Genomic DNA, 56,762 nt, shown 5'->3' with positions numbered 1-56,762 from the left:
TTAGCTGCAGTTTGGAAATCACCATCCGACAATGCCTGCGAGGCCGTATCAAAATCGGCCTGTTCACCAACCGCAAGCTCGGTCTGGCTAACCTCAGAAGATTCGGATGCCGTTGGCGCAACAACAGTCGTAGTCTGTTCTTCACCACCCAATGTTGAAGTTTCACCCAAGGTGCTCAGATCGCCGCCTTCCAACTCAACCAAACGAAACTCCAGATCGCCAATCCGATTGGTTCCGTCGGTGACAACATTCTGAATACGTTGATTCAGCTGCTCAGTTTGCCGGGTTAGACGCTGCAACTCGGCCTCAATGGCGTCAACCCGTTCCAGCACCGAACTGCCGGACAGGTTTGGGGCGGGAGAGCCGGTCGTCGAAAACTCGCGCTTCAGGCGTTGGATTTCAACGTGCAGCACCGTCAATTCCTGCCGGATGTCCGCTAAAGTTTGCTGGTCCTGCGCCTGCGCTACACCTGCGGCGGTTACCACCGCCGCCAGAACCCATCCTGCAAGTCTCATTATCTTACCCCAAGGTTGATCCGGTCAGCACCGTCACCGCACGACGGTTCTTGGAATAGCATTCCTCGGTGCTGCAAATTTCGATCGGACGCTCTTTGCCATAGCTGATTGTCTGAATGCGATTGCCCGCAACGCCACGCGAAATCAGGTACTCCCTTGCCGCATTCGCGCGGCGGGCGCCCAGTGCAAGGTTGTACTCGCGGGTGCCCTGCTCGTCCGCATGGCCTTCGATCGTCGCGGTGTAATCGGTGTTGGCAAGCAGCCACTCGGCTTGGCCCTGCAGAACTGTCTGCGCCTGAGGCGACAATGTGGACTGATCGACCGCAAACAACACGCGATCACCGACAGTCTGCTGGAAATATGCAGGTGAACGCGGGTCACTTGGTGAACCCGGCTGGATTGCACCGCTGCCACCGGCACCACCGCCCAGAGCCGAAGGATCATTGTTGCTACAGGCGGCGATCAACATCAGCGCGCCCAACGCCGCGAATTTGCTCAATACGTTCATTACAATTGCCTCTTGTCCCGTTTGTTTATTGACGACTGTCTACCATAGCGCGGTTGCGTTGTGAACTTTGCCTGTCTGCCGGTTCGATCAATTCTGCAATGGTCCCCATGCCGGATCGCTGCCCCCGTCGGGTGTGCGAACAGGGCGAAGATTTCGACCCGAGATATCCACGGAATAAAGCGAAGACCGTCCGCTTGCCCCCTGCGTTTCCCGCGAGAACATGATGACCCGACCATTAGGCGACCAGGTTGGTCCTTCATCCAGGAATGAGGCAGTCAACAGGCGTTCCTCACTGCCATCTGTGCGCATCACACCAATATGGAAACGACCCTTGTTCTGTTTGGTGAACGCAATCAGGTCACCGCGCGGAGACCAGACCGGCGTACCATAACGCCCCTGACCAAAACTGATGCGTGTAGCCTCGCCACCATTGGCGGGCATAATGTAGAGTTGCGGGGTGCCAGACCGATCGCTTTCGAACACGATCTGAGTACCGTCCGGTGAATAGCTGGGTGCTGTCTCAATCGCAGGCGTGTTGGTCAGACGTACGCTCTGACCCGAAGCCAGATCCATCTTCCAAAGGTCGGTATTACCCCCTTGAATCAACGAATAGACGATCGATCTACCATCGGGCGAAAAGCGCGGTGAAAAGCTCATTGTGCCGTCCTGCGTCTTCAATTCCTGCCGTTTCACACGACCGACATCCAATACGTAGATACGCGGCCTGCCGCTTTCATAACTGGTGTACAGCAGCCGATCACCCGTTGGCGAAAACCGTGGTGCAAGAACGATTGCGGCGCTGTCGGTCAGGTACTGAACATTGGCGCCATCATAGTCCATGATCGCCAATCGCTTACGCCGCTGATCTTTGGGTCCGCTTTCCGAAACAAAGGCAACCCGGCTGTCGAAGTATCCACCTTCACCCGTGATACGGCTATAAACCTGGTCGGCCACCTTATGTGCCATGCGACGCCAGCCATCAGTAGTACCAGCGAACTGCAGGCCATTGCCCAGCTCTTGCCCCGAAAACACATCCCAAATCCGGAACCGCACCGTAAGACGTTTGCCCGAGACATTGACCGCACCAGTAACCAGCGCTTGTGCATTGATCGCCTTCCAATCGGCGAATTGAACAGGGGCTTCGAAACTGCTGACCCGACTGATGAAAGCATCGGATGAGATTTCACGGAACAACCCCGTGCCGGTCAGGTCGGCGGCAACGACGCGCGAGATATCGGTCGCATACTGCGCTGCTGCAGGACTGTCCGGCACGAAACTGGGCACCGCAAAGGGCATGGGTTCGATAATGCCCTCAGTGAGCTCAAGGCGTAGCGGTCCGCTTTGCGCATATACCGGCGCCGACAACAGAGTCAGACCGACAAAGAGGCTGGTCAGAAGTTTCATCATTTGATCCGCATCCTCTCGGGATTGAATGTAATCTCAATATCCTGCCAATGTTCATATTTGTCAGCAGGCAGGTCATAACCTCTGGCACCACAGCGCAGGATCGCGCGGCGCGCCGCATCAAAGGCTTGTTTTTCCGCGCCGGCGGAACCGCCAGAACTGTCCAGCAGGCGCAAACTGCCGCCCACGACCGTTCCGTCACGGTTCAGCGAGAAGCCGACTACCACCACAGTACTCAATGCGTCGGTCGACAGCGATCCGACATTCCAGCATCGTGATACGGCCAGACGCATCGCGTCCTTCTCGCCGCTGGTCAACGGTGGACCGGAAGGTTCAGAATCGCGCAGAGCCTCGGAAAGCGCATCCTCAATCGCGTCCTGTTCACTGGACGACGGCGCCTCTGCCGGGGCGGCAGGCTCAGATGTTTCCGCAACTTCAGGTTCAGCGGGCGGTGCAGGACGGTTGGGTCGAACGCGCGGTCGGGGAGAGGTTGTCGGTGCCGTCTTATCGGATTCCTCAGCCTCGGTCACGATCTGATCCGTGGCTTCCTCGGGTGCGGTCTGGTCCTGTTGCTCTTGCTGCGTCTCAGCGCCTTCGTCCAGAGAAACCGGTGGCGATTCCACGTCATCAATCTGGGCCTCGGGTGGTGGCGGGGCTATTGGTTCGGGTGCTACGCGATCAGCTGGCCTGGGCTGGGCCTCGGGTCCGGGAAGTGTGGGAAGGACTACCGCTTCTGGCTCTGGCTGTTCCAAAACCGGCGGCTCTTCAACCACTTCGGGCTCGGGTGGCACTTCGACCGTTTCCGGTACCGGTTCAGGTTCAGGTTCGGATGGCGTCACCGGCTCGGGGCGCGGTTGTTCTTCCTGAGTGGGCTCAGGCGCGTTCACCTCTTCAACGGGTTCAGGGGGCTGCTCCAGTGATTCAGGTGTCGAAGGAACCTCAGGCGCTTCGCGCTGCGCGGTCATTGCCGCGAACTGCTCAGCAGAGATCACGGATACATCCTGCACAGCCATAGGCAGCGGTTCCGACCGGAACGTACCGCCGAACAACGCCCACCCGATCAGACTTACATGGGCAATCGCTGAGATCTTGGTGCCGGTTTCCACCCCGCGGCCTCACTCTCCACCTTCGTCCAGCGTTGGCCCGCCCGTATCGGTAACAAGGCCCACATTCGAAAATCCGCCCGCATTCAGGGCGCCCATGATCTGCATCACCTGCGCATAAGGAATAGCGCCGTCCGCCCGCAGAAATACACGGTCACTGCTGCGCTCAGCCGCAATGGCGCGCAACTTGCCAATCAGTTCTTCGCGCAGAACATCTGTCGTCTGGATCTGAACCCGACCATCCGCAGTGAGGGTTACAGTCAAGGGTTCTTCATTGTCCCCGGGCAATGCGCTGGCGGCGGTTTTGGGCAGGTCAACCGGAACACCCACAGTCAGCAAGGGGGCTGCCACCATGAAAATGATCAGCAACACCAACATGACATCAACAAAAGGCGTGACGTTGATTTCCGCCATCGGCTGTGCGCGACCGCGGCGACGACCGCGCCTGCGCCCGTTTCCGTTTGACGATTGCTGAACCGCAGCGCCCATGTCAGCTGTCCAACTGACGAGAAAGGATAGTGGCGAACTCGTCGGCAAAAGCTTCATAGCCACCGACGATCCGATCACTGTCGGCGCTCAGCTTGTTGTAGAAGATCACGGCCGGGATCGCGGCCAACAGGCCGAGGCCGGTTGCCAGCAACGCCTCGGCAATGCCTGGTGCCACAACTGCAAGGTTCGTGTTCTGCTGCTCGGCAATCTCGATGAACGCATTCATGATGCCCCAGACAGTACCAAACAGGCCGATAAACGGCGCTGTAGAACCAACTGTCGCCAGAATGGGCAGGCCTTTTTGCAGGGTTTCAGCCTCTTTCGCGATGGCCACATCCATTGATCTGTCGATCCGGGCCGTTGCGCCTGCGATCAGTCCACCGTCAGTACGATGGGACCTTCGCCACTCGATCATTCCGGCCGCAAATATCTTTTCCGAACTTCCGTCCGGGCGTGAACCAATCTCTTCGAACAGCTCATCCAGAGGATTGCCCGACCAGAAAGATTCATCAAAAACCTGCGCCTCACGGCGTGCAGCGCGATAGTTGATGAGTTTCTGTATAATGATCGCCCAGGACCAGAATGATGCGATCACTAGGATCAGCATGACCACCTTGACGATGAATGTCGCGCGGGCGAACAGCCCCCACATGGAGAAATCGATCTCCTGCGCCAGCACCAGCGTTTCAGCTTCCATGAACCTGCTCTTTGTTTTGCCTGACGGCCGTTCGTTTGGCCTTGTTTTGCCAGACGCTAACGCAGATCGGTATGAAATGCCAACATAACCACCCCTGGGCTACGTTTTGTTACATCAATGCGCGAATCTCTGCCGGAAGGCGGATTGGCTTGCCTTCGCTGTTAATGCAGACAGCCGTGACTGTGGCGCGGAATATTTCCGTTTCACCCCGCAAAACCAACTGTGCCATCGTCAGCCGAACGCCCGAGATTGCGACAACGTCGGTCTCAACGGTCAATTCGTCATCAAATTTGGCAGAGGCAAGATAGTCTGCTTCCAGCTTGCGCACGACCCAGACAACACCATCATCTCGCATCGCGTTCTGATCATTCCCCAGCTTGCGAACCCAGTCAGACCGGGCGCGTTCGATGTAGCGTAAGTAATTTGCGTGATAAACGACACCACCCATGTCGGTGTCTTCGTAATAGACCCGGATCGGAAAGATATGTTTCTGTTTCTCTAGTGACTTATCTTGCGACATCGCAAATCCGGCTATCCAGTTTCATCAATCTGTCCTTTGGGGCCTAAGCCCCGCCCCCACAGACATGCCCGCGCAGTGGCAATCCCGCAATCCCTGATTGATCAGAAAATTCACTGAGGCCGTACTCAGTATCGAAATCTGCGCATTTGCATTCTAGTGTTCCAAGTTATGCTGAGGCATTGAACAGGGACCTTAATGACTAAAGCTACAAGAAATGGGATCACATTTCCGCTTCCTGTTCTGCAGGGCATCTTACCTTTCAAACGATCGAACCTACCGACCGAGATCCTTGCGGGCCTCACCTTCGCCTGCCTCGCGATCCCCGAAGTCATGGGTTACACGAAAATTGCCGGAACCCCGGTAATTACCGGCCTCTACACAATCCTCATACCGATGGCATTGTTCGCCATCTTCGGATCTTCCCGTCATCTGGTTGTCGGAGCGGATTCCGCAACTGCGGCCATAACCGCCTCAGCCTTGGCGGGAATGGCGGTGTCGGGGTCATCCGAATATCTCGCGCTGGCTTCGCTTCTGGCACTGATGGCTGCGGTACTCCTGATCGCCGCTCGGATCATTGGTCTTGGGTTTTTGGCCGATTTTCTGTCCAGAACTGTCCTCGTCGGCTTTTTGACGGGCGTTGGTATTCAAGTCGCCAGTGGAGAGATCCCCGGAATGCTGGGCATTGAAGTCCCCGCCCATGGAACCACAGCCAAGCTGCAGGGGGTCGCTGAACATTTCGAACAATTCAGTTGGCCAACACTGGTTGTCGCATTGGGTGTACTGGCCGTAGTGACCGGCTGCAGGCGCCTGTCCCGCAAAATTCCCGGCCCACTGATCGCAATACTGGGCGTGATCCTGTGTAGTTGGGCCTTTCAATTCAGCGGCGCAGGCATCGCAGTTCTGGGGGCGGTTCCCAGCGGCCTGCCCTCGCTTTCTATCCCGGCTGTGGACTGGAGTTGGTCTCTGTTCAAACAACTGTTGCCAACTGCACTGTCGATCTTTGTGGTGATCCTTGCACAAAGCGCCGCGACTTCCCGCGCCTATGCGGCACGCTACGAAGAGAAATTTGATGAGAATTCGGACCTCGTCGGGCTTGGTCTTGCAAACCTTGGCGCTGCATTTACCGGAACTTTCGTCGTCAATGGCAGCCCTACCAAAACCGAAATGGTGGCAAGCGCAGGTGGGCGTAGCCAGATCGCTCAACTTACCACAGTCGCGATCGTTCTGGTCGTGATCCTGTTTCTGACCGGTCCGCTTGCTTATCTGCCAAACGCAGCACTGTCTGCCATCGTGTTTTTGATAGGCGTGAAGCTGATCGATGTACGGGGGCTGGCCAATATTTACAGGCAGGCCCGATCCGAATTCTGGATCGCCATCGCAACTGCTGCCGTTGTCGTTTTCGTTGGCGTTGAACAGGGTATCATTTTTGCGATGGTGCTATCGCTCATTGATCACACGCGCCGGGGGTATCACCCCAAGAACTCTGTCATCGTGGAAAACAAGGTCACGGGTTGGCATTCAAAATCGATTGACCACCCCAACCAGTTTGAACCGGGTCTGGTCATCTATCGTTTTTCCCACAGTCTATACTACGCAAATACTCAGCGCCTGTCTGACGAAGTTGCCACTATTACCCAAGGTGCTGACCACAAGCTGTCTTGGTTTTGCATCGAAGCTTCGGCAATTGATGATGTAGATTTCACGGCAGGCTACACTTTGCGCAACGTTCACCAATACCTGCAGTCAAAGGGCATCAAACTGGTCTTTTTACTTGTCGAACCCGATGTCCGAGCGGAACTGGACAGATATGGCGTCACCGATCTTGTCGGAAAAGACGCCTATTTTGAATTCGGCAGCGAATTGCTTGAGGCTTTTCACCATCGCACAGGTCGCGAACACGGCACCCAAAGTGCGTCGGGAAAACCATAAACGAGACTGTCGCTTACTGAGGTTGCTGCAAGCGTGCGAACAACCGCAGCGCATGGGATGCATCATGTGCCACACCGGGCAGAACCGGATCATAGGCCGCACGGATCAATGCAGCGATGTCCGGACGCAGTATGGTCGCGTCGCCTGCCACCGCCAGTGGTGATTGCGTTCTGAACGCAGTGTCCGACCACAGCAATACGGTCTGAACCACCTGACTTAGCGCCAGTGTCTCTGCCGGGACCTTGGACAGTTCCTTGTCCATCCTCAGAAAGACAAAAGCTGCGCGGATGGCACCGTCTTCTTCGAACCGGAATATGCGATATTGATTGGCGTCTGCAGCTTCAAGGCGGTCAACCAATGGCGCCAGATCCGGGATCAGGCGATCAAGATCGGGAACCTCAAGCAGCTCCTGCCAGTCCCGGAAAAAGAAAACCATACAGTTGGCGCCCAGTTCCGGGTCCGTTTCGGCCATTTTGTGATCGGCCAAGGTAACAACTGCTTCAAAGGCCCCTTTGACGGTTGCCAGAGTCTCATCCTCGACACCAAAAACGATTGGCACGATTGGCCGACCCCAACGCGCGAACAGGAATTCTCCGTTTTCGCGGGTGAACAGCGCTTCGATCTCTTCTGGTGTCACGCCCAAACCTTCATCTGCATTAGATCACTATGGCTGAAGGCATAGTTTCTCTGGCTGTGGTCTTCAACCAAACAGATCGCTTTGCCGCTTGGGCGCGGTCATGCCCAAATGCGTCCAGGCCTTCTGTGCCAGCATCCGTCCGCGCGGAGTTCGTTGTATGAGGCCTTGTTGCAGCAAATAGGGTTCGATGACTTCTTCCAGCGAGTCTCGGCTTTCCGACAACGCAGCCGATAGAGTTTCAATCCCAACAGGGCCGCCCGAGTAATTTTCAGCAATCAGCGTCAGGTAACGGCGGTCCGCGCCATCCAACCCAAGATTATCCACACCCAGCCGTGTCAAAGCACCATCTGCCAGTTCGCGCGTAATCCGCCCATCACCTTCGACGATAGCAAAATCCACGACACGCCGCAGCAGCCGCCCGGCAATTCGGGGCGTGCCACGAGACCGGCGGGCGATTTCACGCGCACCATCGTTATCCGCAGGCGCGCCTAACTTACGTGCATTGCGCGTGACGATCTCGTGCAGCTCGTCGACCGTGTAGAACTGAAGCCGGGTCGGAATACCAAATCGGTCACGCAAGGGTGTGGTCAGCAAGCCCATTCGCGTCGTTGCCCCGACAAGCGTGAAGGGTTGCAACTCGATCCGTACAGTCCGCGCGGCAGGTCCCTCACCAATCACCAGATCGAGCTCGAAATCTTCCATCGCGGGGTAAAGCACCTCTTCCACTGCCGGGTTCAGACGGTGGATTTCGTCGATAAACAGGACATCACGTGCTTCGAGATTGGTCAGGATCGCAGCCAGATCACCCGCTTTCGCCAGAACCGGCCCGGAGGTCATGCGAAAATTCACCCCCAGCTCGCGCGCCATGATCTGCGCCAATGTGGTTTTACCCAATCCGGGGGGGCCATGAAACAACGTGTGATCCATTGCTTCGCCCCGTTGGCGTGCGGATTGGATAAAGATGCGCAGATTGGCGCGGGCTTCGGCCTGACCGATAAATTCATCCAACCCCTGAGGGCGCAATGCGCGGTCGTTATCCTCCGGCAGCGGCTCGGGGCGCAGAGCGGGATCAGCGTCTACCATTCATTCACCCTTTCGGAGCCAGCAATTGCAGGGCGGCACGGATCAAACCTGCTTCGTCTGCATCCGGGTTGTTGGCGGCAGCCTCGGCAACCGCAGCTGCTGCGTCCGACGGACCATAACCGAGATTGGACAGGGCAGACAGCGCACCCGCTGATGCGGCAGCAGCCCCGGAGGCTGGTTTGGGCGTTCGTTTCGGTACGGGCGCTGCCTCGACAGGCTCTACAACTTCGATCGCAGGGCCATCCATCGCATCCGTCACGGTGCCACCCATCGCCATTACGCCTGGCGCTTTGTCTTTGAGATCAAGCACGATCCGCTGCGCAGTTTTAGGTCCGACACCTTTCGCCGCCTTCACTGAGCCCCAGTCGCCCAGTGCAATGGCGCGACTGACACCATCCGGCCCCAAAGCGCTCAGGATCGCCAGAGAGACCTTGGCTCCGACGCCCTGCACGGAGCACAGCAACCGATGCCATTCCTTTTCGACCAGCGACAGAAATCCGTAGAGCTGCATCAGATCTTCGCGCACGACCATATCTGTGTAGAGCGAAATGCCTTCCCCCGCACCCGGCAGTGCCGCCATTGTCCGGTCAGAGCAATAGACGATGTATCCCACACCCCGGACATCAATCAGCACGTGATCTGCTGCGCGATAGTCCAGCTTTCCGGTGAGTTTTCCGATCATGCCCGTACCTCTTTCAAACGCGTCTGTTGCGTCTTTCCGTAATAGGCGTGACAGATCGCAATCGCCAGAGCGTCTGCGGCATCCGCCCCTTTGGGCTGACATCCGGGCAATTGCAGTTTGACCATGTGCAGAACCTGCTCCTTTTCCGCGTGCCCGACACCCACGACCGTTTTCTTGACCCGGTTCGGAGCATATTCCCCCACCGGCAATCCGGCCTGTGCCAACGTCAGCAACGCCACGCCACGCGCCTGACCCAGTTTGAGCGTTCCCGCCCCATCCTTGTTCACGAAAGTCTGTTCGATGGCTGCCTGATCGGGTGAATGTTCGGCAATAACCTCGACGATCTGATTGTGCAGCGACAGTAACCTCTCGCCCAAATCATCCCCGTCCGATTTGCACAAACCATTTGAGACATGGCTCAGACGGCTGCCATTCGATTCGATGACGCCCCATCCCAGGGTTCTCAACCCCGGATCAATGCCCAGAATCCGCATGTTTTGCCTCGGCCTGCTCGGGTTTTCATGATCTTTTTCACCGATTAGCACGAAACATGAACATTTTCCAAGCGAATTGACCTCACGCCAAAAAACGACACAACTATCCCAAGCGCGACAGAGTGGCCTGTTTTCGACCTCGAATAGTCAGGAATCGACCTGTTTTATGAAGGCATTTTCACCAATTATTTAAGGGGATTACAGGCCCATAGAGCATTGCAGAAACTGCATAGGACACATGCAAAAACTGCTCTTGTGCGGGAAATCCGACATCACTAGATGCCCGGCAGATCACAAGATCAGAAGTTAACACAAACCAGAAGGAAACAGGATATGGCTGCACTGGACACCACCCGCACCACCACTGGCTCATTCGGCCTCGTTGGCCGTATCGGCGCAACGTTCGCATCGGTAGTAAACGCCGCAGTTGAATGGAATGACGCTCGCGTAACTCGCAACGCGCTGAACGGTCTGACCGACCGCGAGCTGGAAGATATCGGCCTGAGCCGCGGCGACATTGAGATCGTTGCTGAGGGTCGTCGCTAAGACTACCACTCACTCGCCCCGTTATCCCTCGGGGGTAAATAAGAACACCGCGCGCCATGAGCCGCGGTGTTTTTTGTTTAACTACTGTGATGACAATGCGGTTAGAAGCCCCTGATCGCAGGCCTCTTGGATAGCAGAGGCGTCAGCGTTTTCACGTCGCTTTAGTACATCACCTTGCTCAACTGAGCTGAAACAGCTTCGGTCACCGGATCGATTTGCATGATCCAAGCCCCGGCCTGTTCAACCGACGTTCCCTCGTTCAGGCTGTTCACCCGAAACTGATAGGCAGATGGCCCCAAGCTTGATAGGAGAAACGCCTTGAAAGCGAAAAACCCAACCAGGCACAGCAAAAGAACCTTTGCCGGAACCGCGGATCTTACGCGTTGTGGCTTCATCACGACCAAGCCGTCTTTGCGCATCGACGCACGATACCCACGGCTCATCTTTTGATGCTTCTTGCTCAGGCGATGAACGCGCTGATCAAATTCCAGTTGTTTACCCGTCATGGCAGCCTCCGAAAACCGCCCCCCTCGACTTCATCAGGTGACGGTAGATAGAGAATGCGTCAAAAGAGTGGCAAAAATCCACAAAACTCCTGCAAATGGTCTAAGTAACGCCCTGTTTCGTTAAGATTAGCGTCGTCCACTCACCAATCTCACTCCTATCAGTAAGATTGAACCCATTTTGAGAATAAACAGACGCGACTTCGTCAGCCTGCTCGTTAAGGATTCCCGACAGGATCGCATGCCCGCCATCCCGCAGATTCTCTGCTATTTCGGGTGACAGAGCCACCAAGGGGCCCTTCAGGATATTAGCAAAAATCAGGTCGTACGGCGCTGATGACTGCAACTCCCGGTGATCAAACCCTGCTGCTTCGACACACCGAACTGCGCCAGATATTCCGTTGGCCTTCAGGTTTGCCTCAGCCACATCAACGGCAACTTCGTCAATATCGCTGGCCAGTATCTCGCCATCCCAAACCCGTGCAGCCGCCATGGCCAGCACAGCAGTCCCGCAACCGATGTCCGCGACTTTGTCCGCGCTAAACCCATCCTCGATCAGCCTGTCCAGCGCCTTAAGACAGCCTAGCGTCGTGCCGTGATGCCCCGTGCCAAAGGCCATCGCTGCCTCGATGAGCAATGGAATGCGATCTTCGGGGATCTTGTCGGCATCATGGCTGCCATACACAAAAAAACGGCCCGCTTCGACCGGAGCCAACTCGCGACGAACATGCGCGACCCAGTCGGTTTCGGGCAACTCGGAAACCACAAATGGCTTGGCCTCGAAGGCCACAGCCAAGACAGCCAGCGCAGTCTCATCAGGTGCCTCGGTGAAATAGCCGCCGACTTCCCAGAGGCCGGATCCGTCCTCGACCTCGAACACACCTACACCGGTTGGTTCCGGCTCCAGACGCTCCATCGCTTCGCCCAGTCCTTCGGCTGCGGCTTTCCCGTTCAGAGTGGTGAGCGCTGTGAATGTCGGCATGGATGCCTCCTGTTTAAGTTGTCACAGCGCCTATGGCGACAGGCGGCCAAGGTCAAGCACTGGCGCTTATTCTGCAGGCGCGGGCGCGTATTTCGACAGGATTGTTTCGTTGCCGGGTTCAGGGTGGCGGGGGATCAGCAGAGACAACGCCAGAGACACCAGAGCCATTGCAGCAGCCAATGCGAACACCACACCGGGTGATACGACCCACAGCAACCCCAAAAGCGCAGGCAGGAATACCGCCGCGATGTGATTAATGGTGAAGGCCACAGCTGCTGTCGGCGCGATATCCGCCGGATCAGCGATCTTTTGGAAGTAGGTTTTCAGCGCCAGCGCCAGCGCAAACAGAACATGGTCAATCACATAGAGGATAGCCGCCAGCAGCACGCCCCAGCCAAACCAGTAGATACCGCCATAAGCTGCGAACACGATAGCCAGACCGGTATACTCGAAGATCAGTGTCCGGCGTTCGCCAAAGACGGAAACGGCCTTACCCAGCATCGGCGCTGCCGCCATGTTGATCACCAGATTGATCAGGTAGAGGCTGGTCAGTTCATGGACTTCGAAACCAAACTTCTCGACCATCATGAAACCTGCAAAGACAACAAAGATCTGTCGCCGTGCTCCGGCCATGAACTGCAGTGCATAATACAGCCAGTAACGTTTACGCAGGACCAGTTTCTTGGTCTGCGGCGTCGGTGAATCGAATTGCGGGTAAGCGAGCAGACAGAACAGCGCCAGCAGGGCTGTCACTCCGCCCGCAGCCATGAAGACCGTATTATAGGACAGATCAAACCGGTCCCAGGTCAGCACGATCAGACCGTAGACCACAGCTGTCGCCGCCGATCCCATGGCAACCAGCCATCCCAACACCTGGGGCGCACGGTCTTTGGGCAACCATTGCAACTGAAGCGACTGGTTCACCGTCTCATAGTAGTGAAAACCGATCGAGCTGAAGAGGGTCACAAACAACAGGCCACCAAGGCTTGGAAACCATGCCGTTACTGCTGTGGCCACGCCGAGCATCATCAGCGAGATCATCGCCAGCACCTGCTCGCGCACGAATATGATGACTGCGATCACACCAACGGCCAGGAAACCGGGGATTTCCCGCACTGTGTGCAAGAGGCCGATATCCGCGCCATCGAAATTTGCCACTTCGATTACGAAGTTGTTCAGCAACGCACTCCATCCGTTGAATGCAATCGGCATAGTCAGCGCCATCATGAACAGGAGCGTGACGGGTCGGCGCCAGAACGGAAGGCTCTGCGCCTCGGATAGGGGCATTGGTTTCAGCATGAGAGTCCTCTACGCCCATTTCTGTAATTTGGCGAGAGGAAAGCAGTCGCCGCACATTGCCTCTGCACTGGTGCAGAAGTCAGTAGAAACTTTGTGGATCGATATCGACCGTCAGGCGAATATCGCCCTTCAACCGCAAAGGCGCGATCCAGCGCGCGATTGCATCCTGAATGGGCGCGCCTTTCGGGGCTTTGACCAGCAGTCGCACCCTGTGCCGTCCGCGAATTCGGGCAATCGGTGCGGGCGCCGGGCCAAAGACCTGTGCGCCGATATCGCGCAACGGGCCATCATTGCGCGCCATGGCGTTTCCGATGTCGAACACAGGACCAACCTCTGGCCCCGAGAGCACTATCCCGGCCATACGACCATAAGGGGGAACGCCTGCAGCCTGTCGCCCGGCAGCTTCTGCCTTCCAGAATCCTTCTTCATCCCCGGATAAAATCGCCCGGATCACGGGATGTTCCGGCTGGAAGGTCTGTAGCAGCGCCTGACCCGGTTTATCTGCCCGCCCAGCGCGGCCAGCAACCTGGCGCATCAGCTGGAATGTCCTCTCGGCCGCGCGCAAATCGGCGCCATGCAGGCTGAGATCGGCGTCGATCACGCCAACCAGTGTCAGTTTCGGAAAGTTGTGCCCTTTGGCCACCAGCTGCGTACCGATGATGATATCTGCCTCACCTTCGGCGATCTCTTCGATCTTGGCTTTCAGGGCCCGGGCCGATCCGAACAGATCAGAGCTGAGCATCGCAATATTGGCTTCAGGAAAGGTCGCCTCAGCCTCTTCGGCCAAACGTTCAATCCCCGGCCCGACCGGAGCCAGCTTGCCCTCGACCCCGCAGGATGGGCACACCTCGGGCATCGGCTTCGTCTCACCGCATTGGTGGCACATCAAGCGTTTCAAAAACCGGTGTTCGACCATCCGCGCATCACAGTGATCACAGGCAATCTGCTCACCACAAGCCCGACATAAGGTAACGGGCGCATAGCCACGGCGATTGATAAACAGCAGCGACTGCTCGCCTTTCTCAATCCGCTGTCGCACTGCCTGACGCAGAGATGGGGAAATCCAGGTTCCCGGCTGCATCTGTTCCGCCCGCATGTCGATTGGCCTCATCTCGGGCAGAATGGCGGCCCCAAACCGCGACGTTAGATCGATCCGATCATACTTTCCTGCCTCGGCATTGGCCCAGCTTTCCAGCGAAGGCGTGGCGCTGGCCAGTACCACCCGCCCCCCACAGATGGCTGAACGCAGCACGGCCATGTCGCGCGCGCTGTACTGGACACCATCCTCTTGCTTGTAAGAAGTGTCGTGCTCCTCATCGACCACGACCAAGCCCAGATTGCGAAACGGAAGGAACAGGGCCGATCGCGCCCCGACGACCAGTTGCGCATCCCCCTGCCCGACCATTTGCCAGACCCGGCGGCGTTCAGTCATCGTCGCGCCCGAGTGCCATTCAGCCGGGCGCGCGCCAAACCGCGCCTCGACGCGGGTGAGGAATTCCGCGGTCAGCGCGATCTCAGGCAACAGAACCAGCGCCTGTCGTCCCATGCGCAGCGCCTCGGCCACGGCCTCCAGATAAACTTCGGTCTTACCTGAGCCTGTCACGCCCTTGAGGAGCGTGGTTCCGTAACTCCCTGACTGCTGACCTTCCTGCAGCTTTGCAACTGCGGCCGCCTGATCTTCGGTCAGCTCTTTTCCTGGCAGATCCGGGTCCAGATGTGGATACGGCAGATCACGGGGACTGTCTTCCTCCCGCACTGCACCCAGCTTGACCAGCCCTTTGACGACAGATGAGGTCACGCCGGCCTGCTCGGCCAGTTCTTTCAGCGTAAAGGCAAGACCGCCATAATCACGCAGAACCTCAAGCACGCGGGTGCGCGCGTCGGTCATACGGTCCGGTTCAGTATTGCCAAGGCGATAGATCTTACGCATCGACGGCGGATCACCCAATCCGGGAGCGCGTGTTGCCAGCCGCAGCATCGCGGGCATCGGCGTCAGCGTGTAATCCGCCACTTTGCCCAGAAACACGCGCATTTCTTCGCGCATCGGTGCGACTTCCAACACCCGGATCACCGACCGGGCCTTGTTAAGATCAAATCCCCCTTGCCCCGGTCCCCAGACAACACCCAGAACCTTACGCGGCCCCAACGGGACCTCCACAAATGCACCCAGAAAACACCCACCCTCGGGCGCTTTGTAGTCCAGCGTCCGGTCCAGAGGCTGTGTGGTCAGAACCGCCACCAGTTCGCCTTCGTCAAAATACTCCTGAGTGCTCAACGCATATCCTCGGGCCGGGGGGTTTCAGCAAGTCTCTCTTTGGGGTAAAGCCATCCGCGACCAAGGCCAACCCATCAAAGGACTGCCCTCATGAAATTCTTCGTAGACACAGCCGAGATCGATGCCATCGCCGAACTGAACGATTTGGGCATGGTAGACGGTGTGACCACCAACCCTTCGCTGATCCTGAAATCGGGTCGCGACATTCTGGAAGTAACCAAAGAGATCTGTGATCTGGTCGACGGTCCCGTCTCGGCCGAAGTCGTGGCCACCGAAGCCGACGACATGATCGCCGAAGGCCGCAAGCTGGCCAAGATCGCTCCGAACATCGCTGTGAAGGTGCCGCTGACCTGGGCCGGCCTGAAAACCTGTAAGACGCTTTCGGACGAAGGTCAGATGGTCAACGTAACTCTGTGCTTTTCGACCAATCAGGCCATTTTGGCGGCAAAGGCAGGCGCGACTTTCATCTCACCCTTCATCGGACGTCTCGACGACATCAACCTCGATGGCATGGACCTGATCGCCGATATCCGTCAGATCTATGACAATTACGGGTTTGAAACCGAAATCCTGGCGGCCTCGATCCGCACCGTAAACCACGTGACTGACAGCGCCCGTATCGGCGCCGACGTGATCACCGCACCGCCCGCCGTCATCAAGAAGCTGGCCGATCACCCCTTGACTGACAAGGGTCTGGAAACCTTCCTGGCCGACTGGGCCAAGACCGGTCAGAAAATTCTCTGATCCCGACTGTTTCTGCGAAACCGCGTGGCGCCCTCGGCGCCGCGCTAGGCCCAACTGCAAAATCTGATCTCTGATCAGAGAGATGCAGGCGGGAGCACCTTACCACCACATTGCTGCACTAATTCGAGCTTCAGGTGCATTTTTTCCAAGTCAAATCCGGTGTCCCGTGCTATAAACCGCGCAACAAAAAAAGACCGGACAGTAAATGAGCAGCAACCCGAAACTCGAGGATAATCTCCGCGCCGCGATTCTGGCTGAGCCTGACGCTGTGCTGGATGACAAGGACCTGATGCAGGCGCTTGTAACTGCGAATGAGCGCGCACGTGGTGACAACATCATCGATCTGCGTGGGATCGCCATGCAGCGACTCGAAGCCCGACTGGATCGGCTGGAGGATACCCATCGTTCGGTGATCGCAGCTGCCTACGAAAACCTGGCAGGCACCAATCAGGTTCATCGCGCCATTCTTCGTCTGCTTGAACCCGTCGAGTTCGAAGATTTCCTTCGCACACTGGGTAATGACGTCGCCGAAATATTGCGCGTCGATAAGGTCACTCTGGTTCTGGAAACTACACTTATTCAAGACGACCCCGCGGTCGACAAACTAGGCGGTGTTCTGACAGTCGCAGAGCCCGGCTTCATCGACAGCTATCTGACCTATGATCGCAGCGGGCAACCCCGGGATGTTACCTTACGCGAAATACACCACTCCAATCGCAGAATCTATGGCGACAAGGCCGACCAGCTGCGCTCCGAGGCGTGCCTGAAGCTTGATCTTGGCGAAGGTCGCCTGCCCGGGATGATCGTCATGGGCGCCAAGGATCCCAGACATTTCTCACCCCAGCTGGGAACCGATCTTCTGGCCTTTTTTGCTGGCGTGTTCGAACGCTCGATGCGCCACTGGCTGTCGTGAGCCTGATCTCTCCGGCGTGCCGCGATGCACTCCAGCACTGGCTGGACGGTCTGGGGGCACTTTCTGGACGATCGGAAAACACGTTGACGGCCTATCGTGGTGATGTCAGCGAATTCCTGTCGTTCATGACACTCCATAACAGTGCCCGGCAGGGGCTGGCTGCGCTGGAGCGGATCACAGTCTCAGACATGCGGGCCTGGATGGCGCAACAGCGCGAAACAGGTGTTGGCGCGCGTTCGCTGGCGCGCAAACTCTCCGCTGTCAAAACATTCTACCGCTGGCTGGCAGAGCGTGAGGGTTTTGAGCCGACAGCAGTTCTGTCAACGCGCGCACCGAAATACACCAAGAAACTCCCACGCCCTCTGGCCGAAGATGCCGCCCGCGCGATGATCGAAACTGTCGAATTGCAATCGACTTCTGACTGGGTTGCTGCACGTGACGTCGCCGTTGTGACATTGCTGTACGGGTGTGGCCTTCGCATTTCCGAAGCCCTGTCCCTAAAGGGGGCAGACGCACCACTGCCATCCACCTTGCGCATTCTTGGAAAAGGCGGGAAGGAACGGATTGTCCCGGTAATCCAAGCCGCGAAAGACAGTGTCGAGCATTACCTGCAACTGTGCCCTCATTCAAAATCACCCAATGCGCCTTTGTTTCGGGGCGTGCGCGGTGGACAGTTAAACCCCCGAGCCATTCAGGGCGTCATGGCCAAGGCACGCATGCAACTGGGTCTGCCGTCAACGGCAACGCCTCATGCAATGCGCCACAGCTTTGCCACGCATCTCCTGTCGGCTGGTGGGGATCTACGGGCGATCCAAGAGCTGCTGGGCCACGCATCCCTGTCAACTACGCAAACCTATACAGCAGTTGATACGGCGCGGCTGATGGAAGTTTACAACCGCGCGCATCCGAAGGCGTAAGACCCACACTACCTAAACAATTTTCGAGCGCATCGGCAGCCACTGGCTTTTTGCTTTGCATCTCCGGCTTGCATCGTTCATGACACCTGCATGACACTCAGATTTAAAGCTCTTTCCGTTCATCTGTTCACCGCAACCGGCGCTGTTTTTGCCATGTTGGCCATGCTGGCTGCTGTCGAAGAAAAATGGAGCCTGATGTACCTCTGGCTCGTGGTATCTTTCATCGTAGACGGGATCGATGGCCCCCTGGCCCGGCATTATGACGTCAAGAAGAACGCGCCTGAATTTGACGGGGTGCTCATGGATCTGATCATCGACTATCTGACCTATGTGTTCATCCCGGCCTATGCATTGTTCAAATCCGGGTTGATGGACGGCTGGACTGGCTGGTTCGCAATCATTGTCATCACTTTTGCAAGCGCGATGTATTTTGCCGACACACGGATGAAGACCAAGGATAACTCTTTCTCAGGCTTCCCCGGATGCTGGAACATGTTTGTCGTTGTGATCTTTGCACTCGAGCCAAACTTCGGGTTCATCCTCATTCTGGTCACCTTACTGGCAATCGCTATGTTCCTGCCGCTCAAGTTCATTCATCCGGTGCGCACCGAGCGCTGGCGCACGCTGTCACTGCCAATGGCACTGGCATGGACATTCTTTGCGGGTTGGGCGGCCTGGGTCGATTTCCATCCGGAAAGCTGGGCACATTGGGGTCTGGTAATCACCAGCCTGTATCTGGTGTCTGCGGGCATTGCTCAGCAACTGATCCCACAGCGAAACGCGTGACAAATCTCAAAGGGCGCTGGACCATGACAGCGCCCGAGAGCCTTTCTACAGGACTTCTTCGACTTCGAATTCAGTCCCGTTATGCGTAAAGTAGTCACCTTCTTTCAAACCAACCATCGCCAGATAAATCGGGCTTTGTGTTGAAATTCCCATATAGGTTTTGCCATCCACCTCAAACCGGGTAGTCGATACGCATACCACAAAGCGCCGGTTGTTGAATTTGATAACCGCACCGGGCTGCACCGTATCGGTTACGCTGAAATCCGTGTTTTCAATCACGTCGATCTTGGCGTGATGGGCGTGAACCGGCGCATCAAAAGCTGCGGCCAGATCCGCATTCTCGCGTGACGCAGCTATGTCGTCCTTGTCATGCCCTTCCCGGTCATCAAGCTGAGCATCTTTCAGGAATGCATCATAATGCGCCTGAGCAGTTGCCAGTTCTTGCTCTTCAAGCGACATAAGCCGGTCTATGATCGCCTTTTTCCGGGCGGCACGGTCTGTCTGGGCAGTCATACAATGCGGTCCTTTAAATTCAGCATCTGATATAAGTTGGGCCGCAAACAAGTGGATTGCAACAGGATTCAACCGATCAGATCAGCAGGCCCGCCGCGCGTTCGTGCCGTAAAAGAGCTACTTTGGTCTCGATACCGCCCTGCCCTGAAAACCCGCCAAGACTGTTCGCAGCCAGAATCCGATGGCACGGAATGATGACCGGGATCGGGTTGGCACCACACGCCCGCCCTACAGGCTGGGCAGGCTGGCCTAGCTCTTTCGCGATATCGCCATAGGTTCGGGTCTCTCCGAACGGGATGGCGAACATAAGATCGCAAACCTGGCGCTGAAATTCGGAGCCATCGACGTGATACGGCAAATCGAATTGCTCCAGCCGGCCTTCGTCATATGCCGTCAGCTGTGCAGCAGCCTCTTTCAACAACGGGGTGTTCGGCTCTTTGTTCGTACCGTTCCAAACCAGACGCGTGATTGCGCCGTCTGTTTCTTCGACCCCAAGACATCCGAACTGTGTTTCAACCGCGATCATTGGCATACGCGCAGGCTCGCAGATTGACAGAATTGACGCAACCAACGAAAAGCCCCGCCCTTTGGTAAAAGGGCGGGGTTTCTTTGCTTTAGCTCAGCGCTTCGTCACAGCGGCCACAGACGCCTTCGTGCGAATGTCGTCCGACATCGGGCAGGATCTTCCAGCATCGCTGGCATTTCGCACCTTCGGCCTTCTCGAACACGACGCCGACGCCTTCGATTTCAGGCGCACGGAAAGCCTCAGCCGGGGCAGGATCGCCTGTAACGGTCAAGCCCGAAGTGATGCACATGTCATCCACATCGAATGTCGCCAGCAGGTCGCGGGTTTCAGCGTCTTCGATATGCACAATCGGTGCCGCCTCGAGGCTGGAGCCGATAACCTTGTCCTGACGCTGTACTTCGAGCGCAGCAGTCACAGCACGACGAACACGGCGTACCTTGGCCATGTTGGCTTCCAGTTCAGCGTCGCGCCAATCGGCGGGCGTGTCGGGGAAGTCGACCAGATGGACCGAGCTGTCATCCCCCGGGAATCGTTCCAGCCAGACCTCTTCCATGGTGAATACCAGAACCGGCGCCAGCCAAGTGGTCAGGCGATGGAACAGGATGTCCAACACGGTGCGCGCCGAGCGACGACGCAGGTTGTCGCCGTCGCAGTACAGCGCATCCTTCCGGACGTCGAAATAGAAGGAAGACAGGTCAACTGTCGCAAAGTTGAACACTGCGCTGAATACACCCTGGAAATCGAACGCAGCATAGCCTTTGCGGACCTGCTCATCCAGCTCCGCCAGACGGCTCAGCACCCAGCGTTCCAGACGCGGCATATCTTCAGGTGCAACGCGATCCGCCTCGGTGAAGTCAGCCAACGAGCCCAGCATGAATCGCATGGTATTGCGCAGACGCCGATAGCTGTCGGCGGTGCCTTTCAGGATCTCCGGCCCGATCCGCTGGTCGGCGGTATAGTCGGTCTGAGCAACCCACAGACGCAGGATATCGGCGCCGTACTGCTTGACGACCTCTTCCGGCACGATGGTATTGCCCAGCGACTTGGACATCTTGTTGCCCTTGGCATCCAATGTGAAGCCATGGGTCACAACGTTCCGGTACGGCGCACGGCCTTTGGTGCCACAGGCTTGCAGCATCGACGAGTGGAACCACCCGCGGTGCTGGTCGGTGCCTTCCATATAGACGTCGGCGATGCCGTCTTCGGTACCGTCTTCGCGGTCACGCAGTACGAAAGCGTGTGTCGAACCCGAGTCAAACCACACGTCCAACACGTCGAAGACCTGATCGTAATCCTCGGGGTTGGCGATGCCATCAAGGATCTTCTCTTTGAAGCCGTCGGTGTACCAAACATCCGCGCCGTCTTTCTCGAACGCCGCCTTGATGCGTGCGTTGAGGTCTTCGTTGCGCAGTAGGTAGTCTGCGTCGGTGGGCAGAGCACCCTTTTTGGTGAAGCAGGTCAGCGGCACGCCCCAGGCGCGCTGGCGGGACAGAACCCAGTCCGGGCGCGCTTCGATCATCGAGTACAGACGATTCCGGCCTGTCTGCGGCGTCCATTTCACCAGCTCGTCGATCGAACGCAAGGCGCGTTCGCGGATGGTGTCGCCCATTTCACCCATGCCATCGTCCAGCTTGCGGTCAACGGACGCAAACCACTGTGGCGTGTTGCGATAGATGATCGGCGCTTTCGAGCGCCACGAATGGGGATAGCTGTGCTTGATCTTGCCACGCGCCAGCAACCCTCCGACCTCGACCAGCTTGTCGATGACCGCTTTGTTCGCATCACCCTCGCCACCCTTGCGGGACAGGATGTATTTGCCACCAAAGAACGGCAGATCGGCGCGGAACGAGCCATCGTCCATCACATTATAGGTGATGACCTGCTCGAGCATGCCAAGATCACGATAGAGTTCGAATTCTTCCATACCATGCGACGGCGCACAGTGAACGAAGCCGGTTCCTTCGGTATCGGTCACGAACTCAGCCGCACGGAAGTCACGGATGTCGTCCCATTCGCCATTACCACCCTCGGCCCCTGCCAGCGGGTGGGTCAGTTGGACGCCCGCCAGCTCATCTGCGGTCACGTCACGAACACGGGCCCATTGGTCGTCGTTCAGACGGGCGCGGCCCAGAACGTCAGCGGCCAGATTGTCCGCCAGCAGGAACTTGTCGCCTACATTGGCCCAGCATTCTTCCGGCGCGCCGGTGACTTCGTACAGGCCATAGGAGATATCCTTGCCGTACACGACCGCCTTGTTCGACGGCATGGTCCAAGGCGTAGTAGTCCAGATTACGACGTAGGCATCTTTCAACTGACTTCTGCTTGTGAAATCCGCGGGCAATCCATCGCTAGCAAAATCAGTAACCTTGAACTTCACCCAGATGGTGAAGCTTTCCTTGTCGTGATACTCGACCTCGGCCTCGGCCAGCGCAGTCTTCTCGATCGGCGACCACATGACAGGCTTCGAGCCTTGATAGAGCGTGCCGTTCATCAGGAACTTCATGAACTCGTCGGCGATCACGGCCTCAGCGTGATAGTCCATGGTGATATAGGGATCGGGCCAGTTGCCGGTGATGCCCAGACGCTTGAACTCTTCGCGTTGGATATCGATCCAGCCCTCGGCGAACTTGCGGCATTCCTGACGGAAATCGACAATGTTCACCTCGTCCTTGTTGTTGCCCTTCTTGCGGTACTGCTCTTCGATCTTCCATTCGATCGGCAGGCCGTGGCAGTCCCAGCCGGGTACATAACGCGAGTCAAAGCCCATCATCTGATGGGACCGCACGATCATGTCTTTGATGGTTTTGTTCAGTGCGTGGCCGATATGCAGGTGACCGTTTGCATACGGAGGGCCATCATGCAGGGTAAAGGGCGCTCGGCCCTCTTTCTCGCGTAGGCGGTCGTAGACGCCGATCTTCTCCCAACGCTCCAGCCAAGCAGGCTCGCGCTTGGGCAGGCCAGCGCGCATTGGGAATTCGGTTTTGGGCAGATTCAGCGTGTCTTTGTAGTCAGGTGTTTGGGTCGTGTCGGCGCACATGGGGGGCGTCCTCAGAGTGATCTTGTCGTGAATGGATCGAAGCGGTCAGTGCGAAATCTCAAGCACCTTTGCCCGGCGTCTCGCGATATCAGAGCGCCGGGGATATAATTCGAATAATGATGGCCAGACGGTCATACATGGCCGCGCTTATAGGACGCCCTTGCCTAATGGTCCAGAGGTTCTGCCTCCTGCGGCGAATGGCGCAGCTTGGCCCAACGATTGAGCCATGCCAAACCCGCCAGAGCAAGCCCAAGCGCCAGCAACGAGAACACCCGGATCAGCCCGCCCAGACCCGCGATATCGATCAGGAACACCTTGGCCACGGCAAGGCCGATCACTACCAATCCTGCCTTGCGCATCAGATCGGACTGACGAGCGAGCGACTGGTAGAACAAGATTGCGCCAATAACCAACAGCGTCAGGGTGTAGGTGTACAATTCGGGCTGCGTGACACCATTGCCCTCGTACATACCCTCGGGCCCCTGCCAAAAGTGGCGGATCGCAAGCCCCAGCCAAAATGCTGCAAGCGCGCCTGCAGCAATGTAGCTGATCTGTTTCAGCCTCAAGGGCATCGACGGAATCCGCCACGCTGAAAGCCCGATGACCAGCGCGGGTAACAGATAGGCCACCGCAAGCGTGTTCAGGATCGGGGGGCCAAGCACCGGATCGACGTAGAGATGGAGCAGCGGGTTTTGTTCGATCAGCGCCTCTGCCAAACGCACCACACCATGTGCCGCGAAAAAGCCCGCAAGCAGATAGCGTGCGTAGTTCAGCTTACCGCCCAGCTCGAACCTCTGAACCTGAGCATAGGCCAGCAGCAGCCAGATCACGGAAAGCAACCCAAGCCCCCACGGACTGCTCTGAGCCCCGCCTTCGCCGAACCCCTCGAGCCAGCGCATCAGCAGCAGAGACAGCAATATGCCACCGGTCGCCCATGCGGCGCTTTCCAGCAACAGCACAGCCACCGGCCGCGTGAGTGGCCTAAGCAGCCACCATCCGATCAGGAAGCCAATAACTGCCGCGCCATAGACAAATGTCATTTCGAGCAACGGTGCTGTATCCGCCCACTCAAGACCTGGATTGAGGACCAGCCTTACCGTGATTGAAAACACTCCGGCCCAAATAAACCAACTCATCGGCGGCAGTGTGAATTTTCGGTCCAAAGCAGCGGCGATCACCACCGTTACGACAAGCGCAACTGTCAGCGCGGCCGAACTGAGGACAATTACACAGGCGAAGGTCAGGCAGGACAGAGCTGAAAGAGTGACCAAGGCTGTGCGCAAGCGGTATTCACCGTCAATTCGCGCAAACCGCTCGGCCAGAACCACCATCACTGCGCCCAGTGCAATGGCATGCAGAGCCCATGGGTAGGCTCCGATCACCTGCGCAGGGTTCCAGCCGATTTCCAGCCCGATTGCCATCACTGGCGCGAACACTGCAGCGCCCCCTGCCCAGACAACAGCATAACGCCCGCCCATGAAGGAACGCCATGCGGCAAGCAGTGTGATCACCGCGCCCAACGCGACCAAGATAGTAACGACCATCGGATAGTCGGCCTCGGCGGTTTCCGCGTAGGTCGCCGCAAACGCCCGTTCAACAGAACCTCCGTCCATCCCGTGTGAAAAAACCGACCACACAAGACCCGCAGCAGGGAACACAACCAGGTCCTTCAGGGCGCGTGCATCCTTTGCCCAGATGATCAGCGCAAACAGCAATGCAACGAACAAGACTATGCCAAGCCAGAACTCCGAAGACGAGTCTGCCCAGTGAAGCGAGAGGATCACGGAACTGGCAACCACTGCCCCAAAAGCCAGCCGGGTTGGGAATTCAGGCCAAGCCCCCCCTTTCTTGCGCTGGATAGTCTCCAAAACCATCAGTCCCGAGTGATCGGGGATCAACCGCCTGACCGGAATTGCGATCGTAATCAGCGCAAGAACTGTGGCAAATGTCAGATATGCTGGTTCAGTTGATGGCGACGACAAGACCAGCAGCAAGGCCGTTGCGTAAGACCCAACCAGCGTAAGCACCGAAATCCAGGCCCATCGGCGGACGGTATCGATGCCCAGCCCCAGCACGGCGATCACGAAAAAATATCCGTAAAGCCATGAAGGATCATTCGATGAGCCACCAACCATGAAAGGTGCTGCGAAAGCTCCGATCAGACCAACAGCGGCCAATAGCGGGCCATGAAACCAACCCAGCACCAGCCCCGTCAGTGCAATCACGACCATTCCAAACAATGCGGTTTCGGGGCCAATCAGATCATATAGCTGTCGTGCGGACAGTACGCCCCCAAACAGCGTCACAAGCCCTGCGCCCGAGAATACCGACGGCAAATAGGCGGTGGCCGAGTCCTCATCGTCGCCGAACCGGCGGCGTACCACTTCACCTGCTACGATCAGAGCTGCACCAAAGGCCAGCGCGGCCAGAACACGGGCAGTGGGCGGCAGCAGGCCATTTTCAACGCCATATTGGACAAGGAATATACCTGCGAGAGCCAGTGAAAGAGCAGAGACCGCATAAAACCAATTCTCGCGCAGCCAAGCGCCCAGCGCCGCAATCCGATCCCCGCGAAAGACAATCGCTCCACTGTCTTCTTCTTCGGCCTCAACGGCGGTCATGTCGGTTTGTTCACTCTCAACCGCCGCAGGCATCTCTTCGGTCTTTGGTGCAGACCATGGCGCAGGTTTCGACTGTTCTTTTTCCTCCTCGGAAAGTTCCTGCTCAGCGGCTGACATGGGTGATGTAGTAGGCGCTCGCTCAGTCGCGCCCATCGACATCTCCGTGAGCTGATGTTCGAGTTGTTCAACCCGTTTACGCAAACGGGACTGACCGACCAACAACACAATGATCGAAATGGGTATGGCCAGAACAATCAGGCCAATGAGGACGAGTAGGGACTCCAAAAAAATACCTCCGGAGATAATCGGCCTGAACCTACATTGAACGGGCACCGGGTAATAGTCTGGAAATCCAGTTAGATTTGTTTTGTTGTAGGCTAGTCGGTATCAGAACAAGGCTATGTCGGGACGCTCCAGCATCAGCCAGATAATCGCCAACACTGCAACAAACGCGGGAAATCCGCAGGCAAACCAGATGCGAAACAATTGATGATAGGCATCTGGCAGTTCTTCGCCATTTCCCGCTGCACGCCGGGCATAGTCACGTAAACGCAGCTGTATCCAGACCACTGGAAGCCAGAACAAACCTGTAAAAACATAAAGCAGCAGCGACAGAGCAATCCATCCCTCGGACAATGACCATCCCAGCCTCCACGCCAGCAGAAATCCGGTAATCGGCTGCAGAATGACGGCTGACGTCGTGAACAACAGATCAGCCAAAACCACGATACTGGCTGTATGCGCAATGATACGCGGATCCCGGCTGCGATGCGCCATCAGCATAAAGAACGCGATGCCCGCACCCGTTCCCAGCAAGACACAAGCACCAATGACATGCAGCCAGCGCAGGATCAGATCGGGGTCCACTACCTGCTCTCCAACATTGGCCACGCAACCAAAGACAGCATCATCGCCGGCAGGATCTTGACCAGAGGTCCAAGAGGGTCACCCCAAAGAGTCGGAGCGGCAACGGTCGCGGCCAACAGATAGAACAATGCAACAGCGCATTGCAAAAGGCATACCCGTCCCGCCCATGGACGCCACAACAGAGCCAGACCCAGAGCGATGTCAACAAGCGACCAGAACACGACGCTGACCGCTGCGGACGGGGCAGACCAACCTGCATCAAGAAGAACCGATTTGGCCTGGGATAATCCGGTCAGACCAAGGACACCGGACAACACCCAGAACAGGCTCAGCACCGCGATTACCAGAGGCATCAACAGGGTTATACGCGCCGTCAACCGATGTTCACGTGCGCAGGTCAGGCGGCTAAAGACCTCATCCATTGAGGCCAGCGATGCACCCGCAGCCTTACGATATGGTTCCGGGTCGCCCGTGACCCCATCCGCCATGACCGTCATGGCGGTACTGCGCAACGGCGAACGCCATCCAAGATTTCCCAGAAAATCCGCCAAGGATGCGACCAAGCGGGTCGTCCACACCGGCACCCCAACCGTCAGCCGAGCCGCCGGGAAACCCAGCCACCGACGCATCGCCGCGAGCACGTCAGACAGCGGATGTTCAGCATCTTCAACGAGATCATAGGCTCCCTGAGGCAACTCACCTGCAACAGTCGCAGCGATAGCACCGCACAGATCGGCCATGCCAACACACTGAACCGGCGTTGCCGGGTAAGCGATCGGCTGCACCAGCGGGATTGCCGCCAGCATCCTTAAGAGCGCAGTCCCGCCGTAGTCGCTCTGTCCGATTACCAAACCCGGTTTGAGTATCCATACAGGAGCTCCACAGATACGGAGCGCTGCATCGCCTGCGGCCTTGGTTCGCATGAAATCAGTCGTTGCATCAGGCTCGGCCCCGATGGCTGAAATCTGGACAATTGAAATGCCCAACTCGGCACAAGCCTGCCCCAAAGCAGCGATGGCTTTGTGATGCACAATCTCAAGATCATCGACCCCGCCGTCTTGCAGCGCACCTGCGCAATTCACCACCGCATCAACGTTGTTCAGACGGGATCGCCAATCCTCAGGATCCAGAAAATCCCTCAGATCACCCTCTACAAGCGTGACGCCCGGCAAGACCTTTGCCCCTGTTCGCGCATCGCGCACCATGCCGGTTACGCTTGCGCCTTCAGACTGAAGCGCCCTTGTGACTGCAGCTCCGATAAACCCGTAAGCCCCCAAAACCAGAACGCGTTTTCCGTGTAATCTCTTTTGCGGCATGACCACTCAAATCCGTTTTCACGACAGTATCTGATTGATCCGCGCGCACCAGCACCACCGCGCAAACTGCGACATCAACTGCCCTCATGGATGGAACAGCGATCCAACCAAGTAGGCGATCGAAGCTGCCGCACCGCCAATCAAAAAAGTTTCCAGCCCTGAGCGCCACCAAGGAGACAGAGACCACCGGCTTTTCAAAGCCCCGATCGCAAAGAAAACACCCATCGTGAGCCAGGCCGAGATAACAAAGGCACCATCCAGAGAAAGCAGGAATGGCAGGAGCGGGATCATGCCAGCCGCGAGAAAGGCAAAAAAAGTCGCCGTCGCCGCTTTGATTGGATGGGGATCAACGCTACCCAATCCGTATTCGCCCTCCAGCATCAGGCTAATCCAGTTTTCCCGACTGGCAGTGATTGCCTCGGTCGCTTCATTGAGCACCTCGCCAGAAAGCCCTTTTTGCGCGAGTATTTCCTTCACTTCTGCCCGCTCGCCTTCGGGATAAAGCTCGATATGCCTTTCCTCTATGGCGCGGATGCGTCGGATATTGTCCAGTTCAGCCTTGGTGCCTGAGTAATTGCCTGCAGCCATCGAAAACCCGTCTGCCAGCACATTGGCCAGACCAAGAGCAACGATTACGAATGGCGACAAACCTGCTCCGGCAACACCCGCGACGATCGCAAAGGTGGTCACAGATCCATCGATCCCACCATACACAACATCACGCAACACACCCCGCCCGGGCGGCGCATTGATCCGTGCCGTGATTTCCTGCTGGCTGTGTCCGTGATCGGTCATGGCTGGCTCCTTCCCCATTTTGCGGGGTTCGGCAGGCCAGGACCTTGCGACAGATCAACCCTTTGAAAACAACCCGCTCAAGGCACGTTTAACCATACCACGGGTCGATGGTTTGTGCCGTTCGGAAAATGGTAACGGGCGACAAACCTCCATCGCGGCAACCCCGACACGGGCAGACAAGGCACCATTTACAAGGCCCTCGCCAAAACGCCGGGACAGTTTACTAAGGACCGAGCCACCAAGAACCGGCTCGAGCAGATCATCACCAACGGCCACAGCCCCTGTCGCAACGAGGTGAACAAACACTGCCCGAGTCAAACGCCAGCTACCCAAAAATCCGGCGCGACCGCCATAGATTTCCGCAATCCGGCGGATCATACGCAGCGAAGATGCCAGGGCCGTCACGACATCCGCCAACGCAAGGGGCACCAGCGCAGTAACCGTGGCCACCTGCCGTGCTGCCGCCTCAACCTCTCGGCTGGCTGCAGCGTCCAATGGCGCTAGTAGCTCATCTTCGGCCAATACCAGCAGCCCGGAGGCATCGAACTGCTCCTCCATCCGCTCAGACAGGCGCTCCCGCCCCCAGCGGGTTTCCTCACGCCCCTTGTAGAACGAGATCAGGCGGTTCGTGACCGTGCGCGCTTGCCCCAGATCAGCATCTGCCAGCGCAGTATCAGCGGCGCGGCGCATTCCATCCACACGGGACAGGCGGCCAATTGCAGCCAACTCGCGCAAAGCAATGATCAGCCCGACAAGCACCAAGGCGCCGATCAATACTGTAACGATCCATCCCAAAACTGGTGCACGCGCAACCAGAGACGTGGCGAAATCCCATGCCGCCACCGAAATCGCCGCTCCGACCACAGCAAGTGCCAGCCCCCAGAACCACCGCGACAAGACCGATGGCTTACGAGATGCCAAACGCGCTGCAGCCTGCATAGCCTGCCCTTGCGGCTGCGCTATGTCAGGGACCGGAGGCGCATCAGATACATCCGTTGCTGGCCCGGCATCATCTTCGAGATCAATCAGAACCGGACCTTTAGCCATCGTTCAAACCCTCTTTTCGCCAGGCAAATTTGATGTCGGGCAGGTTTTCATCATTGTCTGCTCCATCGCTGCGCGCAATTTCAACAAAACCATTCTGTCTGTAAAACCGAAGGGCTGGTTCATTTGCCTGAAAAGCGAACAATGACAATTCAGAATGCTGAGACTTTGCAAGATTCAGCAGTTGTCGCCCTATCCCCTTTCGACGCGCGGAGGATGTCAGGTACAACGAGTGGATTTCCGAACCCTTTAGCGCCAGAAACCCTACGACATCGCCATCATCATCAGCGACAGTTACCCAGCCCTGATCGATCATGTAGCCACAAAACGCTATCGTTTCGGCACAGGTATGGAGATTTGGCATCCAATCGTTTTCCTGCGCAAACCCATGCAGGATCATGCCTGTCGTACCTGCATCCGTGCTGCGCGCGGGTCTTAGGGTAACGGTCACAGGCGATCTCCGATCAGAAACTGCGCAGCGCGGTCCAGACGAATATGTGGCGGGCCATCCCCAGGTCGAAGGGTCAGCTTTGCCGGAGCGAAGGCCATAAACCCATAGTCCTCCCCCAGCCAGCCTTCGGCACCGTTGCGCGCTGGCGTCAGCAGATGGGCGGGATCTTCCGGTAAATCCCCCGGGTAAAAAGCTGCCTTCTTTCCGCTTTCCAACAAAGTGCCACGAACGCAGGGCAATTCCACCCCATCGTGACTGCGCATTTCTTCCGTGGTCGCGCGGAGAGCTGCCAACGACAGCGCTGCAGTTTCGGCCCCGGCAAACTTGGCGCGATCACGGGCCTCTCGCGTCAACGCCTCCATAATCGCGGTCAGGCGCGGGTGCTGAAGATGATGAAGGTGATCCGCTTTGGTGGCCGCAAATAGAATGCGCTCAACCCGTTTACCAAGCAGCATCTGGCTCAGCCAGGCATTCCGCCCCGGTCGGAAGGCAGACAGAATATCCGCCATTGCACGACGCATATCTTCTACGGCCTGTGGTCCCTTGTGGATCGCGCCCAGCGCATCAACCAGAACAACCTGCCGATCGATCCGGGCAAAGTGATCGCGAAAGAACGGTTTGACCACCTGCGATTTGTAGGCCTCGTAGCGCCGTTCCATCTCGCGCTGCAGCGTTCGCCGACGCGACGGGCCAGAAACTGGCAGAGGTGCAAATGTCAAAACCGGGGATCCGGCCAAATCGCCCGGCAAGATGAACCGCCCTGGCGTGCAATCATAGAACCCGGCTTCTCGGGCTGCGTTCAGATAGGTGGTGAACAAACCAGCCAACGCCTGAGCTGTGGGCTCCTCATGAGGGCCTGCAAGGTCAACTGCCTTTGCCTGCGCCAGAAATTCAGCAGCCTGCGGGCGTCTCTCAATCCTCTCAAGCGTCTCGTGCGACCACTCTTCGTAAGATTTCTCGAGCAATGCCAGATCAAGCAACCATTCGCCGGGATAATCGACGATATCCAGATGAATCTTACGCGGCCCCTGCAGACCTGACAGCAAACCAGCAGGGCGCGCCTTGAAAGACAAACGCAGCTCTGACACAGCGCGCGTACTGTCCGGCCAGTGCGGCTCCGGTCCGGTCAGGTCTGAGAGATGGGATTCGAAATCGAACCGGGGAACTGTATCGTCTGGCTGTGGCTGCAGATACGCAGCGTTAATCCGCCCCTCCTGCTGCGCGACCAGCCCGGTCATACGTCCGCGGTCCAGCAGGTTGGCGACCAATGATGTGATGAAAACCGTCTTTCCCGATCGCGCCAATCCGGTGACGCCCAGACGGATAACAGGCTCGAACAGCGTCTCAGATACCCGGTCGCCCACGGTTTCGACGCCGCGCACAAGACTGTCTGCCAGTGATGAGATGACCAATCTGTCGCCCCGCAATTATCGTTTTTTCCAAGATAGGTAGAGGTCGCAGGACTTGCCAGAGCTTTTGTCCATCCAGCCCTTGCCCGAACCCGCGTGTCGCGATACCAGCGCCTCATGCCCAGATACGCGTTGAAAGTCGAATACCAAGGGGAACCGTTTGCCGGATGGCAACGGCAAAAAGAGCTGCCGTCCGTGCAGGGCGCTATCGAACAGGCCCTGTCACGCCTTCAACCCGGCGAGCATACCATCGCGGCTGCCGGTCGTACCGATGCGGGCGTTCATGCGTTGGGACAAGTGGCTCATTGCGATCTTGAAAAAGAGTGGGATCCGTTCCGCCTGTCTGAGGCGCTGAACTATCACCTCAAGCCGCAGCCTGTCGCCATCATTAAGGCAGCGCGCGTGGATGACGACTGGCATGCCCGCTTTTCTGCGCTCGAGCGGCAATACCTGTTCCGCATCCTGATGCGTCGCGCACCTGCAACCCATGACAAGGGTCAGGTCTGGCAGATCAATCATCGGCTGGATGTGGATGCGATGCAGGCCGGGGCGGACATGCTGATAGGACGGCATGATTTCACAACTTTCCGCTCCTCCATCTGCCAGGCTGCGAGCCCGGTCAAAACACTGGATGAATTGCGTGTCGGGCAGGTTCAGGGCTTTTCCGGTCCCGAAGTACATTTTCACGTCCGCGCACGGTCATTCCTGCACAATCAGGTGCGTAGCTTTGTCGGCACGCTGGAGCGGGTCGGTGCAGGTGCATGGAGCCCGGCAGATGTACGCCATGCGCTGGAAGCAACTGATCGAGCAGCTTGTGGCCCGGTCTGCCCTCCGCAAGGCCTCTACCTCGCGCGGGTTGGGTATCCTGAGGCTGTTTTTGACTGAATCAAATCGCGCGCAGCAAAAGGCCGCCCGCGATCACTGCAATGATCAGTCCGGCAACCAATTCGATAGTCGGCGCCAGCACGGATGCAAAACGGGTCGCCGAAGCTGATGCCAACAGCCCTCCGCGCAATCCAAATGACGTCCACCCCACCAAGGTCGTGACCAATGCTGTGCCCAGCGCCATAGAAAAGGCACCTGCAATTCCTACCATCGCGATACCCATTTGCCATGTCAGGATGAGGACAAACAAAGCTCCAGTACAAGGGCGGGCGGCGATACCTGCGATCAGGACCATTGCCTCGCGCAGACTCCCAACCTGAGCCACTTCTTCGGCGGTTGGACCATGGCGATGACCGCAATCTGAACAGACCTCATGGTCGTGGTGATGATGATCGTGGTGATCATGTTCATGATGGTGATGATGGTTGTGTGAGTTCTCATTGCGCTGCCGTCTTGCAAAGCTGCGCAACGCGCGAAAGACCAGCCACAAACCAATAGCTGCGATTGCGCCGTAGCTGATTGGTGCCATCACCTGCTCTGTTGTTCCGACAAGGCTTTCTCGGGACATTTGGAAAACCAACACCCCGGCATAGACCAAAACGATGGCCGTCACCGCCTGCCCCAGACTGGACAATACGCTGATGGCAGACAGACGCCAGAACGCGACCCGGCGACCCAAACCATAGCCGCCGATCAACACCTTACCGTGGCCCGGTCCTATTGCGTGGAAAAACCCGTAGGCAAAGCAGACCGTCAATAAGGTTGCAACAGCTTCGGGCTGTTTCGCCCGCGCAGCACGCAGGGATCGTGCGATCTGGTTCTGGAATTCACGCTGTTCGCCCGCCGCCCACGCGGCAAGGTGATCGAACCCGCCACTGCCCCAGAACCACAGCAGCAATCCACACGCCAGGGCTACCGGTACAATCAGGTATTTGGACATGAAACACGAATCTCGGTCGCAAAGTTCTCGCCGACAAGCGGGATGTCATTTTCTTCGAGGTCGTAGTCGGCATCCAACGTCAACAAAAAGGCCTGCATCTGGGCGAGCTGCCCGTCGATATCCGGATCAAAGCGTTCGACCTTACAGGTGTCAGGTCCCGAAACCGTGACAGGGCGCGTGACCTCGTAAGCAGTGTAATACGTCTCGTCGAAAGGTTTGGCTGACAATGCGGTGGCCGGGACAAACCCATCTTCGACCGCGCGCAGATGTGTGGTTACAATCCGCCCGTCTTCGGTGGTTGCATGAGGCTCCATTGGGCCAGAAAGTGGCACATTGGTTCCATCTGCCTGAACAACCAGATCGCCGTTATATCCTTCGACCCATTGCGCATCAAAACCGGCCAGCACCTGTTCCTCGGCATCAGTCAGGACACCATCGGCATCCTGATCCAGTTTCATATCTTCCAGAACCAACAGCGAGTAGAATTCGTCATATACCCAAGTTACGCGCACATGGGTCAACTGACCGGCGTCGTCAACAATGAACTCAAGCCCGGTGTCGATAAAGACGTGCGGGTGTGCGGTTGCCGAAATCGGCAGACAGCAGGTCAGTAATGTGGTCAGCCAACGCATGACGGGAAGATAGGGTGCACAGGGGATGGCGGCAACGTGTTTCACTGCAATGACGCAAAAACCAGCCAACGGCCTACCCCGGCGGGAACAGAACCAGAGTTTGCAGCGCCGTCCCAACCGGCCCTTCGGTGTCATAGAGCACTGATTGTGACATCCCGATCCCCGACGAATGCCAGTGGGATACTGAGTCAGAGGCCAACCATTCCGAGACGGGCTCTCGGTGAATATGTACCGTCAGATCGGTGTTCATGAACCCCATTTCAGTCGGCGGTGCATTCCATGAGATACCATTGCCGCAATCCGCCAGGGGGCACAGTGCCTGAATCGGGGATGGCGTCTCTCCTTCAAGCAAGGCAGGTGTGCGCATCCAGATCGCCTTGGGGCCCGGCCCCTGATTGCCGCCCGCGGGATATGCAACTTCGGTGAAATGCGCAAAGCCGGGCAGATCATGGCGCATCTGACGAATTGGGAAAGGCCCATCAACGACATTGTTAAGGTCCAGCGAGTTGAGGCTTGCATTCGGAACGTTGCCCAGTTCCTTGCGAACCAGATGCATGGTTGTCGCCGTCGCACATAACGTGTCATCCAGATCATGCACCGTCACCCGTGTCGTGGCGAGCGTCCGGGTATGCCGCGTGGTTTCAGCCGCAACCCTCAATCCGGCCAGCGGCAAGGGGCGTAGCAAATCCACCGTCAGCCGGGTCAGCATTTTCTCAGGGCCGACTTCGGTTTCGGCTGCACGCGCAATCAGACCCGTCACGGGCCCGGCGTGACAATGATCTGCCGACCATGGGCCACGCACCGGATCGTTGCCGACAAAGGCACCGTCAGTGCTGGTGTGAAAATAGGCCTGCTCTTTCAGGTCTGGTTGCATCATTTGTCTCTAAACCTCAGATCTTTTCCTGAGTGTATTTCTTCAGTTCTGCCCGCGCCACCTGACGACGGTGAACAGCATCCGGCCCGTCGGCCAACCGCAGTGTCCGGACGTGTGTCCATGCCGACGCGAGTGGCGTATCCTGACTGATCCCCTGCGCTCCGAACATCTGAACGGATTCGTCGATAACCTTGAGTGCAACACGCGGGGCAACAACTTTGATTTGGCTGATCCACGGCGCTGCCGCCCGTGCATCTCCCTGATCCATGTACCAGGCCGCCTTGAGGCACAAAAGTCTGGCCATCTCAATCTCCATCCGGCACTCGGCGATGATGTCGAAATTGGCGCCCAGCTGAGCAAGTTTCTTCCCGAAAGCCTCTCTCTGCAGGGAGCGTTTACACATCTGCTCCAGCGCGATTTCGGACTGACCGATTGCGCGCATGCAGTGATGAATGCGGCCCGGCCCCAAACGACCCTGCGCAATCTCGAAACCTCGGCCTTCACCCAGCAGGATATTCTCGGTTGGAACCCGAACGTTGGTAAATCGAATATGCATGTGCCCGTGCGGCGCATCGTCGTGGCCGTAAACCTCCATAGGCCGCAGAATCTCGATCCCCGGGGTATCGGCGGGTACAACAATCATCGATTGCCGTTTGTGTACCGGCAGATCGTCTCCACCAGTTTTGACCATCACGATGTAAACTTTGCATCGCGGATCACCGGCACCGGAAGCCCACCATTTCTCACCGTTCAAAACATACTCATCGCCATCCCGCACGCAGGACATTGAGATATTGGTCGCGTCAGATGAGGCAACATCCGGCTCTGTCATCAGATAGGCCGATCGGATCTGGCCATCGAGCAAAGGCTTGAGCCATTGCTCTTTCATCTTCTCGGTGCCGTAACGTTCGAACACTTCCATGTTGCCGGTGTCCGGAGCCGAGCAGTTGAACACTTCGGCCCCAAGTGGCGTTTTGCCCATTTCCTCGGCAAAATAGGCGTATTCCACCGTTGTCAGGCCAAACCCTTTGTCACTGTCGGTTAGCCAGAAGTTCCACAAACCCGCTGCCTTGGCCTTGGCTTTCAGCCCTTCGAGAATTTCGGCCTGCCGTTCCGTGTACTGCCAGCGGTCACCTTTATTGATTTCCGCGTGGTATTCTTCCTCAAGCGGCATGATCTCATCGCGTATCATCTCAGTCACGCGTTGTAGCAGAGCGCGATTTTCCTCGCGCAGTCCAAATGACATCATTATCAAATTCCTCCCTGCCCCCACGAACCGAGGTTAACGTTTAACAAGAGGATGTCTTAGCTGCACTGATCCTGTCTAGTTGGGTGACGGGACGTCACTAAGATCAATTTTGAATGAAAGACACGCAAGTGTCCGTGAAGGCTTATCGCATCTCAGTATTTCAAGGGACAGCAAGAGTATTTTCCGATCAGCATAGTGTGAGTTTAGCTCAACGATTGCAGGTCACGACACGTATGATTCCAGGCCGACCATGTTCTATTCACAAATCGCGTATCCAGAACTGTAGAGGTTTAAGCGTTTCGTCCTTGTCACCCAGATCTTTCCACGAGAACTGGGCCACCACACCCGTCAGCTTTTCATATCCTCGTGCGCGCCAGAATTCATCCAGCGGGCGATAGCTGGCGGGGCGCATCGGGTGATCTTGCGGCCTCTGAACAGCACAGAAAGCGCATTTCCCGAACCCCAAGCTCCGCGCATGCGCTTCTCTCAGATCAAAGAACCTGTGGCCGACACCCTGCCCCCGATACTCGGGCAACAGCACGGATTCAGCACAATAGAATATCTCGGCCAAATCCAGCCCCCAGCCTTCGAAAGCAGCGGCGAAATCGTCGGCGTGATCTGTCAGGGGCGCGCCTGTCGACGCACCGATCAGACGATCGCCATCAAAGGCGCCAACCACGATAGCTTTGTCGCTGTCACGATAGGATTGCAGGTACCTGCGTTCGTATTCCAGATCACCATCATAGAGATAGGGCCATGCGCGGAACACCGCGATCCGTAGACGTGCCACGTCGTCCAGCGCCCCTGCCAACGTGGAACCGGTCAGGGCGTGGACGTCGGTGACCTTAGCCATTGGAGACCTGCTTTACCCAATCCGCCAGATTGTAGAAGGTCGTTACCCGTGTGATCTTGCCGTCCTTCAGGTTAAAGAATGATCCCGCTGGCAGACGGTAAGTCTGTCCATGCGCCTCAGGCAGTCCTGCATCCGTTTCCAGATAGGTGCCGTTCACGATGAACTCTGCTGCCGCGCGGGTGCTGTTTTCAGCCTCGAACACCACAATATCCGTGAGGTTTTCTTTGTAGCACCGGTTCATGTGGGCACAAAATTCCGCGAACTTGTCCTTACCGGTCCGAATTTGGCCCTCGTTCACGTGATGGGCTACGTCATCAGACAAGCATTCCAGCATGCCTTCAACATCACCGGCATTGAAGGCATCGAAATAGGTTTTGACAGTCTGGTTCATGCGATCTCCGTAGGTTCACCCCAGCGATCCTTAAGATGTTTGATGATCTGATCGCGGGTCTGACGGTAGTGGTGTAGCTTCTGATCCCGTGTCTCGCCCAGTCCAGTAGGGTCCATTATTGGCCAATAATCGACATCCAGATGAAAAAACCGGGTCAGTTCCAGCGCTTTTCTCTGGCTCGCCGGCGAAAGCGCGACGATCAGATCAAAGGAACTCAGATCGTCGCCCCATTCCTCCATCTCATCGAAGGAGCGCGAGCGGTGACGAGACAACTCGACATCAATCTCCTGACAGGCAGCGATACTAAAGCCATCTATTTCGAGATCATTGTGCACACCGGCAGATTGAACATAGGTGCCCGTGCCATAGAATTTCTTCATGATCCCTTCGGCCATAGGTGACCGAACCGCGTTATGGTCACAACAAAACAGGACCGATTGCGGCAAAGGCTTCACGCGTCACCCTCCAAAGTGCAAAACGCAGATCAGGGTGAAAAGACGACGCGCAGTATCAGTGTCGATTTCGGCCTTGCCGTCCAGACGTTCCTGCAACACACGACTGCCTTCGTTGTGAATGCCCCGGCGCGCCATGTCGATGGTTTCGATCTGGCTGGGCGGCAGAGTTTTCACCGCGTTGAAATAGCTTTCGCAGATTTGGAAATAGTCTTTGACCACCTGCCGGAACGGCCCAAGCGACAAGTGAAACTCGGCCGCCTTTTCGCTTTCTTCAGTCGCGATATCAAAAACCAATCGCTTGTCGCGGATCGACAGCTGTACGTGATAGGGACCCTCGGGCACAACACGATCATCCCGTTTCGGCAACGCGAACGAGTTCTCTTCGAGCAGATCATAGATCGCAACCTTGCGCTCCTGCTCGATCTCCGGTGTCGGAGGTGGCAGATTTCGGTCGTCCAGTTCGATGTGCGAAATTCGGGTCATGTTTCCAAGGGTCCGATCAGGTCATGACAGACCTATATCAACGTTTTCAGATGGGCAACGCGCAGATGCAGCTGCGCGCCTCACTGTTGCGTTGGGTCAACCGTTCAGGCGTTTCAACCGTGCTGTCACAGACAGTCCGTGTGCCTCAAGGCTCTCGGATTGCGCAAGCTTTTCGGCCGCAGGACCAATGGCGCGCAGGGCTTCGGGTGTCATGTGGCTGAGCGTGGTGCGCTTCAGGAAATCCATAACGCTGAGGCCAGATGAGAACCGGGCCGAACGCGCGGTGGGCAGCACATGGTTGGGGCCGCCGACATAGTCACCGATAGCTTCGGGTGTGTACTGGCCCAGGAAGATCGCGCCAGCATGCACGGTTTTCTTGCTCAGCGCGACAGGGTCTGCAATGCAAAGTTCCAGATGTTCGGGTGCAATTCTATTGGATAGTGCCGCCGCTTCATCCAGGTCTCGCACAGTAATGACTGCGCCGAAATCACGCCAGCTGGCCCCAGCTATATCCCGGCGCTGCAGCGTTTGCAGTCGCTTTTCGACCGCTTCGCTGACGGCCACACCAAAAGCGGCGTCATCGGTGACCAGGATGGATTGCGCGCTTTCGTCGTGCTCGGCCTGGCTCATAAGATCCAGTGCAATCCAGTCCGGGTCATTGTCCTTGTCAGCGATGACCAGAATTTCTGAAGGCCCCGCGATCATATCGATGCCGACCTTGCCGAAAACCCGACGCTTGGCCGCAGCAACGAAAGCGTTGCCCGGTCCGGTGATTTTGTCGACCGGAGCGATGGTTTCAGTGCCATACGCCAAAGCTGCAATCGCTTGCGCACCGCCAATGCGATAGATTTCATCCACACCAGAAAGCTGAGCCGCCAACAACACCAGCGGATTGATCTGACCATCCGGCGTGGGAACTGCAATCGCCAGACGCTCAACTCCCGCAACCTTGGCCGGGATTGCGTTCATCAATACGGATGAGGGGTAGGACGCCAGACCCCCCGGCACATAAAGGCCTGCTGCAGAAACTGCCGACCAGCGCCAGCCCAACGTCGCACCGGCTGCATCCGTCCATTCGTGATCCAAAGGCAGTTGCTTTTCGTGGTAGGCGCGGACGCGTTCCGCCGCCAGTTCCAGCGCGTCGCGATCTTCATCCGAAACCTGCCTGACCGCATCAGAGATTTCTTCTGCGCTGAAGGCCATCGTTGCCGGTGTCAGCTCCAGCCGGTCAAATTTCGCCGTCAACTCAATGACCGCAGCATCACCCCGGCTGCGCACATCATCAATGATCCCGGCGACCACTGCATCGACATCGGGACTGTCTTCGCGCTTGGCTGACAAGAGCGTCTGAAAGGCGGTTTCGAAATCAGAGGAGGTCGTGTCGAGGAAAACGGGCATGATTTGCAACTCCGGGCGTTTGAACGGGTCATATCGCCGGGATGCTGGCGCCTCAACCCTCAGTCCGCTAGGTGCAGCGATTTGCGCATTGGGAGCTGTGGAATACCGTTCCATTCTTGGCTCTGGCCTGAGTCCTGCCAGCCCCGGGCCAGATAAAACTCTCTCGCCGTACGCGTGGCCTCCAACTGTGCTTCTTTGCAACCAACAGATGCCAATTCGTGCTCGAGCCGGTTCAGCAAAGCAGAACCGATGCCCTGCCCCGTATGTGCAGGATCAACGTACAGCAAAGAAATCCTGCCTGTTTCGAACAATCCACCAACGGCGGCAACACGTCCGCCGTTTTCAGCCAGCCAGATCTGCGAACCTGCCTCTATCCACCCGCGGATCGTGGCAGGATCTTTATTGGCTGTCCAAAGGGCGATTTTTTCCGGATCGCCCTGATGGTCGATCTCACAAAGCAGCGCAATCGAACGGATCAGGACCCGGCTCAGATCGAATACATCAAAAACGGATGCACGACGCAGCACCAAATCCTTGGGCACTTCAGAAAATGCCTGCGATATGCCACGTTTGTTTTGCATTTACTCCGGGTGGTGCGGAGCCTGCCCGGACGGAGCCTGATACGGGCGTGTGACGTCCTTGAGCGTGACTTCAATGGCTTCTACCGACAAACGGATCGCACCGTCACCGGCCAATGTCAGCAGAACCTCACCAGCGCCATCTTCTCCGGCCTCGAAGTCAACGGACATCAACGACAGTATGGTGTCCTTGTCGCCGCGATCGATACCCTGACTCGCAACAGACAACACAGAATCAAACACCAGCAACGACTGCACGCGTTCAAAGGCCCGACCGCGACGCGCGGCGGCATCTTTGTCTTCCCAGCGGAAGCGGTTCAGCAACAGCCCGAATCGACGTTCTGAGGCACGCCATGTCATCTCGGTGACCGGGAACACAGCGTCCTGCGTCAGGGTCGAGATAACCTCAAGGTCATCAGCATCCTCGGCTCCAAGGTTCAGGGGGGCTTCGCGCCCTTCTTCAAAGGTTGCGTCTGTCATCAGCCCTTAATCCGTTCAATTTTTGCACCCACGCCTTCCAGCTTGCGCACCACATGTTCATATCCGCGGTCCAGATGATAGACCCGGCTGATTGTTGTCTCGCCTTCCGCTGCCAATCCGGCCAGAATCAGCGAGACCGAAGCACGCAGGTCCGTTGCCATAACGGGGGCGCCCTTCAGGTTCTCAACACCGGTTACAGTCGCCGTCCCCCCGTGAACTTCGATATTCGCGCCCATGCGCACCAATTCGGGGGCGTGCATGAAGCGGTTTTCAAAGATGCGCTCCTCCAGAACCGAGGTACCCTCAGCCGTGCACATCAGTGCCATCATTTGCGCCTGTAGATCTGTCGGGAATCCGGGGAACGGTTCGGTGACAACATCGACTGAGTTCACACGACCGTTCTTGCGAGCCACTTTCAGGCCCTTTTCAGTCTCTACAACACTCACACCGGCAGCATCCAGTTTGGCCGCAAAGGATTCAATGAGCCCCAATCGACCGCCCAACAACTCAACCTCGCCACCGCAGATCGCGGGGGCCAGCATATAGGTGCCCAGCTCAATCCGATCGGTCACGACCTGATGCGTCGCGCCATGCAGGCGATCCACGCCCTGAATTTCGATAGTCGGAGTTCCCTCACCCGAAATCTGCGCACCCATCTTGCGCAGACACTCGACCAGATCGACGATCTCAGGCTCACGCGCGGCGTTCTTCAGAACCGTTGTTCCCTTTGCCAAAGTTGCAGCCATAACGATGTTCTCGGTCGCACCGACAGAAGCAAAACGCATCTCATGCACTGCACCTTTAAGCCCACCCGGCGCCTGGGCGTGCAGATAACCATCCTTCAGCTCGATCTCTGCCCCCAAAGCCTCGAGCCCTTCGACGTGTAGGTCCATCGGCCGCGCGCCAATGGCACATCCGCCCGGCAGCGAAACCACGGCCTGTCCCAGCCGCGCCAGCATCGGGCCCAGCACAAGATTGGACGCCCGCATCTTCCGCACAATTTCGTAGTCTGCCGTGTGGCTCGTCAGGTCATGACTGGACATGGCCAACACCTGCCCGTCCTGCAGCGCAGAAACCTCGGCCCCCAGCGATTGCAGCAACAGCGACATGGTCTTGATGTCACTCAGCCGCGGCGCATTGGTCAGCGTCAGCGGTTCTTCGCTCAACAAAGTTGCCGGCATCAGCGTCAGGCAGGCGTTTTTAGCGCCTGCAATCGGAATCTGGCCATTAAGCGGGCCGTTGCCCGTAACTAGAATCGAATCCATCTGCTCTTATCCCTCGTCCTGATCCGGCTTGGTATCAGAAGTCGCGCGCGCCTTCGCCTGCGCCTTACGCCGTGCAAGGTTAGCCTTCAATGCGGCCTTTAGCCGATCTTCGCGTGCGTCCCCGGATTTGCCGTGTTTTTTAGGTGAATTTTTATCTGCCATGATCTTTCTCTACAGGAGGCGAAAAAAACCGTCCAGACACCCTTGCACCCTGTTTCGTTTGAGTCTAATCACCCGCCACAGCGCTGCTGTAGCTCAGAGGTAGAGCACTCCCTTGGTAAGGGAGAGGTCGAGAGTTCAATTCTCTCCAGCAGCACCATTCAACCGATATATTTCACTCACTTGCTATAGCTCATACAGAGCTCTGGGCAAAAGTCGTAAAGCTGGGCAGATCCGGCACCTTTGTATGGCAGGGATTTCACGCAGTTCCGGCGCAGGCTTGCACAGAAGGGAAATGCGGGTTCCATGAAGTCGCATGCGATCAAAGCCAGAGACCTATCAAGTCGCAGAATTCATCAGATGAACGCTTGATATGTCGTGCCCGACGATAATGCACTAGAGATCAGAGCGAACATTTCTCAACTCAATTAATCCACTTTCTTCATCAAAGCATCGAGACAGTCTTTCGAGGAAGAACGAGGGCACCAACACACGTCCACGGATAAGACTCGCACTCCTTCTTTGATCTACATGATGAAGCGCCACGTTGTGTGGGATCGCCGAACTCTGAGCACATTCGCTGTTAGACAGGAAGTAGATTAGATACAGCCCCTAGGGTCAACCAACGAGGCACTATTGCAGCAACGCCGCCAACTCATTAATTTTATTTTATAAATGGTGCCCGGGGGCGGAATCGAACCACCGACACGAGGATTTTCAATCCACTGCTCTACCCCTGAGCTACCCGGGCACGGGAACGACTTTCATCGTTGGGTGGAGGCCTTCTATGACTTGCACCAGGCAGTGTCCAGAGGCTTTTTTACATTTTTTCAATGCGGGCGCTGTAAGCTTTGTTCACCCAGAGATTCTTCGCTTTCAACGTCCTCCTCACGCTGTGATGGCACAGCGTAGGAGCCATTCAGCCATTTGGCCAAATCGATATCGGCACAGCGTTTCGAGCAGAACGGGCGGAACTTTGTCACGGTGTCCTCGCCGCAGATCGGACAGCTCATTTCAACACCTCCGACAATGGAATTCGACCGCGTTTACGCTGAAGCTCGAAGTGGCCAAGAGGTGTCCAGCCGGCCAGGGTCGTTTCCATCGGGTCCGCTTTGAATGCGGCCCGAAGCGATGATTCAAAACCGCGCCGGTCTTTTTTGGGCATCGGCGCTAGATCCAAGGTAATCTGGCCACCCAATCCACGCACACGCAGTGCCCGGGCCAACAGCTTGGCGCAGGCAAAGTTTGCTTTTGTTCCGGCAGCCAGTGAAGTGTCTGCGCCTGTGTTCACATCAACGGCAACCAGAGCCCGGGTGGGTTGTATGTAAAAATGCCCTCCACCGGGAAGAGGTTCTGAGATTCCACGCGCAATTTCGAGCGCATCAAGGACGCCATGGTCCTCAAATCCACCGGATTGCGTCACAACATCAGCGGGTTCTGTCCATTCGCGCCAAGCCAACACATGCGGGCCATCGCCCTCAAGCATCACTTCAGGCTCGGTACTTTCGTCAGCAAGAACCTGATCCGCCTGCGCCAGCATAGCGCTGATATCTTCGGCAATCTCTTCAGCACCTTCTCCGGCACAGCATGAGCGCAGGATCAGGCCATACTTGCTGTCGCCCATCTGCTCGTGTGCGATTTCCAGCAGTCTGTCCCGCTCATCTTCGTCACGAATGCTGCGTGAGATATTCAGACCCGGCGCATCGGGCGTCACGATCGCAAATCGGCTTTTGAACAGGACGCGGTCGGTTACCGGCAGCGCCTTTCCGGGTTCAGCATACCCTGTGACCTGAACCAGAAGCATAGCGCCCGGAGCCAACCCTTTTACCTGCCGCAAAAAGGCCGGGCCATCCGGTGTTGTAAGAAACATCCCGCCTTGTCCTTTGACAGGGCGGTCGGCACGGGCGCGATAGATCGTCCCCAGTCGCGGGGCGTCTCCGTCAATCAGGAAATCATCCAGCTTGCCATCAACCATCAGAGCTGCGGCTTCGCGATTGTCGATGTGATCAAGAACGATGGTGCGACCCTTCATGGTGCCTCACGATACAGGGGGTAGCCGATACCTTGCAAAAGGGCGGCGGTTTCAGACAGGGGCAGTCCTACGATGCCCGTAAACGAACCCGAAATCCACGGAATGAAAGCTCCGGCTGGCCCTTGAATGGCATAAGCGCCTGCTTTGCCTTGCCAATCCCCGGTTGCCAGATAAGCGTTGATCTCAACATCTGACAGCCGTTTGACCTTGACCTGAGAAACAACGTCGCGCTGCAGTATTTTGTCACCGCGCCGCACAGCCACCGAAGTAATTACGCGGTGTCGCCGACCTGACAGGGCATGCAGGAATTCGGCTGCTTGGCCCACGCTTTCGGGCTTGCCCAAAATGCGGCGACCCAACGCAACTGTGGTATCTGCGCACAGAGTGACGTCATCTTTATCCGCCTGAACTGCCTGCACTTTTGCACGCGTAATGCGGCTGCAATAGGGAACCGGCAGCTCACCTTTCAGCGGGGTTTCGTCGATGTCAGGCGCACGAATTGCATCGGGCTGCACGCCAAGCTGGGCCAACAGGTCCAGCCGCCTTGGGCTGCCCGATCCTAAGATAAACGCCATTGCGGCAGGCGTTACTTGAAGCGGTAGTTGATCCGACCCTTGGTCAGATCATAAGGGGTCATTTCGACCTGAACTTTGTCGCCGGCCAGAACACGGATGCGGTTTTTGCGCATCTTGCCTGCCGTATGTGCGATGATCTCATGGCCGTTTTCCAGCTCGACCCGAAACGTCGCATTAGGCAGGAGTTCCTTCACGACACCGGGAAATTCGAGCGTATCTTCCTTGGCCATGTTGTCTCCATCATTACGTTGCACCTGCAGAATCTGCAGTGTGTGCGCTTAAATGAGCCTATTTCGGCCTTATTTCAAGGGTGGAATCACCTAAAGGCGACACAATGTGACCGAATCGACTCGGCTGTCCTGCTCAGCCCAGTGCGACCGGTTCAACACACGGCCATCTGCACGGACATGAGCAATAGCCGACAAGTCGACCTCGGCATAGGTCCAACCCGGCTTGTTCAACTGACCTTCGGCCAGGACGCCGGTTTCAGGAAAGCCGGTATCCGGTGGGCCGAATATGCCACCTGTTCCGGTGTTCATATCCACCGCTTCGGACCATTCATTACTGCCCACTAGTGATGACATGACCGTAACACATTGATTTTCAAGGGCACGTGACATAGCACCGATGCGAACACGCCAATACCCTGACAGCGCTTCGGTGCAGGACGGCACCAGGATCAGATCGGCCTCCTGAAGGGCGCGGCCCAGCAAGGGAAACTCACTGTCGTAGCAGATCAACACTCCGATTTTGCCGAGTGCGGTGTCGAACAATTTCAACGCACCGCCGGGAGCAATGTCCCAGTCCTCTCGCTCGAAACGCGTCATGATCTGCTTGTCCTGATGATCCTGGCCGCCCTCTGGCGTGTAGAGCTCGGCCCGGTTTACGGGTCGGCCGGGACCTTCCAGAACCGGGGCGGATGCACCCAGAATGTGTGTTTTGTACTCTTTCGCGAGGCGGGTATGCAGGTTTTGTACATCCCCCATCCGATCTGAAACCGAACGGATCGAACGCTCCAGATCTCCGGCAACTTCGGCACCATCCAATGTCGACAATTCCATTGCGCCATATTCAGGGAAGACGAGCAACTCGGCCCCCTGCCCCGCCGCCTCCGAGACCCAACGGTCAAGCTTGTCCTCGTACTGTGTCCAACTGTCGAGCCAATCGAGATCGTAGGCGGCTGTGGCGACTTTCATTACTGAGTTCCCTGAAGCGGATTTGGCGAGACACTAGAAGAGGACAGGACGGAGTGTACAGACCATTTGTGCGATCGGATGGAAATGACCAACAGAATCGCTGCGCAGCGAAATGCGGCTTATTCAGATTGAAAGTCTCACCCCGAGCAGCCTTACACTCGCAGCTCAATTTCCGTTGCAAACTTTGAAAACTGCTGTGTGCTCATACAGTTCTTGCAAGCATCAGCAGGACAGCGCTTTTGAATCGCACACAGCTGTCCGGGTATTGCTGAAAATTGCGCAACGCTCTGCACGTCGGCCGTGGTGACACCAAAATAGTCCTCGACAAAAGCACAGGGTGCTATGTTGCCCTTTTCATCTATGAACAAGAAGTTGCGGGCGACCTGACAATCGTCAATTTTCAGCGCCACGTTTTTGGCAGAGTCAGCTATCCGCCCGATATAGGGATCACCGCCAAGCAGCTCTACCCCTCGGCTCTTCAACCTTGATCTGAGACCTGGGAGGACCCTCTTTAACTTGGTCACGTCATCAGCGGTCAAGCGATTTTGGGGAAAGAACTCTGGCCTGTCACGACCCCCAAGCTGGTTGAAGGTGATTTGGGAAACACCCCAATCCGCCAGCACGGCACACAGGTTTTCGAATTCGCCAAGCGTGTCATGCATCAGCACGACATTTGCCCGTACGCGCAACGCACTGTTCTTTGCCAAAGCATCCTCTGCCAGCTTCGGAACCCAGCGCTCCAGCTTTGTGAACCCTCCGCGCCAGCCGCGCAGGTCCTCGTGGCGCTGACCGATTGCATCGACGCTAAGTGTCACTTCATCGAACTGATCCGCCAATCTCGCGCGCAAGCTGCTTGAGCCGAGCGTTGTGCCGTTGGTTGTCAGGCTTTGCGCCAGCCCTGCCTTCGCCGCCTGGTCAGTCATCCTTCCGAAATCCTGCCAGAGGGTCGGCTCACCGCCAAGCCAGCTCAGCATGACTTTGCGACCTTCGGCCTGTTGCAGACCGGCCAACAGCCCGATCACCCGGCTAACTTCTGCGGGGGAGGCCGCAGAACGCGGGAACGCCAACCTTTTATCATATGCGCAGAATGGACAAGCGAGATTACATGTGTCCATCACGCGCCACAGAACAACTAAGGGCGGAGTGTCCAACTGATCCAACATTGTAGATTCCTCATGCAATTTGCAAAATGCAAGTTGCATGTTGCTGACATATGAGTCAAGTATTTTGGATGACAATCTACCCTGCCCCCATTCTGACTGTTGATGTTGTGCTTCTGGAGCTGCGGGAAGAAACGCTTTGGGTCGGAATCCTTCAGCGAGGAGATGCCCCCTATTCCGGAAGCAATGCCCTACCGGGCGGCTTCGTTCACACGGATGAAGATGCCAATACAGAAGCTACTGCATTGCGCATCATCCGGGAAAAGACCGGTCTAAATGGTGTGTTCTGTGAACAGTTGGGCACGTTCTCCAGCCCTGACCGGGACCCGCGCGGTTGGTCAGCGACCGTCGTTTATTACGCGTTGGTCCGCGGCGAGAGGCCAACTGAAACCGCGCTGAAGTGGGTGCCTGTCGACGAACCCGGAGATTTGGCCTTTGATCACAATGCCATTGTTGCGGCAGCTACTGACAGGCTTCGGGCCAAGGGGAGCTGGTCTAATCTTCCGGCGTTCCTTTTGCCGCCGACGTTCACCTATTCTGAACTACGCCGAACATACGAGCTTGTTCTCGGGACGAACCTGAACGACAGCGCCTTCCGCCGAAAGATGGACGAAATGAACCTGATCGAGCCCGTTGTCGGACAAAAGAGCAAAGCGACTGCGCGCCCTGCTCAATTGTTCAAGCTTAAAAGCGAGGCCATTTGCTCGCTGAATCGTCGCATCTGATCAACGAAGCGGACGCCAGTACCCTTACCTCCGCCCCTTCTTTCGGTTCTTCCAGAACGGCGGAACGTCGCCGGCCATGATGCAGCCGTAGGGATCGATATAGTCTTCGATCTCGGCCAGATCATACGACTTTATCTGCGCTACGACGCTATCGGCGCTTTTGTAACTGGATGGCAGCTCCGACGCATCGACCGCACCGGCGTGGAACCGGATATCCAGCCCCTCGGTTTCGGCCCGCAGCATCTGTTCGGGCGTGACCGACCCCATGCGCCGCTTGTGTTCCGAGCGCGAGAAGTTGCGCCCCGCGCCATGCGGACTGAACCCCAAACCGTGATCCGCGTCCTTACCACGCACAACCAGTACGGGCTCGGACATGTTCAGCGGGATCAGCGTCAGACCTGTGGCATCAGCGGCGTAATCACCCCAGGCAGGAGTCGCGCCCTTGCCATGGAAGAACAGATCACCACGTTTGAACACAAAGTTATGCTCGTTCCAGAATCTTTCACCAACATCCCCAACGCGTGCCGCCTCGACCGTGGTCTGGTGGATCGCGTTATGGTTGGCTTTGGTCCACTTGCGGATCAGTTGCAGCGCTTCCCAGTAGTCCCGACCTTCCTCGGTGTCGGCAGGAATCCAGGCGTTCTGCTTGGCGGTCTTTGGCGACAGCTCTTTCCGGAACCGTTCGGCCACAACCATGCCGTTCTTGTACAGAACCGCCCCCGGACCACGCGATCCGTGATGGGTTACGATCGCAGTCCGTCCGGTTTTGCGGGACCGACCGACGAACAGAAAATGGTTTCCATCGCCCTGGGTACCCATATGTTCCTGCGCCATGCGCAGAGATTTCGGGTTGTCCAGAAACGGGTTCTCACGGAATGCATCCAGCAGCTTGAGCGATGTTGTAAACCGCTTGCCCTGCGGGCGCCCGCCGGGTCCGAAATGGGTCACCGATTGCGCCGCATCCAGAACCGTCTTGGGATCAGCATCGCCCAGATCCGTGATCATCACCGAACAACAGATATCCGCCGAATGCATCCCCGGATGGATCGCATTGCGAGCGGCGGCCACACCCCCCACAGGGATCGTTCCAACCGGCCCCGCCGGACAGGCATCGGGCATGATCGCACCGGCTTCGATCGTCGGCGTCCGCATCAGGGCGGTCATCGTCTCACGCACTTTCGCGACGTTGTCCTCTTCATCGGGATCACTGGCCTCGATGTTTTCTTGAAAGGTGACTTCGCCCGGCAGGCGCGGATCCATCGTGACCGGTGCCGGTGGGATTTCGCCCTCCAGCTCCTGCCGGATCCGCACCAGCCCGAACCCTTCGGCCCGCATCTCATTCGCGCGCGCCAGAAGGGTCGGGAATTGCTTCCCCGGGCGGTGTCCCCAATCTTTCAGATGTTCCCCGGTTACGGGATATACTTCGGTTTCTTCAGTCATTGGTCTTCTCGCTCGCAACGTCATACTTGCTTTGCGGTGTTTCTTCGAATTTCTTGACCCAAGATTTCGCACGGTCTTCTGAGATACCTAGGCTTTTAGAAACTTTCTTGATGAGCGAATGATTGCTTCGCCCCGGGTGAAGGCTTGTTAGAAGCTGCAGGTGCCGAAGGCGCGCATCAGGGAAATCCTCAAAGAAATCACTCATGCTTTCCAGCGGCATCTGGCGGTGTGCCCGCAGCGCTTTTCGAATCCACATTTCTTCCCCGCCGCTGCTCTCGAGCCGGCGGGCATAATCTAGATCAGTTTCCGACTCTAGCGGAGGATGATTTCGGTAGTCTTCCATTGCTCTATCTCAATCTCAGGCCCCGGCGACAAAAAGTGAAGAAACAATTGGGAGGCCCGCCCCGCATCTGAATGGGCAGATACGTTTGCCGTCTGGGCGCCGGCACGGAGGGGAGTTGAACCCGCTCGGCCTGTCCCTGTTGCGCCATGTAGTTCCTTCGGCATTCGCCGGGGTTTTCCTTTCGTTTCGGGTCAGGCAGACAAGAGTTGGTGAGACAGCGCCCTTTACGGGCGCGGATCGTAAACAGCGATGTAGTCCCACCGGCATTCTGCCTGATGTTGTCAGGTCCCGGCGACAAATCCTGATGAGCAAATCTCTCTACCCGCTCTCTCCACTGAGCTCGCCGCAAGGAGCAACGTTGGGGCGTGAACCCAAATTGGCAGACCCTGAAGGCCCATCGGCATTCGCCGGGAATTATCTGTCGGGTCAGGCGGACAAGTGATTTGTGAGACATCTGACAGAGTTCAAGGCTGTAGTCCCACAGGCATTCCGCCTGACCCGTTTTCATAGTTCGATCTTTTCGATCTCGCCGACCCAGTGATCGGGGCCGGTTCGACCGGTGGTAAAGGCAGCGATCTGGTCAAAGACCGCATCCGAGAACCCACCCACGTTCAACACGTCGGACCGTGTCTGTGCCTGTGTGGTCCCGTATGGGGCGATGTCGATGCAGACCAGTTTGGCCTTCGGGTTGCGACGTTTGATCACTTCCCACTCGGTCAACATCGCGGTCCCCTGCCCGCCGCCCCGGGCATCAACCCAGGATTGGTTGTCGGACACGAACACCACCAGATCCGGCGCGCGACCACGCTCGTTCAGCCACTTCAGCGGTGCGGAACAGTTTGTCCCACCACCGGCCAGAGCGGCCAAACGCTCGGCATTGGTCAGGATCGTGTCGCGCGGCTGCAGACGTACATTGCGCACATCGAAGTCGAACGGCAGCACCTGAGATCCGCGGTTCACGCGCTGGAAGGACGCCGCTACCAGTGCCGCCACATCCACGTGGCGCACGGCAGAGGTTGCCCCGGCACGATACCCGGTTACGGCCCATGTCATCGAACCCGAAACGTCCGGGCACACGACAACCTGTCCCGAAACCTTGGGCACATTCTGCACCGCGATTTCCATCGCATCGTGCAGCGCATCCACGATCTCGCGCGGCATATCACCGGTCACGTTTTGCGCCGCCACCATCAACTGGTACGGAAAAGCACGTGCCTTGGCGATGGCTTGCGGGTCTCGCAGCAATGAGGCGACGTGATCCACGTTCTTTGCCACATCGAAAACGCCGTGACGCTGAAACGTGTTCAGGTTCTGCCGCACCATTTGCCACGAGCCTTTGCGTGCGATCTGCGCCCAGTGCTGTGGCGTCAGATTCAGCGGCGTCAGCATCTGAAACGGAACATCCGGCATCGGACCTTTGCCGGTTTCCCGGAACGCGATCCAGTCCTGCAAGGCCTGTGGCAGCCGCGCCAGATTGCACGGCCGCCCGACGATCCAGGCAAACAGCGCCTCCCGTTCGGCCGAGGCCGGTTTCGGGTGCACCATCTTGATCACGTCCGCCAGTGACGGGTCACTCCCGATATTGGCGTTCAGCAGCGCCCGGTCAGACGCGGTGTTCAACCAGTTCTGCACCATCGCTTTCGGCGCTGACCCCAGAGACTTACGCCCCGTCTGACCTGACCGGATGACCTGCACAAAAGTGCGCAGCATCTTGCCGTTATCCACCACCCGACCAAACGCCGCGCGAAACAGAACCGGATCACGCCGAGCCAGCACAGCCAGCAACACGGCAGGCATATCCTTCATGTACCCGGATTGACGGGCATAGATCGCCGTCTGCGCAAGAAACCTCGGCTCAACGACCTCGGCCACATCCAGAACGTATTCCAGCTCTTCCTGCGGCGTTTGATAGAACATGCCCCCGAAGGTGCCGGTTACGGCGACCTGTGCCAGAGCATGGGCATCGGAATAAGCATAGGCCGGTGCGCCATGCGCGTTATTTGCAGTTGCCTTTGGCAGCAACCGGCCCTTGATCGATGCAAACACGGATTTGTTCGCCATTTTCTTGTCCTCGTTATGTATGAGGAGGTTTTGCCATGGCGCGGGCATTGTGCAGAGAAAAATCCAATACAGACACAAAGCTTTGTTTTTAATGGATTAATTACAAATTTGAGCTTTATGGATTGTTGTTTTAATATCCAGAATTATCGCTTCTTATAGAAAATGATAGCAATGAAGAACGTCATCATCGGATTCCTCGGCACCCAACTGGATATGGGCAAGAAACGGCGCTGGAAGCCGACGCCCAGCCTCGTCTCGCATGATCATTTTGACGTCGACCGACTTGAACTTCTGTATGACCGGAAATTCAATCGCCTCGCTCATCAGGTCAAACAAGAGATCGCAGAGCTGTCTCCTGAAACCGAAGTTCTGCTGCAGCAAATGGACCTGGCCGATCCATGGGACTTTCAGGAGGTCTATGGCAAACTGTTCGACTTTGCCCGAAGCTATGGGTTTGACGAGGATCGTGAGCAATATCACGTCCACCTGACCACCGGCACCCACGTGGCACAGATCTGCTGGTTTTTGCTGACGGAAAGCCGCCACATCCCCGCACGACTGATCCAGACCGGTCCGCCCGGACCGGACGATGACACACCCAAATTCGATATCATTGATCTGGATCTCAGCCGTTACAACGCGCTGCAGCAGCGGTTCGATCAGCTATCGCGCGAATACAGTGACCAGTTGAAAGGTGGAATCGAGACGCGCAACAGGCAGTACAATACCCTTATCGATCGGATCGAAGTGGTCGCCAGCAACTCGGACGAGCCGATCCTGTTGCTGGGCGAAACCGGTACCGGAAAAACGGAACTCGCTGAACGGATTTACAACCTCAAGCTTGATCGGCGCCGTATCAAGGGGCGGCTGGTTCACGTGAATTGTGCCACACTGAACGGACCCGACGCACAGGCGACGCTGTTCGGGCAGCGGCGCAGTTATCTGGGGCAGGCCGGATCCGAACGCGGTGGATTGCTGCGAGAGGCGGATGGCGGTGTGCTTTTTCTGGATGAGATCGACGAGTTGGGCTGGAACGAACAGTCCGTCCTGCTGCATGCCATTGAAACCGGGCGCTTCTACCCCCTGGGTTCGGACCACGAAATCACTAGCCGGTTCCAGATCATTGCTGGCGCCAATCGCGATTTGCATATGCTGGCCGCTGCCGGACAGTTTCGTCAGGACCTGCTGGCGCGGCTGAACATGTGGCACTTCAGGCTCCCTGCCCTGCGCGCGCGCCGTGAAGATATCGAAGCCAATCTGATGTTCGAACTCGCCCGGTCAGAACGCGCCCTCGGCACGCGGGTTGGCTTTAACGCAGATGCGCATGATGCCTATCTGAAATTCGCAAATAACCCCGCCACTTTGTGGCCCGGCAATTTTAGGGACTTTAGCGGATCGGTTAAACGCCTGTGCACCCTTGCACCCCGCGGACGGATCACCCGGGCTATGGTCGAGGATGAGATCCTGAACCTGCAAACCGGCTGGTTTGCTGCTGCCACGGACACCGATTTCTCGTTGGTGCGGAAGGTACTTGGCGAAGCCGCCGGCGATATCGACCCCTTTGACATGGTGCAATTGGCCAAGGTCATACACACCTGTCAGAACGCGCCCAGCATCAGTGCCGCGGGCCGGATGCTGTTTGCGGTGTCACGACAAAAGCGCAAAACTCAGAATGATGCGGATCGATTACGAAAGTACCTGCAGAAGTTCGGACTGGATTGGGACACTTTGACCATCGGAACATCTGGCTGAATTGTTCATCGTAACCTGAGTTTGGCGGAGTCCTAACGCGAGTCTGCAGATGCAGGTATCAGGAACCCTGCCACGCAGAAAAGCCCCGAGCGCAGAGCTGCCGCAAACAACCAAAAGATAACACAGACGTATTCCAGAACGAATCTGCATGAAACTTCGGGTGCCTATTTTCTGTCATGCGAGCCGAGAACCTCGCTGACAAAAAGGAAACACCATGAACTCCTCTATCGTAATGAAAATGACGATTGCCGCTGCATCTGGCCTGTCTCTTCTGGCGCTATCCACGTTCGTTTCGGCCGAACCAGCCGGGACAGAACAAGTGATCTCGCCCTCTGTTCCGTTTGCCAAGGCAATGGAAATCGCAACCAGTGCTGCAGAAGGTAATCTGGTGGCGCTTGAAGTGGATCACTACGGCAATAGCCCTGTCTACGTTGCCGAACTCGAGAGCAACACAACTCACACGAAGCTTCAGATCGACGGCGTATCCGGCGAAGTGCTCGCTAACAATACGATCTCAGCAGCCTCACCCGAAGCACTGCACGCGATGCTGGAGGAACTGGATCATGACGACGATGATGATGGTGATGATCATGACTTCGAACATGATGACCACGATGATGATCATTAAGTTCTAAACTTTTCAGGAGGTGATATACATTGCCTCCTGAACTTAGTTTTGGGTGCGATCAGGGTGAAACTGCTACTACTCGAAGACAATTTGGAAATTACTCAGCGGGTTGAGAAAGGCCTCGGAGAGGCCGGGCATTCCGTGGATTGCTTCGAAAACGGGCCTGATGCCCTTTTCGCGGCGACAACTCGTAGTTATGACGTGCTTATCCTTGACCGGATGGTTCCAGAACTTGACGGATTGTCGGTTCTCAAAGCATTGCGTGCTGCCAAGAACACAACACCGGTGCTGATGCTTACGGCATTGAACGAGGTGACCGATCGCGTTGAAGGGCTAGAAGCTGGTGCCGACGACTATCTTGCAAAACCATTTGCAATCAGCGAGCTAACAGCACGGATAGTCGCGATTTGCCGCCGGTCCCAGGCCATACAGGCGAACGAAGAAACCACGCTGAAATACGAAGACCTTGAACTGGACCTGCTCGCGCGGACCTGCCGCCGAGGTGATCAGATCATCGAGCTTCATGCCAAGGAAATCCGGTTGCTCGAGGTCTTTATGCGTAACAGAGGCCGGGTTTTAACGCGCTCCATGCTTTTGGAGAAGGTTTGGGATATCAACTTTGACCCTGAAACAAATGTTGTGAACACAAACGTAAGTCGACTGCGCAACAAGATAGACAAGCCCTTCAATACGGCGTTGCTCAGAACGGTTCGCGGGGCAGGCTATGTATTCGGTGCTTAGAAAGCTCCTGCGCATGAGTGCGCTGCGAAACACCCTGCTTCTTGCGGCGGTGTTCCTTGCGATCATCCTGATCGCAGGCAGCATTTTACGGTTCGAGCTTACGCGCCAGGTCTTTGATGCGATTGATGATGATCTGGCTTTGAATGCGCAGAGGTTCGAGAGTGCGGCAACGGCATCCGGACCGGGCGATTCAATATTCAACAATCTGATTACTGCACATTCCGGAGTATCCTTTGGGTATCTGTCTGCCCTGGGTGAGAATTTTGGCCCCGTCAGAAGCGTCGTCTTTGAGACACTGGGATTTCAAAATCTAACCCGGGCCGAACTGTTTCACGATCGTCGGTTCGCACCCGTCGATTCTGACAACTTCGAAGATCACGATGCCTATCATGAGTGGGAAGATGATCCGGATCTGTGGAGAGTTCTGGTCACGGACATAGGCCCGGATCGATTGGCGGTGTTCACACCCATTCATGAAATCGAGGATGCATTGGATCTGTTGCCCCAGATTATGTGGCCGATCACCATTGCCACTGTGATGGCGACGCTGGTTGTTGGGGTGTTTCTCGGGCTTGTTCAGCAGCGACGTATCAACAAAGTCCAAAGCGCATTCGAGCAAATAGCAATTGGCAATCTAGGCCATCGGATCCAACCTCAGTCATCACGAGATGACATGGACGACCTGATGCACGGCTTTGATACCGCCGCGACCCGGTTGGAAACTTCTGTCCAACAGATGAGAGATTTTTCCCGCAATGTGGCACATGAGCTTCGGACGCCTCTAAGTGAACTGCACCTCGCACTGGACAACATTGAGGACGGCCCGGAGCAGGAAAAAGCGATTGCAAAGGCTGATAAAGTCATGCGTACGTTCGATGCCATCCTGCGCATATCGCGATTGTCGGCAGGTACCGACCAATCACATATGTCGCCGATAGACCTCAATGCGATAGCGCAGCAGCTATATGATCTCTACACAGACAGTGTGGAAGAAGCGGGGCAATCCCTGACGCTGAACCTTGGAAATTGCAGAACCGTGACCGGCGACCGCCAGTTGTTGCTGCAACTCGGGTCAAACCTTATCGAGAATTCAATAAGATACGCAGGCGATGGCGCTCTGGTTTCAATCCAAACCGACGGCAACAGGTTGACTATTGCAGACACAGGACCGGGTATTCCTGCGAGAGATCGGGTGAATGTTCTACAGCCATTGTTCACATTGGATGGATCTCGTTCGAGGCAAGGAAATGGTCTGGGATTGGCGCTCGTGAAAGCGATTGCCGATCATCACGGAGCGATTTTGGAGCTGTCTGAAGGGAAAGAAGGCGGGTTGACTGTTTCGGTTTGCCTGAAGGAAAGCAGTTTAGCACCCCGAAACGGGTAGCTGTGGCCTCTGCCGCTTCGTTTAGCGATCGTCTAACCCCATTCGATTACCAGATACCCCCACACAAACTCATTTCAATTGGTATAGAGTTCCCCAGCTTTTAGAACGTGGCAGCCAAGCTAGTTGATACAGAACAGCCTGACCAGCGATGGATGCTACATGGGCTGATATGCAGCCCCTGCTGCTGTCTCTACAACGATAGTCTTTGCCTTTAAAACTAGGTCACTGTTTTGACTGCAAAAGCGGCCAGTCATCCTCTTCCACTAGATAAGCGGCGATGTCCAAAAACTTGGGCGTCTAGCGCCACCACAAGACTCTGTTTTCGAAACATTTAGAATGTCACCGTGCGGCCAGATTCAGCGCTTACTAAAGACCTCAATCAGGGGTTACATGTAGCGCTTACCGTTCACTATAGAAGGTGAATGCATTCTTTATTCCTTCCACAGTGCTTGCAACGGCGATGGTGTGAGCGCAAAGA

General features: G+C 56.8%; 60 protein-coding genes and 2 tRNA genes (1 of these 62 running past the window's edge). 14 read left to right on the top strand and 48 right to left on the bottom strand.

Annotated elements, in window-relative coordinates:
- The 7 genes from ybgF to ybgC all read right to left on the bottom strand — a co-directional run.
- Positions 1–515: the 5' portion of a tol-pal system protein YbgF gene (gene ybgF / locus GOX61_RS03085; protein WP_170331194.1), read on the bottom strand. It extends 310 nt beyond the left edge of the window; the window shows 515 of its 825 coding nt (coding positions 1–515); the start codon lies at positions 513–515; its stop codon lies off the left edge, out of view.
- A 4-nt stretch (positions 516–519) separates the two neighbouring features.
- Positions 520–1,023, bottom strand: coding sequence for a peptidoglycan-associated lipoprotein Pal (gene pal / locus GOX61_RS03080; RefSeq protein ID WP_170331192.1), 504 nt, complete (start codon positions 1,021–1,023; stop codon positions 520–522).
- Between the two features lie 87 nt (positions 1,024–1,110).
- A complete protein-coding gene (tolB, locus tag GOX61_RS03075) occupies positions 1,111–2,430 on the bottom strand; it encodes a Tol-Pal system beta propeller repeat protein TolB (protein ID WP_170331190.1) in 1,320 nt (439 codons plus the stop codon).
- Complete coding sequence (locus tag GOX61_RS03070; protein ID WP_170331188.1) at positions 2,427–3,533, bottom strand: energy transducer TonB; 1,107 nt, start codon at positions 3,531–3,533, stop codon at positions 2,427–2,429. The genes tolB and GOX61_RS03070 overlap by 4 nt, the downstream gene beginning before the upstream one ends.
- Positions 3,534–3,542: 9 nt before the next feature.
- Positions 3,543–4,019 carry a protein TolR gene (gene tolR / locus GOX61_RS03065; protein ID WP_155143319.1) on the bottom strand — a complete coding sequence of 159 codons (477 nt, stop codon included), beginning with the start codon at positions 4,017–4,019 and terminating at the stop codon, positions 3,543–3,545.
- A gap of 1 nt (position 4,020) precedes the next feature.
- Positions 4,021–4,716 carry a protein TolQ gene (gene tolQ, locus GOX61_RS03060; RefSeq protein WP_155143318.1) on the bottom strand — a complete coding sequence of 232 codons (696 nt, stop codon included), beginning with the start codon at positions 4,714–4,716 and terminating at the stop codon, positions 4,021–4,023.
- Positions 4,717–4,825: 109 nt separating this feature from the next.
- A complete protein-coding gene (gene ybgC, locus GOX61_RS03055) occupies positions 4,826–5,236 on the bottom strand; it encodes a tol-pal system-associated acyl-CoA thioesterase (protein ID WP_170331186.1) in 411 nt (136 codons plus the stop codon).
- A 195-nt stretch (positions 5,237–5,431) separates the two neighbouring features.
- Between ybgC and GOX61_RS03050 the strand changes: the two genes are divergently transcribed.
- The gene (locus GOX61_RS03050) at positions 5,432–7,165 is read left to right on the top strand and encodes a SulP family inorganic anion transporter (RefSeq protein WP_170331184.1); all 1,734 of its coding nucleotides are present in this window, start codon (positions 5,432–5,434) and stop codon (positions 7,163–7,165) included.
- A gap of 13 nt (positions 7,166–7,178) precedes the next feature.
- Here GOX61_RS03050 and GOX61_RS03045 read toward each other — a convergent pair whose 3' ends face one another.
- The 4 genes from GOX61_RS03045 to ruvC all read right to left on the bottom strand — a co-directional run bounded on the left by GOX61_RS03045 (position 7,179) and on the right by ruvC (position 10,061).
- A complete protein-coding gene (locus GOX61_RS03045; protein ID WP_170331182.1) occupies positions 7,179–7,802 on the bottom strand; it encodes a hypothetical protein in 624 nt (207 codons plus the stop codon).
- A 63-nt stretch (positions 7,803–7,865) separates the two neighbouring features.
- Entirely contained in the window at positions 7,866–8,885 is a 1,020-nt protein-coding gene (gene ruvB, locus GOX61_RS03040) for a Holliday junction branch migration DNA helicase RuvB (RefSeq protein ID WP_170331180.1), read from the bottom strand.
- 4 nt (positions 8,886–8,889) lie between these two features.
- A complete protein-coding gene (gene ruvA, locus GOX61_RS03035; RefSeq protein ID WP_155143313.1) occupies positions 8,890–9,567 on the bottom strand; it encodes a Holliday junction branch migration protein RuvA in 678 nt (225 codons plus the stop codon).
- Positions 9,564–10,061, bottom strand: a complete 498-nt coding sequence (ruvC, locus tag GOX61_RS03030; protein ID WP_155143312.1) for a crossover junction endodeoxyribonuclease RuvC — start codon at positions 10,059–10,061, stop codon at positions 9,564–9,566. Before ruvC ends, ruvA begins: the two co-directional genes overlap by 4 nt.
- A gap of 333 nt (positions 10,062–10,394) precedes the next feature.
- Between ruvC and GOX61_RS03025 the strand changes: the two genes are divergently transcribed.
- Positions 10,395–10,607 (top strand): DUF1127 domain-containing protein, encoded by a 213-nt coding sequence (locus GOX61_RS03025; protein WP_155143311.1) that lies wholly within the window; start codon positions 10,395–10,397, stop codon positions 10,605–10,607.
- A 161-nt stretch (positions 10,608–10,768) separates the two neighbouring features.
- On the opposite strand, the gene GOX61_RS03020 is transcribed toward GOX61_RS03025, so the two are convergent.
- The 4 genes from GOX61_RS03020 to GOX61_RS03005 all read right to left on the bottom strand — a co-directional run bounded on the left by GOX61_RS03020 (position 10,769) and on the right by GOX61_RS03005 (position 15,666).
- Positions 10,769–11,113 carry a hypothetical protein gene (locus GOX61_RS03020; protein WP_155143310.1) on the bottom strand — a complete coding sequence of 115 codons (345 nt, stop codon included), beginning with the start codon at positions 11,111–11,113 and terminating at the stop codon, positions 10,769–10,771.
- A gap of 100 nt (positions 11,114–11,213) precedes the next feature.
- Positions 11,214–12,092 carry a 50S ribosomal protein L11 methyltransferase gene (locus GOX61_RS03015; protein ID WP_170331179.1) on the bottom strand — a complete coding sequence of 293 codons (879 nt, stop codon included), beginning with the start codon at positions 12,090–12,092 and terminating at the stop codon, positions 11,214–11,216.
- Positions 12,093–12,158: 66 nt separating this feature from the next.
- On the bottom strand, positions 12,159–13,391 hold the full coding sequence (locus tag GOX61_RS03010) for an MFS transporter (protein ID WP_170331177.1): 1,233 nt from the start codon (positions 13,389–13,391) through the stop codon (positions 12,159–12,161).
- A gap of 79 nt (positions 13,392–13,470) precedes the next feature.
- Entirely contained in the window at positions 13,471–15,666 is a 2,196-nt protein-coding gene (locus GOX61_RS03005) for a primosomal protein N' (RefSeq protein WP_170331175.1), read from the bottom strand.
- A gap of 90 nt (positions 15,667–15,756) precedes the next feature.
- Here GOX61_RS03005 and fsa point away from each other — a divergent pair, with 90 nt between their 5' ends.
- From fsa to GOX61_RS02985, 4 genes are all read left to right on the top strand, one after another.
- Entirely contained in the window at positions 15,757–16,410 is a 654-nt protein-coding gene (gene fsa / locus GOX61_RS03000) for a fructose-6-phosphate aldolase (RefSeq protein ID WP_170331173.1), read from the top strand.
- Between the two features lie 205 nt (positions 16,411–16,615).
- Entirely contained in the window at positions 16,616–17,323 is a 708-nt protein-coding gene (locus tag GOX61_RS02995) for a DUF484 family protein (RefSeq protein WP_170331171.1), read from the top strand.
- Complete coding sequence (locus GOX61_RS02990) at positions 17,320–18,240, top strand: tyrosine recombinase XerC (protein WP_170331168.1); 921 nt, start codon at positions 17,320–17,322, stop codon at positions 18,238–18,240. The genes GOX61_RS02995 and GOX61_RS02990 overlap by 4 nt, the downstream gene beginning before the upstream one ends.
- A 90-nt stretch (positions 18,241–18,330) precedes the next feature.
- Positions 18,331–19,026 carry a CDP-alcohol phosphatidyltransferase family protein gene (locus GOX61_RS02985; RefSeq protein WP_170331166.1) on the top strand — a complete coding sequence of 232 codons (696 nt, stop codon included), beginning with the start codon at positions 18,331–18,333 and terminating at the stop codon, positions 19,024–19,026.
- A 45-nt stretch (positions 19,027–19,071) separates the two neighbouring features.
- On the opposite strand, the gene GOX61_RS02980 is transcribed toward GOX61_RS02985, so the two are convergent.
- The 10 genes from GOX61_RS02980 to GOX61_RS02935 form a co-directional block, all read right to left on the bottom strand.
- Entirely contained in the window at positions 19,072–19,539 is a 468-nt protein-coding gene (locus tag GOX61_RS02980; protein WP_155143303.1) for a hypothetical protein, read from the bottom strand.
- Positions 19,540–19,615: 76 nt separating this feature from the next.
- Positions 19,616–20,071 (bottom strand): methylated-DNA--[protein]-cysteine S-methyltransferase, encoded by a 456-nt coding sequence (locus GOX61_RS02975; RefSeq protein WP_170331165.1) that lies wholly within the window; start codon positions 20,069–20,071, stop codon positions 19,616–19,618.
- Positions 20,072–20,153: 82 nt separating this feature from the next.
- A complete protein-coding gene (gene ileS / locus GOX61_RS02970) occupies positions 20,154–23,102 on the bottom strand; it encodes an isoleucine--tRNA ligase (RefSeq protein WP_170331163.1) in 2,949 nt (982 codons plus the stop codon).
- A gap of 164 nt (positions 23,103–23,266) precedes the next feature.
- Entirely contained in the window at positions 23,267–26,008 is a 2,742-nt protein-coding gene (locus GOX61_RS02965; protein ID WP_170331161.1) for a DUF2339 domain-containing protein, read from the bottom strand.
- Between the two features lie 102 nt (positions 26,009–26,110).
- Positions 26,111–26,590 carry a DUF2269 family protein gene (locus GOX61_RS02960; RefSeq protein WP_170331159.1) on the bottom strand — a complete coding sequence of 160 codons (480 nt, stop codon included), beginning with the start codon at positions 26,588–26,590 and terminating at the stop codon, positions 26,111–26,113.
- On the bottom strand, positions 26,590–27,906 hold the full coding sequence (locus tag GOX61_RS02955; protein ID WP_170331157.1) for an SDR family oxidoreductase: 1,317 nt from the start codon (positions 27,904–27,906) through the stop codon (positions 26,590–26,592). The genes GOX61_RS02960 and GOX61_RS02955 overlap by 1 nt, the downstream gene beginning before the upstream one ends.
- 84 nt (positions 27,907–27,990) lie before the next feature.
- On the bottom strand, positions 27,991–28,701 hold the full coding sequence (locus GOX61_RS02950; protein ID WP_155143297.1) for a VIT1/CCC1 transporter family protein: 711 nt from the start codon (positions 28,699–28,701) through the stop codon (positions 27,991–27,993).
- A gap of 54 nt (positions 28,702–28,755) precedes the next feature.
- The gene (locus GOX61_RS02945) at positions 28,756–29,748 is read right to left on the bottom strand and encodes a YcjF family protein (protein ID WP_170331155.1); all 993 of its coding nucleotides are present in this window, start codon (positions 29,746–29,748) and stop codon (positions 28,756–28,758) included.
- A complete protein-coding gene (locus tag GOX61_RS02940; protein ID WP_170331153.1) occupies positions 29,741–30,196 on the bottom strand; it encodes a GNAT family N-acetyltransferase in 456 nt (151 codons plus the stop codon). Before GOX61_RS02940 ends, GOX61_RS02945 begins: the two co-directional genes overlap by 8 nt.
- Entirely contained in the window at positions 30,193–31,608 is a 1,416-nt protein-coding gene (locus tag GOX61_RS02935; RefSeq protein WP_170331151.1) for a YcjX family protein, read from the bottom strand. Before GOX61_RS02935 ends, GOX61_RS02940 begins: the two co-directional genes overlap by 4 nt.
- Positions 31,609–31,722: 114 nt before the next feature.
- Between GOX61_RS02935 and truA the strand changes: the two genes are divergently transcribed.
- Complete coding sequence (gene truA / locus GOX61_RS02930) at positions 31,723–32,490, top strand: tRNA pseudouridine(38-40) synthase TruA (protein WP_170331149.1); 768 nt, start codon at positions 31,723–31,725, stop codon at positions 32,488–32,490.
- A gap of 1 nt (position 32,491) precedes the next feature.
- Here truA and GOX61_RS02925 read toward each other — a convergent pair whose 3' ends face one another.
- The 13 genes from GOX61_RS02925 to GOX61_RS02865 all read right to left on the bottom strand — a co-directional run bounded on the left by GOX61_RS02925 (position 32,492) and on the right by GOX61_RS02865 (position 42,250).
- Positions 32,492–33,430: a nickel/cobalt transporter gene (locus GOX61_RS02925; protein WP_170331147.1), complete on the bottom strand. Its 939-nt coding sequence runs from the start codon at positions 33,428–33,430 to the stop codon at positions 32,492–32,494.
- Positions 33,415–34,062 carry a DUF1007 family protein gene (locus GOX61_RS02920; RefSeq protein WP_170331145.1) on the bottom strand — a complete coding sequence of 216 codons (648 nt, stop codon included), beginning with the start codon at positions 34,060–34,062 and terminating at the stop codon, positions 33,415–33,417. The genes GOX61_RS02925 and GOX61_RS02920 overlap by 16 nt, the downstream gene beginning before the upstream one ends.
- Before the next feature lie 73 nt (positions 34,063–34,135).
- Positions 34,136–34,936 carry a thioesterase family protein gene (locus GOX61_RS02915; RefSeq protein WP_170331144.1) on the bottom strand — a complete coding sequence of 267 codons (801 nt, stop codon included), beginning with the start codon at positions 34,934–34,936 and terminating at the stop codon, positions 34,136–34,138.
- 16 nt (positions 34,937–34,952) lie between these two features.
- Positions 34,953–36,182, bottom strand: a complete 1,230-nt coding sequence (locus tag GOX61_RS02910) for an acyl-CoA dehydrogenase family protein (RefSeq protein WP_254436736.1) — start codon at positions 36,180–36,182, stop codon at positions 34,953–34,955.
- A gap of 262 nt (positions 36,183–36,444) precedes the next feature.
- On the bottom strand, positions 36,445–37,038 hold the full coding sequence (locus GOX61_RS02905) for a GNAT family N-acetyltransferase (protein ID WP_170331142.1): 594 nt from the start codon (positions 37,036–37,038) through the stop codon (positions 36,445–36,447).
- The gene (locus tag GOX61_RS02900; protein ID WP_170331140.1) at positions 37,031–37,429 is read right to left on the bottom strand and encodes a ketosteroid isomerase-related protein; all 399 of its coding nucleotides are present in this window, start codon (positions 37,427–37,429) and stop codon (positions 37,031–37,033) included. The genes GOX61_RS02905 and GOX61_RS02900 overlap by 8 nt, the downstream gene beginning before the upstream one ends.
- Positions 37,426–37,884 carry a low molecular weight phosphatase family protein gene (locus GOX61_RS02895; protein ID WP_170331139.1) on the bottom strand — a complete coding sequence of 153 codons (459 nt, stop codon included), beginning with the start codon at positions 37,882–37,884 and terminating at the stop codon, positions 37,426–37,428. The genes GOX61_RS02900 and GOX61_RS02895 overlap by 4 nt, the downstream gene beginning before the upstream one ends.
- Before the next feature lie 3 nt (positions 37,885–37,887).
- The gene (locus GOX61_RS02890) at positions 37,888–38,367 is read right to left on the bottom strand and encodes a UPF0262 family protein (RefSeq protein WP_155143289.1); all 480 of its coding nucleotides are present in this window, start codon (positions 38,365–38,367) and stop codon (positions 37,888–37,890) included.
- A 96-nt stretch (positions 38,368–38,463) separates the two neighbouring features.
- The gene (gene hisD / locus GOX61_RS02885) at positions 38,464–39,765 is read right to left on the bottom strand and encodes a histidinol dehydrogenase (protein WP_170331137.1); all 1,302 of its coding nucleotides are present in this window, start codon (positions 39,763–39,765) and stop codon (positions 38,464–38,466) included.
- Positions 39,766–39,824: 59 nt separating this feature from the next.
- Entirely contained in the window at positions 39,825–40,346 is a 522-nt protein-coding gene (locus tag GOX61_RS02880; protein ID WP_170331135.1) for a GNAT family N-acetyltransferase, read from the bottom strand.
- Positions 40,347–40,823, bottom strand: a complete 477-nt coding sequence (locus GOX61_RS02875) for a DUF2948 family protein (protein WP_155143286.1) — start codon at positions 40,821–40,823, stop codon at positions 40,347–40,349.
- Entirely contained in the window at positions 40,823–42,088 is a 1,266-nt protein-coding gene (murA, locus tag GOX61_RS02870; protein ID WP_170331133.1) for a UDP-N-acetylglucosamine 1-carboxyvinyltransferase, read from the bottom strand. Before murA ends, GOX61_RS02875 begins: the two co-directional genes overlap by 1 nt.
- Before the next feature lie 6 nt (positions 42,089–42,094).
- Entirely contained in the window at positions 42,095–42,250 is a 156-nt protein-coding gene (locus GOX61_RS02865) for a hypothetical protein (RefSeq protein WP_170331131.1), read from the bottom strand.
- A gap of 82 nt (positions 42,251–42,332) precedes the next feature.
- Between GOX61_RS02865 and GOX61_RS02860 the strand changes: the two genes are divergently transcribed.
- Positions 42,333–42,407: transfer RNA gene (locus GOX61_RS02860), tRNA-Thr, on the top strand.
- 516 nt (positions 42,408–42,923) lie between these two features.
- On the opposite strand, the gene GOX61_RS02855 is transcribed toward GOX61_RS02860, so the two are convergent.
- From GOX61_RS02855 to GOX61_RS02825, 7 genes are all read right to left on the bottom strand, one after another.
- A tRNA-Phe gene (locus GOX61_RS02855) sits at positions 42,924–42,998 on the bottom strand.
- A 79-nt stretch (positions 42,999–43,077) separates the two neighbouring features.
- Positions 43,078–43,260 carry a DNA gyrase inhibitor YacG gene (locus GOX61_RS02850; protein ID WP_155143281.1) on the bottom strand — a complete coding sequence of 61 codons (183 nt, stop codon included), beginning with the start codon at positions 43,258–43,260 and terminating at the stop codon, positions 43,078–43,080.
- Positions 43,257–44,279 carry a ribonuclease E/G gene (locus GOX61_RS02845; protein WP_170331129.1) on the bottom strand — a complete coding sequence of 341 codons (1,023 nt, stop codon included), beginning with the start codon at positions 44,277–44,279 and terminating at the stop codon, positions 43,257–43,259. Before GOX61_RS02845 ends, GOX61_RS02850 begins: the two co-directional genes overlap by 4 nt.
- On the bottom strand, positions 44,276–44,854 hold the full coding sequence (locus GOX61_RS02840; RefSeq protein WP_170331127.1) for a Maf family protein: 579 nt from the start codon (positions 44,852–44,854) through the stop codon (positions 44,276–44,278). The genes GOX61_RS02845 and GOX61_RS02840 overlap by 4 nt, the downstream gene beginning before the upstream one ends.
- An 11-nt stretch (positions 44,855–44,865) precedes the next feature.
- Positions 44,866–45,084: a translation initiation factor IF-1 gene (gene infA, locus GOX61_RS02835; RefSeq protein WP_005978431.1), complete on the bottom strand. Its 219-nt coding sequence runs from the start codon at positions 45,082–45,084 to the stop codon at positions 44,866–44,868.
- Between the two features lie 90 nt (positions 45,085–45,174).
- Complete coding sequence (locus tag GOX61_RS02830) at positions 45,175–46,050, bottom strand: carbon-nitrogen hydrolase family protein (RefSeq protein ID WP_170331125.1); 876 nt, start codon at positions 46,048–46,050, stop codon at positions 45,175–45,177.
- A 152-nt stretch (positions 46,051–46,202) separates the two neighbouring features.
- Entirely contained in the window at positions 46,203–47,213 is a 1,011-nt protein-coding gene (locus tag GOX61_RS02825; protein WP_170331124.1) for a radical SAM protein, read from the bottom strand.
- Positions 47,214–47,263: 50 nt separating this feature from the next.
- On the opposite strand from GOX61_RS02825, the gene GOX61_RS02820 reads away from it, so the two are divergent.
- Positions 47,264–47,935, top strand: a complete 672-nt coding sequence (locus GOX61_RS02820) for an NUDIX hydrolase (protein ID WP_217353748.1) — start codon at positions 47,264–47,266, stop codon at positions 47,933–47,935.
- Positions 47,936–47,959: 24 nt separating this feature from the next.
- Here GOX61_RS02820 and GOX61_RS02815 read toward each other — a convergent pair whose 3' ends face one another.
- Both GOX61_RS02815 and GOX61_RS02810 read right to left on the bottom strand, forming a co-directional pair.
- Positions 47,960–49,375: an RtcB family protein gene (locus GOX61_RS02815; RefSeq protein WP_170331122.1), complete on the bottom strand. Its 1,416-nt coding sequence runs from the start codon at positions 49,373–49,375 to the stop codon at positions 47,960–47,962.
- Positions 49,368–49,718 carry a hypothetical protein gene (locus GOX61_RS02810; protein WP_170331120.1) on the bottom strand — a complete coding sequence of 117 codons (351 nt, stop codon included), beginning with the start codon at positions 49,716–49,718 and terminating at the stop codon, positions 49,368–49,370. The genes GOX61_RS02815 and GOX61_RS02810 overlap by 8 nt, the downstream gene beginning before the upstream one ends.
- Positions 49,719–50,022: 304 nt before the next feature.
- Here GOX61_RS02810 and GOX61_RS22330 point away from each other — a divergent pair, with 304 nt between their 5' ends.
- Entirely contained in the window at positions 50,023–50,160 is a 138-nt protein-coding gene (locus tag GOX61_RS22330) for a hypothetical protein (RefSeq protein ID WP_217353747.1), read from the top strand.
- Positions 50,161–50,222: 62 nt separating this feature from the next.
- On the opposite strand, the gene GOX61_RS02805 is transcribed toward GOX61_RS22330, so the two are convergent.
- A complete protein-coding gene (locus tag GOX61_RS02805; protein WP_170331118.1) occupies positions 50,223–51,779 on the bottom strand; it encodes a vWA domain-containing protein in 1,557 nt (518 codons plus the stop codon).
- Between the two features lie 171 nt (positions 51,780–51,950).
- On the opposite strand from GOX61_RS02805, the gene rtcR reads away from it, so the two are divergent.
- The 4 genes from rtcR (at position 51,951) to GOX61_RS02785 (ending at position 56,284) form a co-directional block, all read left to right on the top strand.
- Positions 51,951–53,531 carry an RNA repair transcriptional activator RtcR gene (gene rtcR / locus GOX61_RS02800; protein ID WP_170331116.1) on the top strand — a complete coding sequence of 527 codons (1,581 nt, stop codon included), beginning with the start codon at positions 51,951–51,953 and terminating at the stop codon, positions 53,529–53,531.
- 214 nt (positions 53,532–53,745) lie between these two features.
- Positions 53,746–54,159, top strand: coding sequence for a PepSY domain-containing protein (locus tag GOX61_RS02795; RefSeq protein WP_217353746.1), 414 nt, complete (start codon positions 53,746–53,748; stop codon positions 54,157–54,159).
- Positions 54,160–54,222: 63 nt separating this feature from the next.
- Positions 54,223–54,900: a winged helix-turn-helix domain-containing protein gene (locus tag GOX61_RS02790; protein WP_170331112.1), complete on the top strand. Its 678-nt coding sequence runs from the start codon at positions 54,223–54,225 to the stop codon at positions 54,898–54,900.
- Between the two features lie 13 nt (positions 54,901–54,913).
- The gene (locus GOX61_RS02785; protein ID WP_170331110.1) at positions 54,914–56,284 is read left to right on the top strand and encodes a sensor histidine kinase; all 1,371 of its coding nucleotides are present in this window, start codon (positions 54,914–54,916) and stop codon (positions 56,282–56,284) included.
- The last annotated feature ends 478 nt before the right edge of the window (positions 56,285–56,762 follow it).

Origin of the sequence: Ruegeria arenilitoris, from assembly GCF_013030265.1 — a bacterium.
Classification (GTDB): domain Bacteria; phylum Pseudomonadota; class Alphaproteobacteria; order Rhodobacterales; family Rhodobacteraceae; genus Ruegeria; species Ruegeria arenilitoris_E.
This window is presented reverse-complemented; position numbering and strand designations above follow the sequence as displayed.

Coding starts and splice junctions, on each gene's coding strand:
- pal (WP_170331192.1), bottom strand. CDS start 1,023: ATGAACGTATTGAGCAAATTCGCGGCGTTGGGCGCGCTGATGTTGATC.
- tolB (WP_170331190.1), bottom strand. CDS start 2,430: ATGATGAAACTTCTGACCAGCCTCTTTGTCGGTCTGACTCTGTTGTCG.
- tolR (WP_155143319.1), bottom strand. CDS start 4,019: ATGGGCGCTGCGGTTCAGCAATCGTCAAACGGAAACGGGCGCAGGCGC.
- tolQ (WP_155143318.1), bottom strand. CDS start 4,716: ATGGAAGCTGAAACGCTGGTGCTGGCGCAGGAGATCGATTTCTCCATG.
- ybgC (WP_170331186.1), bottom strand. CDS start 5,236: ATGTCGCAAGATAAGTCACTAGAGAAACAGAAACATATCTTTCCGATC.
- GOX61_RS03050 (WP_170331184.1), top strand. CDS start 5,432: ATGACTAAAGCTACAAGAAATGGGATCACATTTCCGCTTCCTGTTCTG.
- ruvB (WP_170331180.1), bottom strand. CDS start 8,885: ATGGTAGACGCTGATCCCGCTCTGCGCCCCGAGCCGCTGCCGGAGGAT.
- ruvA (WP_155143313.1), bottom strand. CDS start 9,567: ATGATCGGAAAACTCACCGGAAAGCTGGACTATCGCGCAGCAGATCAC.
- ruvC (WP_155143312.1), bottom strand. CDS start 10,061: ATGCGGATTCTGGGCATTGATCCGGGGTTGAGAACCCTGGGATGGGGC.
- GOX61_RS03025 (WP_155143311.1), top strand. CDS start 10,395: ATGGCTGCACTGGACACCACCCGCACCACCACTGGCTCATTCGGCCTC.
- GOX61_RS03020 (WP_155143310.1), bottom strand. CDS start 11,113: ATGACGGGTAAACAACTGGAATTTGATCAGCGCGTTCATCGCCTGAGC.
- GOX61_RS03015 (WP_170331179.1), bottom strand. CDS start 12,092: ATGCCGACATTCACAGCGCTCACCACTCTGAACGGGAAAGCCGCAGCC.
- GOX61_RS03010 (WP_170331177.1), bottom strand. CDS start 13,391: ATGCTGAAACCAATGCCCCTATCCGAGGCGCAGAGCCTTCCGTTCTGG.
- fsa (WP_170331173.1), top strand. CDS start 15,757: ATGAAATTCTTCGTAGACACAGCCGAGATCGATGCCATCGCCGAACTG.
- GOX61_RS02995 (WP_170331171.1), top strand. CDS start 16,616: ATGAGCAGCAACCCGAAACTCGAGGATAATCTCCGCGCCGCGATTCTG.
- GOX61_RS02985 (WP_170331166.1), top strand. CDS start 18,331: ATGACACTCAGATTTAAAGCTCTTTCCGTTCATCTGTTCACCGCAACC.
- GOX61_RS02980 (WP_155143303.1), bottom strand. CDS start 19,539: ATGACTGCCCAGACAGACCGTGCCGCCCGGAAAAAGGCGATCATAGAC.
- GOX61_RS02975 (WP_170331165.1), bottom strand. CDS start 20,071: ATGCCAATGATCGCGGTTGAAACACAGTTCGGATGTCTTGGGGTCGAA.
- ileS (WP_170331163.1), bottom strand. CDS start 23,102: ATGTGCGCCGACACGACCCAAACACCTGACTACAAAGACACGCTGAAT.
- GOX61_RS02955 (WP_170331157.1), bottom strand. CDS start 27,906: ATGCCGCAAAAGAGATTACACGGAAAACGCGTTCTGGTTTTGGGGGCT.
- GOX61_RS02950 (WP_155143297.1), bottom strand. CDS start 28,701: ATGACCGATCACGGACACAGCCAGCAGGAAATCACGGCACGGATCAAT.
- GOX61_RS02945 (WP_170331155.1), bottom strand. CDS start 29,748: ATGGCTAAAGGTCCGGTTCTGATTGATCTCGAAGATGATGCCGGGCCA.
- truA (WP_170331149.1), top strand. CDS start 31,723: ATGCCCAGATACGCGTTGAAAGTCGAATACCAAGGGGAACCGTTTGCC.
- GOX61_RS02925 (WP_170331147.1), bottom strand. CDS start 33,430: ATGTCCAAATACCTGATTGTACCGGTAGCCCTGGCGTGTGGATTGCTG.
- GOX61_RS02920 (WP_170331145.1), bottom strand. CDS start 34,062: ATGCGTTGGCTGACCACATTACTGACCTGCTGTCTGCCGATTTCGGCA.
- GOX61_RS02915 (WP_170331144.1), bottom strand. CDS start 34,936: ATGCAACCAGACCTGAAAGAGCAGGCCTATTTTCACACCAGCACTGAC.
- GOX61_RS02910 (WP_254436736.1), bottom strand. CDS start 36,182: ATGTCATTTGGACTGCGCGAGGAAAATCGCGCTCTGCTACAACGCGTG.
- GOX61_RS02905 (WP_170331142.1), bottom strand. CDS start 37,038: ATGGCTAAGGTCACCGACGTCCACGCCCTGACCGGTTCCACGTTGGCA.
- GOX61_RS02900 (WP_170331140.1), bottom strand. CDS start 37,429: ATGAACCAGACTGTCAAAACCTATTTCGATGCCTTCAATGCCGGTGAT.
- GOX61_RS02890 (WP_155143289.1), bottom strand. CDS start 38,367: ATGACCCGAATTTCGCACATCGAACTGGACGACCGAAATCTGCCACCT.
- hisD (WP_170331137.1), bottom strand. CDS start 39,765: ATGCCCGTTTTCCTCGACACGACCTCCTCTGATTTCGAAACCGCCTTT.
- GOX61_RS02880 (WP_170331135.1), bottom strand. CDS start 40,346: ATGCAAAACAAACGTGGCATATCGCAGGCATTTTCTGAAGTGCCCAAG.
- GOX61_RS02875 (WP_155143286.1), bottom strand. CDS start 40,823: ATGACAGACGCAACCTTTGAAGAAGGGCGCGAAGCCCCCCTGAACCTT.
- murA (WP_170331133.1), bottom strand. CDS start 42,088: ATGGATTCGATTCTAGTTACGGGCAACGGCCCGCTTAATGGCCAGATT.
- GOX61_RS02865 (WP_170331131.1), bottom strand. CDS start 42,250: ATGGCAGATAAAAATTCACCTAAAAAACACGGCAAATCCGGGGACGCA.
- GOX61_RS02850 (WP_155143281.1), bottom strand. CDS start 43,260: ATGAGCTGTCCGATCTGCGGCGAGGACACCGTGACAAAGTTCCGCCCG.
- GOX61_RS02845 (WP_170331129.1), bottom strand. CDS start 44,279: ATGAAGGGTCGCACCATCGTTCTTGATCACATCGACAATCGCGAAGCC.
- GOX61_RS02840 (WP_170331127.1), bottom strand. CDS start 44,854: ATGGCGTTTATCTTAGGATCGGGCAGCCCAAGGCGGCTGGACCTGTTG.
- infA (WP_005978431.1), bottom strand. CDS start 45,084: ATGGCCAAGGAAGATACGCTCGAATTTCCCGGTGTCGTGAAGGAACTC.
- GOX61_RS02830 (WP_170331125.1), bottom strand. CDS start 46,050: ATGAAAGTCGCCACAGCCGCCTACGATCTCGATTGGCTCGACAGTTGG.
- GOX61_RS02825 (WP_170331124.1), bottom strand. CDS start 47,213: ATGTTGGATCAGTTGGACACTCCGCCCTTAGTTGTTCTGTGGCGCGTG.
- GOX61_RS02820 (WP_217353748.1), top strand. CDS start 47,264: ATGAGTCAAGTATTTTGGATGACAATCTACCCTGCCCCCATTCTGACT.
- GOX61_RS02815 (WP_170331122.1), bottom strand. CDS start 49,375: ATGACTGAAGAAACCGAAGTATATCCCGTAACCGGGGAACATCTGAAA.
- GOX61_RS02810 (WP_170331120.1), bottom strand. CDS start 49,718: ATGGAAGACTACCGAAATCATCCTCCGCTAGAGTCGGAAACTGATCTA.
- GOX61_RS22330 (WP_217353747.1), top strand. CDS start 50,023: ATGAGCAAATCTCTCTACCCGCTCTCTCCACTGAGCTCGCCGCAAGGA.
- GOX61_RS02805 (WP_170331118.1), bottom strand. CDS start 51,779: ATGGCGAACAAATCCGTGTTTGCATCGATCAAGGGCCGGTTGCTGCCA.
- rtcR (WP_170331116.1), top strand. CDS start 51,951: ATGAAGAACGTCATCATCGGATTCCTCGGCACCCAACTGGATATGGGC.
- GOX61_RS02795 (WP_217353746.1), top strand. CDS start 53,746: ATGAACTCCTCTATCGTAATGAAAATGACGATTGCCGCTGCATCTGGC.
- GOX61_RS02785 (WP_170331110.1), top strand. CDS start 54,914: ATGAGTGCGCTGCGAAACACCCTGCTTCTTGCGGCGGTGTTCCTTGCG.